This window comes from Yersinia sp. 2542 StPb PI (assembly GCF_048593855.1).
GTDB lineage: Bacteria > Pseudomonadota > Gammaproteobacteria > Enterobacterales > Enterobacteriaceae > Yersinia > Yersinia enterocolitica_E.
The window spans coordinates 1-50,647 of record NZ_JAZGQA010000005.1; the positions used below are offsets into that span (position 1 = coordinate 1).

Below are 50,647 nucleotides of genomic sequence, written 5' to 3' on the forward strand. Positions count from 1 at the left end.
TCTCTGACCAATAGCATAAGAAAACTTAAAGAAGAGGTCCAGCAAGAAGGGTTGACACTTTAGATAAGCACACTAAGAAGATAACATCAGCAATGGCGGAGGCTAGCACTCATTGCCATGGCAGTGCAGGAGCCGACCTTGACCTGCAAGAACCCCAATACGGGTAAGCCATTTAGCAAGGATGAGTTTGTACAATTTGCCGACGATTATCTTGGTGCAGATATTATTTTTTGGTGCACAACGTCTCCCTGGCTGACGAAGAAATAGGTATCAATCGCTAAGGAAATAAAGCCCCGCCGCGAGATCATGCCGGATATAATCACGGCAGCAGTCGGGCAAAAAATGGATGCAACCTCCTATCATCAACAGTTTGCCCTAAGCAGCTATTGGCAACAGTACCAAAATAAAAGAGATGATAAGATATATATAATACTCAACGCTATCTTGTTCTCAGAAACGAGAGGAAAATACTGATGTCAAAGACAATCAAAACAACATTTTTGGCTGCCTGTATGGTCAGCCTCCTACCCTCACTATCTTATGCTCAATCGCCAAATAAATTACCAATGACTATCTTCGAAGATGTCCGGGTCTTTGACGGCACAACCTTAACGTCCAAAATGAATGTGGTTGTTGAAGGCAATAAAATCACTCAAATCTCTGCTCAACCGATTAATCCAGCAACTGATGCCGTGCATATCGCTGGCAATGGTCAAACATTGATGCCGGGCCTTATCGATGCCCACTGGCATACTTTTATGGCTCGTCCTTCCATGGCATTAGCGTCAACCGCTCCGTTAAGTTTTATCACATTGCTGGCCGGTGCTGAAGCAGAGTCAACACTTCTGCGCGGTTTTACCAGCGTTCGAGATTTGGGTGGACCCGCGTTTGGCTTAAAACTCGCAATTGATAATGGCGTAATCAAAGGGCCACGCATCTGGCCATCAGGAGCAATGATTTCACAAACGGGTGGTCATGGTGATTTTCGGATGCTTTCAGAAATACCGGCTACCCCAGATCAATTAAGTTACCCAGAACGAATTGGTATGTCAGCGATAGCTGATTCAGCCGATGAAATTCGAAAGCGCACCAGAGAGCAATTGTTGCAAGGAGCTAGCCAAATCAAGTTGACAGGAGGCGGTGGCGTATCTTCTCCCTATGGCCCATTAGATACAGTTCAACTTAGCGTCGATGAAATTCACGCCGCAGTCGAGGCCGCGGCTAATTGGGGTACTTATGTGACAGTCCATGCTTATACCCCTGAAGCCATTAGCAATGCTATCAAAGCTGGAGCAAAAGTAATTGAGCATGGTCAATTGGCAGATGATGCAACTGCAAAATTAATGGCAGATACAGGTACATGGTGGAGTCTGCAGCCTTTTTTGGCGGACGAAAATGCAAATCAACAGCCCGATCCCGCAGGACAAGCCAGAGCAGCGCAGATTTTTGCCGGGACTGATAACGCTTATCGCTTAGCTAAAAAATACGGGGTGAAAGTTGCGTTCGGAACAGATGTTTTATTTGATGGCAATTTGGCAGCCCGACAAGGCTCACAGCTTTCTACAATGACACGGTGGTATACGCCCGCCGAAGTGCTCAGAATGGCAACATCTGATAATGCAAAATTGTTAGTACTATCAGATCGACGCAATCCATATCCAGGAAAACTTGGTGTGGTCGAAGTCGGAGCCTTAGCTGATTTATTGCTGGTTAACGGCGATCCAATCGCTGATATCGGACTGCTGGCAGATCCTGAAAAAAACCTGACTATCATCATGAAAGACGGACAGATAATAAAAAACAAGCTGGTTTCAAAGTAAAAAGGTTTGAATAGGATTCAGATTATCGCTACGGAAGCACCAAAAACACTATGCACCGGCATAATATCATTGTGATAAAGCTGATTCGAATTTCACGACGTTTTCCAAGTGTCAGGTAGACTCTAGGATAGTACCAGATTGCATGACGGGAAAGCATAAGATGTGACATTGATTAGCGCCCAGGTGATACACAAAAGTTGTATCACTGCCGTTTCAATGCACGAGACAAGTGTTGAATATGATGGATATCATGCACTTATCCGAAATGGTGGAGGCCCTGCCAGCTACATCCCGGCACACACCTCGCCTGCTACGGCTGCTTCCTTCCGGATCTGACCGAGTTCACAAGTTAGTGTTGCGGGAGAACCAACAGGACCTCCATTGACGTTAACGGCTCCTTGTACTCTGGAGCGGTGGGCATTATCGACCATGACCCACCAAATAGCAAGACAACCCGCACTAACCGGTGGTTTCTTGCCCACTTCCCCTCAGGTTTAGGTTAAATCTATTTTCTGCTGGCACCAAAAGCATTGATGATGTTATTTATTCATCTCATTCTATTTATATCGCCCGATTTATTTCTATAGCGTGGCACTATCCGCCCATGTAGATAAAAAAGAGAATGCTGTGACATCATCAGAAACAGAGAGCCAAAATCAGCGGGAGTCTACAACATCAGATTTGCCCACAGAATCGGGTGACCTACCGTTTGTCGACAGTTTCCGCCAACGGGTCTTCCAGGTGGTGGCCGCTATCCCCTATGGACAAGTGACCACTTATGGCGATATCGCGCGGCTGATTGGCTCCCCCAGAGCTGCACGCCAAGTCGGTGGGGTTCTCAAACGCTTGCCGGAAGGCTCTGCCTTACCCTGGTATCGGGTGATTAATCGCCATGGCGAAATATCATTAATTGGTGATGATTATCTTAGACAGAAAAAGGCATTACTGGCTGAAGGTATTGATATCGATACTTCGGGTCGAATTGATTTACGCCGCTATCGCTGGCAATACCGCTAATAAAAACGCCACAGATAGTGGCTATCCTGTGGCGCTATTGCCAAATTAATTGGCGTTTCTGAAAAACCGGCTCATGGCGGGTTAAACATTACTGGATGGTCGCACTGCCTGTTATGGTAGGCGCGCCCTGTATTGTTGCCGGTCCCCCTGGGGTTGTTTCTATAGCAACAGAGGTTGCAGGGACCAATAACAGATTAGCCTGGGTACCCGCGCCACGGTTGATCACTTCTTGCATGGTATCGGTGATAAACAATAACTGGCCATTGCGAGTGATCGCTGCACTTACAATAATACGTGCATTTGGCTGGATGTCGGCTGGGTTAAACGGCAAAGCAAAAGTAAACGGAGCCTGTTTGCCCTCAGTACGAATTGCTTTCTGGGCGATAACCCGTGATGGTGCATCAGCCAGTGAGGCATCCGACAGCGTAACCGTGACTACGGCATCAGGTGGTAATGCAATGCGCTCGCGGATGTTCACTGTCCCCTGTACAGCAGGCTGTGCAATAGGTGCGGCAGCAGTGGTTACACCTGCCGGTGCGGAAACCGGAACATCAGCCCCTCGATGAGCACACCCAGCCAAACTTACCACTAATGCTGCCCCACCTGCTATCTGCCAGAATTTCATTGATTGCCAAGGTTTCATAGGTCGCACTCCTTCTTATTATTAAGATGCAAGCTATCCACAGAACAGCCGGCGTTTAATAAGTGGCTTCAACCACCTAGCAAGCCAATTATAGCACAATATTCTACTTCCCGCCGACGCTTACCCCATTGAGGCATTTATCAGACTATTCCTTATCCGATATTCCTCAGTTGAACAGGCCTTTCACAGCAATATATTGACGAGCGCCCAACGGATTCAGCACACTGTGTATAAACTCAACCATCAGGGGCCACAACATGAGTCAAGCATTAGAAAAACTACTCGATCTGCTCTTCCTTGAGAAAATTGAAGAAGGTATCTTTCGTGGCCAAAGTGAAGATCTGGGCTTGCGCCAGGTATTTGGTGGTCAGGTAGTGGGTCAGGCTATCTATGCAGCAAAACAAACCGTACCGGCAGAGCGGGCAGTACATTCTTTCCACAGCTATTTTCTGCGCCCAGGGGACAGCAGCAAGCCCATTATCTATGACGTCGAAACACTACGTGATGGCAACAGCTTCAGCGCCCGCCGGGTCAGTGCGATTCAGAATGGTAAACCCATCTTCTATATGACGGCATCGTTCCAGAATCAAGAAGAGGGGTTTGAACACCAAAATACCATGCCGGACGTTCCCCCGCCGGAAGGGTTGATGTCGGAAACAGACATTGCTCGCCAATTCGCACATATGATCCCCGAAAAAGTACGGGAAAAGTTTATCGGCCATCAGCCAATTGAAATGCGCCCGGTGAAATTCCACAACCCATTGCAAGGCTCGGTAGAAGAACCTAATCGCTATGTCTGGTTCCGCGCCAACGGCGCCATGCCAGATGACCTGCGGGTTCATCAGTATTTACTGGGTTATGCCTCTGATTTTAATTTCCTGCCAACGGCCTTGCAGCCACATGGGATTGGTTTCCTGGAGCCAGGAGTGCAGATTGCCACGATAGATCATTCTATGTGGTTCCATCGGCCATTCCGCCTGGACGATTGGCTGCTGTATGCAGTAGAAAGCACTTCTGCTTCCGGCGCGCGGGGCTTTGTCCGTGGCCAGATTTACAGCCGGGAAGGGATATTAGTGGCTTCTACCGTGCAGGAAGGTGTCATTCGTTTGCATCGATGATACCTCGATAGCCTTTGCCAAAAATAGAACAGGGGCGATATCATATCGCCCCTGCTGCTATCATCATTATTATTTATTTTACTGCTACTTCTAGCTTATTGGTTGTATGCATTTTCGCCGTGGCTGTTAACATCCAGACCTTCGCGTTCTTGTTCTTCTGGTACCCGCAGGCCAACCAACAGGTCAGCAATTTTAAAGGCAACGAAGGCAACAACACCAGACCAGACCAAACACACACCGACGCTGAACAGTTGCACACCTACCTGATGGCCCATAGTGACGCCAGCGGCGTAACCTGTACCGCCCAGCGAAGCCGAGGTGAAGACACCGGTCAGGATACAACCGACAATCCCACACACGCCGTGGACACCGAATACGTCGCAGGTATCATCTACCCGCAGCCATTTCTTCAGCAGAACCACACCCCACAGACCGGCAACACCCCCGACCAGACCGATAATCAATGCACCACCAACCCCGACTGTACCTGCCGCTGGCGTAATCGCAACCAAACCTGCGATACAACCGGAACATGCACCCAGCAGCGACGGTTTGCCGCGTAAAATCCACTCAGCAAAGACCCAAGACAAGATAGCCCCCGCTGTTGCAACTACTGTATTCAAGAAGGCAAGTGCAGCAATTTCATTCGCGGCACTGGCTGAACCGGCATTGAAGCCAAACCAGCCGATATACAGAATCGCAGTACCAGTAAACACCATAGGTAAGTTATGAGGTTTGAACGCTTCTTTACCAAAACCAGCACGTTTACCCAGTAAGTAAGCGCCCACCAAACCAGCAATCGCGGCGTTGATATGCACAACAGTACCACCGGCAAAGTCCAGCGCGCCATCCATTGCCAGGAAACCACCACCCCATACCATATGTGCCATTGGCAAATATGAGAAGGTGAACCACAGTGCAGCAAAAATTAATACCGCAGAGAAACGAATACGTTCGGCGAATGACCCCACCACCAGTGCGACCGTGATACAGGCAAATGAAGCCTGGAACACCACATGGATATATTGATAGAAAGTGCCACTCAGGCTGGTCAAACCAATACCTTTTAGCATCGCCATATCGAAACTACCAAAGAATGCATTGCCGGTGCCGAAAGCCAGACTATAGCCGTAGAGCACCCACAGCACACAGATCAGAGCAAAGCTCACCATGACCTGAGTCATCATCGATAATACGTTCTTGGAACGCAGCAGACCGCCGTAGAACAGGGCAATACCGGGCACAGTCATAAACAGCACCAGCGCGGTGCAAATCATCATAAAAGCATTATCAGCTTTGTCAGCTACAGCCGGTGCTGCGGCCATTGCCAAAGAAGGCAGCATCGCTACCGAACTCAGGCCCAACATGGATAAAAGTTTTTTCATCATCAACCCATCCCTATTCACTAAATTTGAGCCTGCAAATTACAGTGCTGCTTCGTCGGTTTCGCCGGTACGGATGCGAATAACACGTTGCAATTCAGCAACGAAAATTTTGCCATCACCAATTTTGCCGGTATAGGCCGCCTTACTGATCACGTCAATCACTTCATCCAATTGATCATCAGCAATTGCAATATCAATTTTCACTTTAGGTAAGAAATTGACACTGTATTCAGCTCCCCGATAGAGCTCTGCGTGTCCCTTCTGGCGACCAAATCCTTTTACTTCGGTTACGGTCAGCCCCTGAATACCCACAGAGGATAAGGCTTCACGCACATCCTCCAGCTTAAATGGTTTGATAACCACGGTAACCAGCTTCATATTTGCCCCTTCTCGAATTAAGTCGAATTCATGTCTGCCACAAATGAAGTAAAGCAAAGGTTATGCCATAAGTAATGATAGATATAATTTAATGCGGAAATGGCGAAGCTAGGGCGGTTGAGATACATGAGCCAGCCGTGTAGCGGCTGAATTCATCGTGTTGAATAATTTTCGCGCACCAAAATAGTGCGAAGCGCGTCACAGAAGTGCACAACAGCATCGACGGCCTATTGCATTGCAAGATTATGGTGCACGAAGGCGGCAAAATGGGCATTAACGGGGCTATGCATTGACGATTTGACTCAGGAAAACACAGAAAATAGTGCGGGGCCGCTTAGCCCCACAACTTATTAATTAACTTACTACCGTCTCTACCTGATCAATGGCGGCTAAATCTTCGCTAACCAATTGCAATTGATACATTTGATAATAACGCCCATGGGCGGCCAGCAGCTCTTGATGCTTACCCTGCTCCACTGCCACACCACGGTGCAACACCAAGATGGTATCAGCATCAACAATGGTTGAAAGGCGGTGAGCAATCACTACCAGCGTGGTATTTTTTCGGATTAGCTGCAATGCCCGCTGAATGGCCTGCTCAGTACCAGAGTCAATATTGGCAGTCGCCTCATCTAAAATCAGGATTTGCGGAGCCTGTACCAATACTCGCGCCATCGCCAGCAACTGTTTTTGCCCAACTGACAAGGTATTCCCCTGCTCACCAAGCAGACTGTGCAATCCATCGGGTAGCGCATGGACTAAAGGGGCCAGTTGCACCGTTTCCAGAGCTTCCCACACTTGCTGTTCAGAGATATCACGGCCTAAAGTCACATTGGCAAAAAAGGAATCAGCCAACACCACTGGATCCTGTTGCACCATAGCCACCCCTTGGCGCAAGGTCTGATGGGATAACGCTGATAAAGGACGAGCATCCAGCAGAATCTCACCATGTTGCACCGGGTAGTAGCCCATCAGCAGGTTAGCCAACGTGCTCTTTCCGCTGCCGGTATGCCCGACCAGAGCAACAAACCCGTGCGAAGGCACATCAAGGGAGATATTTTGCAGCACCATTTTATCGCTACGATAAGCAAAGCTGACATTATCCACCTGGATACGGCCACTGGTCAGTGGGCGATCATCAGTACCGTATCCTTGCTGGGCGCGGTCCATCAGATCAAAAATACGTTCCCCAGCCACCACAGCTTGCTGCATGACTGACTGCTGTGATGTGAGTTCAATTAAGGGTTCATTTAAGCGGCCCAGATAGTTAATGAAGGCATACAGCACCCCCACCCCCACTGAGCCATCAGGACTGAAACCGAACAACAGTAACAAACCACACAGTACCAAGGCAGAAAACAGGCTCAGCAGCGGGCGCAATAAAAACCCTTCCAAGCGTAAAGTTTGCATGCGTGCCATATAGTGTGCACGGCTGGCAGACTCCATACGTTCGCCAAAACGAGCTTGCTGGCGAAACTGCTGAATCACGCCCATGCCGTTAATGATTTCATTAAAACCGTCATTAATATCAGCCAAATAAGCCCGGACTCGCCGCACTACGGGTGTGCTGTAATGTTGATAAATGGCCATCACCACCAGCACTGCTGGAAAGATACAGATAGAAATTAGCGCCATACGCCAATCCAGACTGAACATCGCCACCAGCATCGCGCCAATTAATGCCGCGCTTTTTAATACGGTGGAGACCACCATCACATATAAATCTTTAATGACTTCAGTGTCATTTGTGACACGGGAAATCAATTGCCCAACCGGCTGGGTATCAAACGCACTGAGAGGTTGACGCAAAGCGGCATCCATCACTTCAATACGTAGGCGCTGAACCACACCTACGGCAGCACGGTTAAAAAGCAATGCCTGAAAATAATGCAATGCTGCGGCCAACAATTGCAGCAACAGATAAGCCAATGCCAACCCACTGACTAAACCGAGGGGCAAAGTGCCTTTTGCGACCACATGGTCAATAAAATAACTTATCAAAAGCGGGCCGCTGACCTCGGCGGCAGCCGCAATCCACAACATCAATACCGCCAACCCTAACGGTTTACGATAAGGGGAGCCATAGGAGAGCAGGCGCTTAAGTGTCGGCCAAAGTTGCTGAACTTTACTCATCGGTTTTGGCCTCCGACTCACCATCATCTAATGCTGCCTCCAGTTGTTGATAACGGTACATCTCCCGATACCAGCCGGATTGACTGACTAATACGTTATGTGTCCCGCGCTGCATCACGCCACCATGTTGCATCACTAAAATTTCGCTGGCTTCGGTCAACGCTGAAAGACGGTGCGCACTGATAATCACGGTACGATGCTCACCCCATTCACGCAGATTTTTTAGGATTTCATATTCGGTCTGACCATCAACTGCGGATAGCGCATCATCGAGAATCAGGATCTCAGTATCCAGCAACAGTGCGCGGGCGATGGAAATCCGCTGTTTCTGCCCGCCAGATAGCATCACACCACGCTCACCCACTTCAGTGTCATAACCCTGAGGAAGGCGTAAAATATCTTCATGCACACTGGCTAAACGAGCAGCCCGCTCAATTTGAGCCTGCGTGGCATCAGGTTTACCCAATGCAATGTTGCCAGCAACCGTATCAGAAAAGAGGAATGGCGTTTGGCTGACCACAGATAAACGGCCACGCCAGTCATGCAACTTAATATCAGACAGCGCATGCCCTTGATAACAAATAGCACCATCATCCACATCAAACTGCCGCTGAATCAATGCCAGTAAGGTACTCTTACCCGACCCTGTAGGCCCGCATAGCCCCAACATCTGCCCCGGTGCTAATTTCAGCGCCACATCATGTAACGCAGGCTGTTCACTACCTGGATAATAGAAATGGCGAATATTCACCGCGAGCGTGCCACGCCCATCGCTCAGCTCAATATCACCATCTTTAACCACCGGCGCTTCTTCCAGCAAACTGCGAATACGGCTATAGGCGGCACTGCCTCGTTCAACGATGTTGAACATCCACGCCAAGGCAAGCATGGGCCAGATCATCAGCCCCAGATACATGATGAAACTGGTAAGTTGACCCAAAGTGATGCTGTGATTAACCACCATCCAACTGCCGCCACCAATCGCCAATAAATTCGCGATCCCGATGGCGATATAGATAGTTGGATCAAAACGGGCATCGATACGTGCGACATACATATTCTTGGCACCGGCTTCTGCCGCTACCTGAGCAAACTGCTGTGATTGGTGATCTTCCAGGCCAAAAGCTTTAATCATGCGAATACTGGTCAGGCTTTCTTGCGCCTGGTTATTCAGCGTAGAAAATGCCCCTTGAGCCGATTTGAAACGTTGATGCAGTTGGTCACCGTAATATTTGATCACCACCGCCATTACCGGCATAGGTAACAATGATAACAGTGTTAATTGCCAGCTAATTTGGGTGCTCATTACAATCAGCACCGCGCATCCCATCACCAACGAATCCACCAGCGTCAGCACCCCCTCACCGGCAGCAAAGACCACACGATCAACATCATTCGTCGCACGAGCCATTAAATCGCCGGTACGGTGACGTAAATAGAAACCAGGGGCCTGGCGGCTAAGTTGGCGATAAAAGTTTGACCGCAACTCCACAGCCAATTGATAAGAGGCACCAAATAATAAAACACGCCAGACATAACGCAGTAGGTAGACCACAATAGCGGTTATCAGCATCACACCAATCCATACCAGTAACATATTGGTAGACATCTGTTTTGTGCTGATACCATCCACAATTACCCCGACCAGCTTAGGCGGCAACAGTTGTAGGATAGCGATAATAATTAACAACAACACCGCGCCTACATAGCGGCGCCATTCACGGCGAAAATACCAGCCTAGTTGTGCAAACAATCTCACTCAGTTTTATTCCTGGTCTGACACCGAATACATCGGTATTTTCTCGCTACGCGCGATGAAGGGGGTAGCATAGCATCGGTAAAAGGGCTTTTAATCCAAATATTCACTCAGGAACAGGCAACATAGTTGTATATTTGATTTTTTCCATCGCAAAGCTTGATGTCACATCAATCAGCCCCGGAACACCATTAACCATGCGTTTGTAAAAATTGTCGTAACTTTTCATATCGGCAACTTCGACCTGCATCAGATAGTCATATTCTCCGGCCATACGATAGAACGCCAACACCTCTGGCATTTGCTTAGTAAATTCAACAAATTCCTGATACCAGCCACTATTATGCTGCTGAGTTTTAATCAGCACAAATGCCGTAAGCCCCAACCCCAATTTTTCGCTGTCCAGCAGTGCCACGCGCCCACGGATAAATCCTTCATCCTCAAGGCGTTTTAATCGTTTCCAGCAGGGTGTGGAGGTAAGATTGACGGCTTCGGCCAGTACTTGCAGTGATTGAGTGCAATCTTCTTGCAACATACAGAGGAGTTTACGGTCAGTTTTATCTAACATAACGAGTAACCATAGAATAAATTTCTACCATTTGGCGATAAAGAAGGAAAAATGGCAACGTTTTTTTCTTTAATAACCGTTAATCTAGTCATCATTAGTTTACTACCTACATCGCAGGCCATGAAATGACCAACACTTGGGTAAAAAATGCTATCAGTGAAATAGAAGCTGACTTCCAACGCTCCGCTGATACTCACCTGATCCGCCTAAATCTGCCGGCTTTCCCCGGTATTTATCTCTATTTAAAAGATGAGAGTACCCATCCAACCGGTAGCCTAAAGCACCGTTTGGCTCGTTCACTGTTTCTTTATGGCTTATGTAATGGCTGGATTACAGAAGGAACAACGATAATCGAGGCATCCTCAGGAAGCACGGCAGTGTCTGAAGCCTACTTTGCCCGGCTGATTGGCCTGCCCTTTATTGCAGTTATGCCAAGTTGCACTGCGCGGCGCAAAGTCGAGCAGATCACCTTCTACGGTGGCCGCTGTCATTTTGTTGAAAGCGCTGGGCAAATTTATGCAGCATCTGAACAACTGGCTCGTGACCTGAATGGCCACTATATGGATCAGTTCACTTATGCAGAGCGCGCTACCGACTGGCGTGGCAATAACAACATTGCCGATAGCATCTTCCGCCAAATGGCGCGTGAACCTTTCCCGGTACCTGACTATATCGTCATGAGTGCTGGCACTGGCGGCACATCGGCGACCTTAGGCCGCTATATCCGCTACCAAGGGCATGACACCCAACTGATGGTAGTCGACCCAGAGAACTCAGTATTTTATGACTGTTTCTGTAACCGCGACCGCACGGTTACCGGTAGTTGCGGCAGCCGTATTGAAGGGATCGGCCGCCCACGGGCTGAGCCTTCGTTTATTCCAGAAGTGATCGACAGTATGTTGCGCGTACCCGATGCCGCCAGTGTTGCAACCATTCATTGGTTGGAAGGTATTTTGGGACGCAAAGTGGGGGCATCCACCGGCACTAACGTCTGGGGCGCATTACAATTAGCCAAACAAATGCGTGAGCGAGGCAAAACCGGCGCGATTGTGACGTTGCTCTGCGACAGTGGCGAACGCTATCTGGATACCTATTACAATACCGAATGGGTCAGTAATAACATTGGTGATCTGACCCCATTTAGTAATGAATTAAATAACCTGTAATTAACCGATAAAATTCGGTTTTCCCCTCTTGGATGACCGAGGAAAACCGAATTTTGGCAGAAAAAAACCGGATGATTATCCGGCTGGCTAATAGCTATCCTCAAGTCATCAAAAGGTGCAGTTAGGCAGCAAGCGAGTGATCCGCTGAGCTGACACCATCAGTGATTCGGGTGAGTAAGCCCGTTAACACTGCTACAACTCTAAGAACCAAGGGGATAAACCTCAGAATTCGGGGGAATAGGTGAGGTGTGGTGAACTTAGCCAATGTTGCAAATAGTGAGCGACGCCTTGTTGTTCACAGCGCCCAATAACCTGTAACTGAGGTAACTCTTGCTTCAATTGCGGTAATGCGTTGCCCATCACTAAGCCAAGACCTACCCGCGATAGCATCTCTTTATCATTCATCGCATCACCAAAGGCCATACAATCGTCCAGTGTTAAATTGAGATGATGGCTTAATCGCTCTAAAGCCGCCCCTTTGTTGCATCCACGAGGCAACACTTCAAGGCAATCAACCGCTGAAAAACAAAAATCGGCTTCGCCGCCCATCTGCTGCTCAAGCTGGGTTTTAAGCTCGGTCAATTCCTGATGTGAGGCAATAAAGCAAATCTTATGATTACCAGTTAGAGGCAATGCGCGCAGTGCCGTGAGCTGAAACTGGAAGCCACTGGTTTTATGTGCAGTCAGCAGCGCAGGGTCATTACAATCAGTAAACCAGCCATCATCACGGAAAATATGGATACTGGCACGGGTCTGCCACGGAGTTCGTAACACAAACTCCACCAGTTCTGCGGGCAAATCCATACCGTATAATGCTTCACCCTCTACATCACAGACTCGGGTCCCATTGCCAGTGATCAAATAACCATTTATGCCTGAGTGAGACAAAATGCCTTTCATATCAATATAATGTCGACCGGTAGCAAAGGTTAGGATCATCCCGTTGTCCACCAACTGGTGTAACGCATTCAATGTAGCGCCGCCAATTTTATGGTCGCGCATCAGTAAGGTTCCATCCATATCAAAAGCGGCTAAACGGTACATTTAAAACCTCGATAACAGCAAAACTGGTGGTATGAATAAAATTATGACGTACTATTTACGGAACTAATAGTGAACAATTAAATTAAACTATTCCTGATTTAGAGCCTATCCCTGTAGGCGTCATTGTTGCAGACAGTTTGAACATGGATAGCGCGCAAGAACCGGAGCGTACATGTAGTACGTGAGGATTCTGAGCACAGCCCAAGTTCAAAATGGCAAATAAAATAGTTCTAATGGGTAGATTCTTAATTATGCGCATTATTCATCGGCTGACCCAATATCAGCGCTTGTATCAGAAGTTTGGCGATCAACCTGCGGCAACCACCGTCAGTGAACTGGCAGGCTTACTATTTTGCAGTGAGCGACATGCCCGCACTCTGATTCAACAGCTACAAGCGAATGACTGGCTCAGTTGGCATTCACAAGTTGGCCGCGGCAAACGCGCACAACTACAATGCCTGAAAAAACCAGATGCGCTGCGCGCAACCTACCTGCAATTGTTCCTTGAGCAAGGTGACCATCAAGCTGCTCTCGCACTCGCCCAACTGGAACCTGAACGCCTTCAAGCATTACTAAACCCTCACATGGGGGGACAATGGCAAGCCGATAGCCCAATACTGCGAATCCCTTATTATCGGGAGCTTGAACCGTTAAATCCAATGACCGTCAGTGGCCGGGCAGAGCAGCATCTGATTTATACTTTACATGCTGGCCTGACCCGATTTAACACCGGAGACCCACAGCCAAAACCGGATCTGGCCCATCACTGGCAAGTCAGCGATGATGGTTTAACCTGGCAATTCTTCTTACGCAGCCAATTACGTTGGCATAATGGGGAACATATCCGCAGCGAGCAGTTGTTGCAGACGCTGGCACTGCTGCGGGCAAATCCACGCAGCCAACCGAGTTTTGCCAATATTGCAACGATTACCCTGCCCCATGCTTTATGCCTGAAATTTACGCTGCTGCATCCTGATTACTGGCTGGCACATCGGCTGGCAGATTTACCGTGTAAACTGTTTCATCCCGACGCCCCACTTCTGGGGGCGGGCCCATTTAAGTTAGCGACCTTTAACCAACATCTGGTCCGGTTGGAGCAGCACGAATTTTACCATTTGCAGCATCCTTATCTGGAATTCATTGAATACTGGATAACTCCAAGCCTTGTCGTACAGTCAGCCGACGGGAGCTGCCAACACCCGGTACGTATCACCATTGGACAGGAGGAGGATTTCCCTTTAGCCCGCCCTGTTCAGCGCAGTATGAGCCTTGGATTTTGCTATCTGGCCATCAATCGGCACCTCAATAATATTACTCCCCAGCAAATAGCCAAATTGCTGATGCTAGTGCAAACTTCCGGCATCTTAGAAGAGTTATCCATTCGGCGTGGTGTGATAACGCCTAGTCATGAAATGCTACCTGGCTGGCCTATCCCCCGGTTTAGCTCCGATGAAAACCCACCATTGCCTGCCCATCTGATACTGACCTATCAACCGCCAATGGAACTTGAGAGTGTTGCCGAACAACTAAAAGCGGTATTGGCAACCCATGGTTGCACATTAGAAATCCGCGCCAGTCGTGATAAGCAGTGGAAAGATACTCATCAAATTGAAGAAGCAGACTTATTATTAGCAGACCACTTAGTTGGTGAATCTCCTGAAGCGGCGATGGAAAGCTGGCTCCAACTTGATCCGCTGTGGCGCGGTATACTCTCCCCGGTTCAATTAGAACTACAGCGACAAACACTGATACAGATTCAGCAAACTGAACTTGCGGCTGAGCGTTTCCGCCAATTGCGTGAATATTATAATGGTCTGATGCTGGCAGGGCTGATTCTCCCGCTATTCAATTATCAGTATCAGGTCAATGCTCCGCCACGGATTAACGGTGTTACCCTAACCGCATATGGTTGGTTTGATTTCAATCAGGCATGGCTCCCACCGGCGACTACCTGATTGCCAAATGCAGGTTGCTACCCTTTCGTCCGTGAACTGAGTAACATACCGCCAATTCTTTATTTTGCTGTGGGTTGGCTCTTTCGAGGCTCACAGCCGTACGAGGTCACAGTATGAAACGCGCTGTCGTTGTATTTAGTGGTGGGCAAGATTCCACTACCTGTTTAATTCAAGCATTACAGCAATATGATGAGGTCCACTGCATTACATTCGATTATGGGCAGCGTCACCGCGCAGAAATTGATGTTGCTCGCGCCCTTGCCACGCAGCTTGGTGCTAAAGCACACAAAGTGCTAGATGTTGGCATGCTCAATGAGTTAGCGGTGAGCAGTCTGACCCGAGACAGTATCCCTATCCCCTCTTTTGATGAAGAGGATGCCGATACGGTTCCCAGTACGTTTGTCCCTGGTCGCAATATTCTATTCCTGACCTTAGCCGCAATTTATGCTTATCAGGTACAAGCACAGACGGTTATCACCGGGGTTTGTGAGACCGACTTCTCCGGCTACCCTGATTGCCGGGATGAGTTCGTGAAGGCACTCAACCATGCAATCGATTTGGGTATTGGCCGAGATATCGCTTTCGTTACCCCTTTAATGTGGCTGGATAAAGCAGAAACCTGGGCGCTAGCTGATTATTATCAGCAACTCGAGCTGGTCCGCCACGACACACTTACTTGCTACAATGGGATTCAAGGCGATGGTTGCGGCCAATGTGCTGCCTGCCATTTACGAGCCAAAGGGCTGGCGTTCTATCTTGCTAATAAGCCAAAAGTGTTATTGAGCTTGAAACAAAAAACCGGGCTAGCTTGATTATTGTTCACTCAGATAGTCACTGTAATCGACCCATTGCCTTGTTCTAATCGTGACCTCGCTCATCAGAGCGAGGTATATCGCGGCCATTGCACATTTAACCAGATATTCGGGGAAAATATCCCTCCCCGGCAACAAAGCCGAGTTATCCTGTAATACCTCGATTGACAAACTCGCCCAGTTTTTCCCTTAGCTCTCCCTCAATGGGCAATGCTCTCTGACTACGCAGATCGATACAGGCAAACGTTAGTTCTGCATCTGCCACCGGAATAGATTCAGGCTCTAGCGTGACAGTCTGTTTCATCACACCACTTTTACCGTTTAGCTTTAATAACTGGCTATCGATTCGTAGCAGATCCCCCAATACCGCAGGCCGACGGTAGTTGATATTGATATTAACCACGATAAAAGCGATTTGGTTTTCAGCCATCCATTGCGCTGCTGGCTCCCCATCAAGCCATTCCCAACGTGCTTCTTCGAGAAACTCTAAGTAGCGGGCATTATTAACATGTTGGAAAACATCAATATGAAAACCCCGGACTTTAATATGAGTATGCATGACAGCGAGCTTCTCCAGACAGTGAATAAAAATTATGTACCTTCGGCAGTAAAATAGCGTTGGCAAGAGAGTACCCGCACAACTGGTACGACCTCATAGCAAGATTAGCAGAGGGAAATCACTTCATCGCATGCTTACGATATAATCTAGAGCGAAATCACAGTTTCCCTCTGCTACTGCGACTTACATTATGAAAAGATGGGGATTCTTTGTGGTGAAAATAGTCACTGGTATCTGTCTGACCACAGCACATCCCCATCACCAACTAAAGTTACATTGTAAGCTTGGTATTGTTTCTCTCTAAAAACGAGGGGCCAATACCTGGAACTTCGAGTAACTGCTCAACATCAGTAAAAGGGCCGAACTGCTCGCGATAATTAACGATGGCCTCTGCCTTCTTCCTGCCAATTCCGCTCAGGAACTGGGCCAACTGTTCCGCATTAGCACTATTAATATTGATTTGGCTATATGCACTGTCCGTTGAGTTGCCAGCTGTGGTTGTTGCCGTTGCATTCGTCTTATCCGCCACTTTGGCAGGCGAAGAGCCTGCTTTTAGCTGGCTATTTATTGGAGTATGGCTTTGCGAATTGAGGTCTTTATTCTGAGTCGTACTCGTAGGGCTGACGGGAGCGGCAAAAACTACCTGCTGGATATTCAGACCTGCGAACAATGCGGTTATAACAAATAATTTTCCTATGAATTTCATGCTGTATCCTCCATGTGTTTGACAGCATGACTACCTTGCCGCAACCTCCGATTCATCACAAAGGGTAGATTTCAGATATGCGAAAGGTCGCCAAAGCGACCTTTCTTTATTACATCGAGTTGCAGATGTATGCGAGACTCATAGCAATTATGGTTTTATTGCGGCTGCTGTTGCTCCGCTGGACCCATCTTAATGGTTGCCTGTTTGTGCAGATTTGCCATCAATGCATCAAAAGTCACACCGCTTGACCCTTCTAGCATTTTAGCGCTAAAGGTCTTCATCTCGCCTTCCGGCAATTTACCCGGAGTTACTGATAGCAGTTCGATCAGTACGATGTTGTCTTGACGATCCTGGGATAAGCCATAAACCGACTGATCTTTCTGCGGATGAGGCAAGGCAAAAATAGTCTGCACTAATTGATCATCGTCTGGTGCGCGTGACAAGGTTTTCTTCTCGCCAAAGCTGATACCAGCGGCTTTCATCGCCTCTTCGCCTTTACCTTGTTTCAGTGCAGTCAGGAGTTTCTCACCATCAACACGTGCCAATTGTTCTGCTTTCTGACGTTTCACCAACTCAGCAACCTGATCGCGTACTTGATCAAATGGTTGAATACCTTCAGGTTTATGAGCATCAATGCGGATAACAAAAGCACGGTCGCCGTCAACAGTGATTACATCTGAATTACTACCTGGCGCACCATTCTCACCGACCAGGCCACCGTCAAAGATTGCCTGTACAACCGGTTTGAAGTTAACCTCAGCAGGTACTGCGTCGCGAGTAAACCAGCCGGTTTGCTTAGCTTTAGCGCCTGCTGCTTCTTCCGCTGAGGCTAGAGATTCGTTATCACTGGTAGCGGCTTCACTGACCTTTTGCTGTAACGCGTAGTAAGCGTCAACGGCTTTTTCCTGCTTAACTTGTTTTGCCAGTGCATCATGCACTTCTGACAAAGGTTTAACCAGGGCAGGTTTGATGTCATTTAAGCGAACAACCAGATAACCCACCGAAGATTTAACCACATCAGACAGTTGGCCCTTCTCGGTCAGATTCGCTTGTTTCAGTTCATCAGCCGTAGTTTCTGGTTCCAACCACCCCAGTTCCCCCCCATTTTTGCGGGAAATGATATCGGTAGATTTCTCTTTTGCCATCGCAGCAAAATCAGCACCTTTTTTCAGCTCCTCTAACGCCGCTTTGGCTTCAGCTTCAGTTTTAAACTGAATCACACTGTAGTTGCGTTGTTCCGGCTGGGTATAGCTGCTTTTATGCAGTTCATAATACGCCGCGATATCTTCCTCGGTGACCGTGATTTTGTCCTGCATCGCGGCAGCATCCATCGTAATGAAACTGACTTTCATCTGTTCCGGTGCAATGAAGCTATTCTTGTTCTGGTCGTAGTAGGCTTGCAGCTCTTCATCAGTGACTTTCTGCTGTGCCTGAAGGGCTTTGAGGTCAACTGTCGCCAGACGAACTTCACGTTGCTGCAAAATCAGCTCTGACATCGCCTGTGCTTCGATAGGCAGAACAAAGCCAGTATCGCCAAACGCTTGCAGCAATTGTTGATTAATGAGCTGCTGACGCTGTAATTGCGCGAATTGATCAGGGGTGTAGCCCATCCGATTAACCAGTTCGAGATATTTGTTGTTATCGAACTTATTATCGGTCTGGAAATAAGGTGCCTGACGGATGGCATCTTTAACTTGTTCGTCGCTAGCAGTCAGGCCCAGTTTTTTGGCGTACTGGTCAAGCAACATGTTGTTGACCAACTGCCCCAATACCTGCTGGCGTAATTGCAGCATGTAGCCTTCATTTGCGGCCAGTGCGGAGAATTGTTCACCTAATTGCTGCTGCAAGCGGCCACGCTCACTCTGTACAGCCTGTTCTAACTGAGCACGACTAATCTCTTGGCCATTAACTTTGGCTGCGAAGTCGTTGGAACCGCCAATCAGATAGCTGCCAACCCCGGTCAGGATAAAGGACAACATGATCAAGGCCAGAATGATTTTGAGCACGACGTTATTAGCAGCCGCGCGTAAATTGTCCATCATAATGTGACAATACTCCGCTGTAATATGGATTAAAACTGTTGCGCAGGTCTAAATAAACCCAGCATTCCTTGCGACAGCCCTTCGTGCTGCTGCGCGTTAAACTGCTTACTCTATTTGTTACTGCCTATTTTTGCTCTAAACGGGTCGCTGATATTCTCTCGTCAGACTAACATTTTACCCCCGTTTAGCGCTCAGCCAGTTCAACTGCCTAAGCGAAAAAAAAGCGCATCATTAACGATGCGCCTTGTATCTTACCTTACCAGCTCAACTGCGTCAGGTTATTGTTTAACACAAACAATATATACCCTTGGTACTTGAAGTTGCACAGGTGCCCGCTACTTTCACTGACCCGAATCGCTGACCTGAGCAGACTCATCGGTATTCGTTCGCTTACAACCTGACTGCTACTTCATTTCCTTTGGGTATACGCGCAGATGAGAATTGACGCGGCAATCAGTTTACTGCGTCTTTCAAGCCTTTACCGGCACGGAAGCCTGGTACTTTAGCAGCAGGAATACTGATTTCTTTGCCTGTCTGAGGGTTGCGGCCAGTACGTGCAGAACGCTCACGTACTGCAAAAGTACCAAAACCAACCAGAGCTACATCATCCCCTTCTTTCAAAGATTCAGTAACAGAAGCAATAATTGCATCTAACGCGCGCCCAGCGGCCGCTTTGGAAATATCTGCACCTGCGGCAATTTTGTCGATCAGTTGTGACTTATTCACTCTTTCATCCCCTTTAGAATTCTATCGTCGCGCCGAAAATCCCTACGGACAACACGACAGCGCAGCTGTTATATCAATCCTATCCAACCTTGGCAAGCAGCCCAAAGGCATAAACTTTTGTCGGACAGACGAACTAACTTAGCGGCACAAAAAATAGCTGGCAAGTAGCATTTCACTTACCAGCATCAGTTTTATCAATACTTCTTGCGATCCGTCACTATTTTGACGCTACCGGCTGTGCCCCGAAGGCTGGATTTTGCAACGCGATGGCTAAAACATCATCAATTAGTTTAACCGGATGAATCTCCAGATCAGCGATAACATTGTCTGGGATCTCTTCCAAATCACGTTTGTTATCCTCGGGAATCAGCACAATTTTGATCCCGCCACGGTGAGCTGCCAGCAATTTCTCTTTCAAACCGCCGATTGGCAATACTAAACCACGCAAGGTGATTTCACCGGTCATCGCCACATCCGCGCGCACTGGGTTACCGGTCAGACAAGAAACCAGCGCGGTACACATAGCAATACCTGCACTCGGGCCATCTTTCGGCGTCGCACCTTCAGGCACATGCACATGGATATCGCGTTTTTCGTAGAAATCAGGGTTAATACCTAATTTATCTGCGCGCGCACGTACCACTGTCAGTGCCGCCTGAATTGATTCTTGCATCACTTCACCCAGCGAGCCGGTGTAAGTCAGCTTGCCTTTGCCCGGAACGCATGCAGTCTCAATAGTCAGTAAGTCACCACCCACTTCCGTCCATGCCAGCCCGGTCACTTGACCTACACGATTCTCAGTATCAGCTCGGCCATAATCGACCTTCTGCACACCTAAGAAGTCTTTCAGGTTGTCACCGTTGATTTCGATGTGCTTAACCGTTTTATCCATCAGCAGATTTTTTACTGCTTTACGGCACAGTTTGGAGATTTCACGCTCCAGACTACGCACCCCAGCTTCACGGGTGTAATAACGGATAATGCTCATAATGGCACTGTCATCGATGGTCAGTTCACCTTTCTTAATGGCGTTGCGCTCAAACTGTTTCGGCAACAGATGCTGCTTGGCAATATTGAGTTTCTCATCTTCGGTATAACCGGACAGGCGAATAACTTCCATACGATCCAGCAACGGCGCTGGAATATTCATGGAGTTGGAGGTGGCAACGAACATGACATCCGACAGATCATAATCCACTTCCAGATAGTGATCGTTGAATGCAACGTTTTGTTCTGGGTCCAAAACCTCCAGCAGTGCTGACGCAGGATCACCGCGCATATCGGACGCCATCTTATCAATCTCATCCAACAGGAAGAGTGGGTTCTTCACCCCAACTTTCGCCATCTTCTGGATCAATTTACCCGGCATAGAACCGATATAGGTGCGGCGATGACCACGGATTTCCGCTTCATCACGCACCCCACCCAGCGCCATACGGACATACTGGCGGCCAGTAGCACGAGCAATAGATTGCCCCAGAGAGGTTTTACCCACCCCAGGAGGCCCTACCAGGCACAGGATTGGTCCTTTAATCTTGCTAACACGGCTCTGTACTGCGAGGTATTCTAAAATACGATCTTTAACTCGTTCCAAACCGTAGTGATCGGTATCCAGAACTTCCTGCGCTTTTACCAAGTCTTTTTTAACTTTACTGCGGCTGTTCCAAGGCACCTGCAACATCCAATCAATATAACCACGTACTACGGTTGCTTCCGCAGACATCGGTGACATCATTTTCAGTTTTTGCAGCTCAGCTTCGGTTTTTTCACGTGCATCTTTCGGCATTTTAGCCGCTTCGATTTTACGCTTCAGCGCTTCGTGCTCATCCGGCGTATCGTCCATCTCGCCCAGTTCTTTCTGAATGGCCTTCATTTGCTCGTTCAGATAGTACTCGCGCTGGCTCTTTTCCATCTGTTTTTTGACGCGATTACGAATCCGTTTTTCAACCTGTAACAGATCGATTTCTGATTCCATCATCGCCATCAGGTACTCCAGACGTTCGGTGACATCGAACATCTCCAGAACAGCCTGTTTATCATTTAACTTCAACGGCATATGTGCCGCGATAGTATCCGCAAGACGTGCTGCATCATCGATGCTGTGCAGTGAAGCCAGCACTTCTGGTGGGATCTTTTTATTCAGTTTGATATAGCCTTCAAACTGATTAATCGCCGTGCGAACCAATACTTCTTGTTCACGATCGTCCATCACTGGCGATTCAAGATATTCTGCCTGAGCAGCAAAATGCTCACCGCTGTCGGAAAGCGTGGTAATACGCGCACGCTGTAGCCCTTCAACCAGCACTTTGACCGTGCCATCAGGTAACTTCAGCATTTGTAAAATCGAGGCTACAGTGCCTACTGAAAACAGATCGTTGATACCAGGCTCATCAGTCGAAGCTTCTTTCTGCGCAACCAGCATGATTTTTTTATCATGGTCCATTGCCGCTTCCAGGCACCGAATCGACTTTTCCCGGCCAACAAACAGTGGGATCACCATATGCGGATAAACCACCACATCGCGCAGAGGCAATACGGGGATTTCTATGCGTTCGGAACGCTCAGGGTTCATAGAGCTCTCTCTTAGTTTAGCTTCCGCCAGATTACTGGGAATCTCGTGAAACACGAGTCATCACGAGTTTCACTAAATAGGTAATTGAGTATATGGGGACGAATGTCTTACATTCAACGATTACAATGCGAGGAAAAAGAAATGGGGGATAAAATCCCCCATTGTCATACTAACCATCTGGATTATTTGGCTAATTATTCGCCAGAAGCTTGGGCTTCCGGTTGGCCATAAATCAGCATCGGCGCAGATTGGCCAGCAATAACTGACTCATCTACCACCACTTTCTCCACACTGTCCATTGACGGTAAATCGTACATGGTATCTAGCAATGCGCCCTCTACGATAGAACGCAGGCCACGAGCACCTGTTTTACGCGCCATCGCTTTCTTGGCGATTGCAGTCAACGCTTCATCGCGGAACTCAAGCTCCACACCTTCGAGATTGAACAACGCCTGATACTGTTTGGTCAGTGCGTTTTTCGGTTCTTTCAGGATCTGAATCAGCGCGTCTTCACTCAATTCACTCAGTGTTGCAACTACCGGTAAACGGCCAATAAATTCAGGGATCAAGCCGAATTTAATTAAATCTTCTGGCTCAGCCTGACTCAACAACTCGCCTTCGGTTGCTTTTTCTGACTTGCCTTTTACCGTAGCCCCGAAACCGATACCCGTTCCGGTGTTAATGCGCTGCCCGATAACTTTGTCCAGGCCGGCGAAAGCACCACCACAGATAAACAGAATTTTAGAGGTATCAACCTGCAAAAACTCCTGCTGCGGATGCTTACGGCCACCTTGTGGTGGTACGGCAGCAATCGTCCCTTCAATCAATTTCAACAGGGCCTGCTGCACACCTTCACCCGAGACGTCACGCGTGATAGACGGGTTATCAGACTTACGTGAAATTTTATCAATTTCATCGATATAGACGATACCACGTTGCGCTTTCTGCACGTCGTAATCACATTTCTGCAATAACTTCTGAATGATGTTTTCAACATCTTCGCCCACGTAACCTGCTTCAGTTAGCGTGGTCGCATCTGCCATGGTAAACGGCACATCCAGGAAACGAGCCAATGTCTCTGCCAACAGTGTTTTACCACTACCGGTTGGGCCAATCAGTAGAATATTACTTTTGCCCAGTTCGATACCATTACTGGTATCACCATTGCGCAAACGCTTATAGTGGTTGTATACCGCAACTGCCAACACTTTTTTCGCCGGTTCCTGACCGATGACATAATCATCCAGGTGATGGCGGATTTCGTGCGGCGTAGGCAGCGAACTGCGCTCCCGATGCGGGGCAACTTCTTTGATCTCTTCGCGAATAATGTCGTTACACAAATCGACACATTCATCGCAGATATACACTGACGGCCCGGCAATTAGCTTACGCACTTCATGCTGGCTTTTGCCGCAGAAAGAGCAATACAGCAGCTTTCCAGAACCGTCTTTGCGCTTATCTGTCATCAGTAAACCTCTTCTTCAGTATCTGCCACACCCGAAACTATGGTGGCAGGGAGACTATTCTCGCTATTGCTGGACGCCGCGCTAACCTTCAGCGGACAGCCGATATATCGGGTAGTTAGTGAACAATGTGCAATACAACTGTTCGATTACACGATTTGTTCTATTTACATACACTATAGTATATCGGCTCACAGAAATAAGTCGTTAGTCACGACGGGTGAACACGGAATCAACTAATCCGTATCCTACAGCCTCTTCAGCCGACAAGAAACGGTCACGTTCAGTGTCTCTCTCTATTTCTTCAAGAGATTTTCCCGTGTGAAGTGCCATCAGTTCATTCATGCGCGATTTCACTTTTAAAATCTCTCTGGCATGAATTTCAATATCTGTCGCCTGCCCCTGGAAACCGCCCAACGGTTGGTGAATCATTACCCGTGAATTCGGCAAGCAGAAACGTTTACCCTTAGCACCCGCAGTCAACAGGAACGCACCCATTGAACATGCCTGGCCCATACAGATAGTGCTGACATCAGGTTTAATGAATTGCATGGTGTCATAAATTGACATCCCAGCAGTGATCACCCCGCCTGGTGAATTGATATACAAAAAGATGTCTTTTTCTGGATTTTCTGCTTCCAGAAACAGCATCTGTGCCGTAATCAGGTTGGCCATATGGTCTTCAACCTGACCGGTCAGGAAAATAATGCGCTCTTTTAACAGACGGGAGAAGATATCGTAAGAACGCTCCCCACGTGAAGTCTGCTCAACCACCATTGGCACCAGAGCCATGTTAGGTGCAAATTGATCTCGTTCGCCACTGTATGACATTACCGTCTCCTAATAGAATTTACTTTGGCGCCATTCATAACCGATTCTACTTGAGATAAGTAATGATGACTATGTTCATGCATCAAGGTCGCGTGCAAGCCGTCTGGTTACCCAGACACATTCGACGGTGGTAATCAGCCAGTGTTTCATTAACATCTTATATGAACGTCTGTTAGGTTAATTGGGGGATTAATCGTCTTTTTCAAGCCCCTGAGCACTTTTTTTTAACCAAGCGGACGCTCATTATCTTTGCCGTAATCCTGACGCTCTATTGATTGTTCATCTGTTAAGTATTGCATTTCACTTTTCAAATATAGCGCAGATTAGGGCGAAACATGCCAGATTAATCATACTATTGAGTGATTATTGTTACAAAAAGAAAAGCCCGTAGCCAAAGGCTACGGGCTTAATCAGTCAAAAAACCGGATATACCCTTCGTATCAGGAGTTGCAGAGTGCCAGCTACCGACACTCACCCGAATCACTTTACTGCTTTAGCTCATCGGTATTTGTTCAATTGCAACCTACCTGCAACGCCAATTTTTTGGCGATATATTACATCCAGCTTGATGCGCTAAAAAACATTACGCAGCAGTGGTCTGATTCATCAGTTCACTGAAGGTAGTTGGTTTTTCAGTTACTTTGGCTTTAGCCAGCAGTGTTTCTACTGCTTGTTCTTCCAGAGCAACGTTACGCATATTGTTCATCAGCTCTTTATTTTTGCTGTAGAACTCAATCACTTCTTGTGGATCTTCGTAAGCAGATGCCATTTCTTCGATCAGTGCTTTAACGCGATCTTCATCCGCTTTCAGCTCGTGCTGGCTGATAACTTCGCCCAGCAACAAACCAACAACTACGCGACGTTTAGCTTGTTCTTCGAACAATTCACGTGGCAGTTCAGCAGCTTGTTTCTCGTTACCACCAAAACGCTGTGCAGCCTGACGGCGCAGAACGTCGATTTCACCTTCAACCAGTGCCGCTGGAACGTCAATTTCGTTAGCGCTGACCAGGCCGTCAATTGCCTGAGTTTTAACACGGTTGCGCACTGCGCCTTTCAGCTCACGCTCCATGTTTTTGCGCACTTCAGCACGCAGACCTGCTACTGAACCATCAGCAACACCGAAACGCTTGATGAATTCTTCAGTCAGTTCTGGCAGCTCACGCACTTCAACTTTCTTCAACACGATGTCAAATTTAGCTGATTTACCTTTCAGGTTTTCTGCGTGGTAATCTTCTGGGAAGTTTACGTCGATGGTGAATTCTTCACCGGCTTTATGGCCGATAACACCTTCTTCGAAACCTGGGATCATACGACCCTGGCCCATTGCCAGTACGAAATCAGACGCTTTACCACCTTCAAACTCTTCACCGTCGATAGAGCCGGTGAAATCCAGAGTTGCGCGATCTTCTGCAGTCGCAGCAGCGTCAGTTTCTTTCCAGGTAGCTTGTTGCTTACGCAGAGTTTCCAGCATGGTATCAACGTCAGCGTCGTTTACTTCAACAACTGGCTTTTCTACTTCAATGCTTTCCAGATCTTTCAGCTCAACTTCTGGGTACACTTCAAACTCAACGGAATAAGTAAAATCTTCGCCCTGCTTGAATTCACCAGGCACATAGTTTGGTGCGCCAGCTGGGTTGATTTTTTCTTTAATGATCGCATCAACGAAATTACGTTGCATCAGGTCACCCAGAACATCCTGGCGAACAGATGCGCCGTAACGCTGTTCAACGATGTTCATCGGCACATGGCCTTTACGGAAACCGTCGATACGAACACTTTTAGCGGCTTTCACTAATTCGCTTTTTACTGCTTTCTCAATGCTGTCAGCAGCAACAGTAATTGTTACACGGCGGCCAAGGCCTTGAGTGGTTTCAACAGAAACTTGCATCTTGTTACCTCAAAAAAATCACAGTGCTCGGTCAACTCCAGAAGCTGCAAACAAAGCAGCACCATTACCCTTTCAGGAATGATGCTAACTCTGAAAACACCCTCTAAGAACCGGGACGGCCGCATTATACAGAACCGAGTATCCCAGATGTCAGAAGCGTCCCGAAACCATTCCGGAAAAATAAGACGCGACATTATAGCGGCGCACAGGTTATGAGTCGAGGAAAGCAAGCGAATGTTGTCGCGGTAAAATTCACGCGTGAATCGTTCCTTCGGCTAAAACTCCTGTGGCGCACTAAGGAAATAAAGGTGTCGCCTATACAGAAACACAAACGGCCCTGAGGCCGCTTGCTAAATTCTCACCTACTAATACCCTAAATCAGGCCGGAATTACTACTGTTATCCAGCCTGTTTTGGATTAATACTGTCACTTAAGCCAATGTACCTGCTAAGCCAATGTACCTGCGCCACGACAAGATGGAGAAGTTGGTACCGTGTCTTGTAACCCCGCCCACTCTTTCAGCGTGTAGGTATGTAAGGCCAATGCATGAACAGTGCCGGCCAGCTCATCAGCCAACACACTATAAATCGCACGATGGCGGCTGAGAAAGCGCTGATCTTGAAATTTATCGCTGACGATCACAATTTTAAAATGACTTTCAGAACCGGCTGGAACATTGTGGCGATAACTTTCATTAATCACCTCCAAATGATCCGGTTCAAATGCCGCTTTTAGTTTTTCTTCAATTTGTTCCCGAATCAAAATCATCATGTTCTCCTTACCGCTGAGGCAGAAAGCTGCCCACTATCTATCTATTGCAAACCCACTATCTACTGCAATATTAGTTGATTTTCGCTGTTTTATAACATTTCAGATACAAAATATCCCGAATATCTCCCTTCTGCTCATTTAAGGTATAAGGCTAATCTGATAGTCAGGGGAAAAGGTTACTTGTAAGGTCTTTAAGCAAAATGAAAGGTCACAGGGCGAAAAATCACTTTTTTTGCTGAATTTCTCTACATCAGGATCTTCCACCAGCCAATCTCAGTGCTATGATGGCGCGACTGCACATTCGCAAAATAACATGGCAGCTATCCCGCTCTGATTATTAAAGAATTCCATAACTATTGAGAAAGTGAACATGCTAAAGAAAATTCTTTTCCCGCTGTTGGCTGTTTTTATACTGGCGGGTTGTGCTGCCAGTAACAACACTCTGAATGTCACCCCGAAGGTGGTATTACCACCGCAAGATCCAACTCTGATGGGGATTACTATCAGCATTAATGGTGCAGACCAGCGTCAAGATGCTGCACTGGCTAAAGTAAATCGTGAAGGCCAACTGGTGGTATTAACCCCATCCCGTGACCTGCGTTTCCTGTTACAGGAAGTGTTGGAAAAACAGATGACTGCTCGTGGCTATATGATTGGTACCGATGCTCCAGTTGATTTGCAGATTGTAGTAAACCAACTGTTTGCCGATGTACAGGAAGGTAACCTGCGCTACAACATCACCACTAAAGCGGATATTTCCATTACTGCGACCGCAAAAAATGGTAATAAACAGGTTAAAAACTACCGTGCCAGCTACAACGTTCAGGGCGCATTTACTGCAACTAACGAAAAAATCACCAATGCCGTTAATACTGTGTTGAGCGATGTTATTGCAGATATGGCGCAAGATACTAGCGTCAGCGGCTTTATCAAACAAAATGCCCGCTAATCGGTTGTTTGCTTAATATCATTATTACTGCTTAACAGAATGCTTTGCCCCGACCTTGGGGCAGAGCATGTAGGTCTCACATGCCCAATCGCTATTCAAACCTTTTTACCCAACGTAACTCCCTTATTCTTCTGTTGTTGGGGTTTGCTTCCGGCCTTCCTTTGGCCCTTACCGGTGGTACGCTGCAAGCATGGATGACGGTTGAGAACGTCGATCTGAAAACCATTGGTATCTTCTCTCTGGTTGGTCAGGCCTACGTCTTCAAGTTCCTCTGGTCCCCCTTGATGGACCGCTACACTCCCTCGTTTCTTGGCCGTCGGCGCGGTTGGTTGGTGATAAGCCAACTGTTTTTAATCGCCGCGATTATTGCCATGGGCTTTATGGAGCCTGCGAAGCATTTATGGTGGTTGGCGGCAATCGCCGTGTTGGTCGCCTTCTGTTCGGCATCGCAAGATATTGTTTTTGATGCCTATAAAACCGACTTGCTCACCGCAGAAGAGCGCGGTACTGGTGCCGCAGTTTCCGTGCTGGGTTATCGTCTCGCAATGCTGGTGTCTGGCGGGCTGGCGCTATGGATAGCGGATCGCTATCTTGGCTGGCAATCCACTTACTGGTTAATGGCCGGGCTAATGTTAATTGGGGTGTTTGCTACCTTATTGGCTCCTGAACCTGATATCCGTATCGCGCCACCAAAAACGTTGGAACAGGCGATCGTCGCCCCATTGCGTGATTTCTTTGGCCGCAACAATGCATGGCTGATTCTGTTGTTAATTGTGTTGTACAAAATGGGCGATGCCTTTGCCGCGAGTTTGAGTACCACTTTTCTGATCCGTGGTGTTGGGTTTGATGCCGGTGAAGTCGGGTTGGTGAATAAATCATTAGGACTGATTGCCACAATTATTGGCGCACTGTATGGCGGCCTGTTAATGCAACGCCTGAGCTTGTTCCGCGCGTTGATGATATTCGGTATTTTACAAGCTATCTCGAATGTGGGTTATTGGCTGTTATCCATCACTGACAAGAATATCTTCTCCATGGGCAGTGCCATCTTCCTGGAGAATCTGTGTGGTGGTATGGGAACTGCGGCCTTTGTCGCATTGCTGATGACACTGTGTAACAAGTCATTCTCCGCGACACAATTTGCCCTGTTATCAGCGCTGTCCGCCGTTGGGCGCGTTTATGTTGGCCCGATTGCTGGATGGTTTGTTGAAACACATGGCTGGCCATTGTTCTATCTATTCTCTATTGCGGCAGCCATTCCAGGCCTATTCCTACTGTATATTTGTCGCCAAACGCTGGAGCACACCCAGAAAACTGATGAATTTATGCCTCGAACTGCTTTTAAAACCGCTTATCGCTGGGCGCTACGCTTGTTGACGGTTGGCTGCATATTGTTAGCTATATGGCTAATTTTACTGATAAGTAACGCATTGGATTGGACCGCCGCCCCACACGTAGCTGATATGTTGTTGTTACGCGGTATTCAGCTCAGCGTCGTCGGGATGCTTCTGGGTGGAGTATTAGATTATCTGGCACTCAGGCGCGAAAAATTAGCCTAATAAACTGCATTAGATGACAAAGGCCGGTACTTATACCGGCTTTTTTTATGCCAGTAAAATAAGCCATCTGAATCCTTCCTTGCTCACTTATTGATATGAGTCACATATTTAAGTAACAGTTGCACATTGTTATTCACAAAATGAGATCCGAATCACTTTCAACTATTTATCCTTTCGTGCTGTGGGACTATGATGAGCGCACTTTTTGTTAAGGACTGTGTCCTTTTGTTTCCCCTGACATCTTTCAACTACACAGAGGCATTTATGCGTAAAATTCTTATCGGTGCGCTCGCGCTGACAACAGTCACTTTGGCTCCAGTTGCCCAAGCTGAATACCAGTGGGGTTTTGGTAATATCAGCATGAACTATCTTGACTGGACCCGAAGCACTACGCATAAATCAGGGGGTTCATCACATAAAGATGACTTCGCTTATATCGAGTTAGAAGGGGGGGCAGGTTATAGCTGGGGGGAGGTCTATGGTTTCTTTGATCTAGAAAACCCATTTAATTCAAAAACAGCACAACCCGGTGATAATCAGCGCTACACCTTTAAAACTACTGGCCGCTACTATTTAGGTGATACCGGTTTCAATCTGTACGGTCACGTCTATGGTACTTACTCACTACCGAGTGCTGAAGGTAATGATTACAGTAACTTCCACGAAGTGAACACCCTGTACGGTGTCGGCTATAACGCAACGCTAGCGGGCGTGTGGATGAAGCCTTTCGTGGCATTACATTATGTTGATCAAACCTATTATTCAGGTAATAACGGTTATGTGGTGGGTTGGGTTGCAGGTTATGACTTCACCGCGTTTGATGAAAAATTCAGTATTACCAACTGGAACGAGCTTGAATTCAACCGTGCAGAACGCTATGCCGCAGGCAATGGCGGCCGTAACGGTGTGAATGGTGCCATTTCACTGTGGTGGACACCGGTTAAGCAATTTACCACCGGTATTCAGTACCGCTATGCTTATAACAAGTTGGGGGAAGACTTTTTACAAGATGCTATCATTTACTCTATTAAATATAATTTCTAGCTAAATGATTCCGAGGTGGCTATTTAGATCACCTCGGAATATATTTTAATTTACTTTTACACCACATATTATTTACACAAAATAAGTCTATCTACGAATTTAAAATCAGTATTTCCCATGAGTAAAAGGCTAATTACTGTTGTTTTTCCTTAACATCCGCAGTCTGGCAACTATGTCCCACCGCCAACATATTGTTGCTATTAGTAAATTACCACGCAAGGCAACATCTGTGACCCCCTTAACATAAAGTGTCAACAAGCCGCTGACACAATCTTAAGCATGTTTACAGTCTTGCAACCTTCCCGTAAAATGCCCGCACACATGAAACGACAATAGAGCCCTTTTGTAATTGAGGTCGTTAGATGAGACTTAAGAAATACATTAAAAATATGGGTATGTTGTCTTTATTTGCAGCCACTGTAATGCTCAGTGGTTGCGATATGGCATTGATGAACCCCAAAGGCGCAATCGGAGTCGAACAAAAAACACTGATACTTACTGCTATCGGTTTAATGTTGATCGTCGTGGTTCCGGTTATTTTTATGGCGTTTGCTTTTGCATGGAAGTTCCGCGCGTCCAACAAAAGTGCGACCTACACCCCCAACTGGTCCCATTCCAACAAAATTGAGCTTGTTGTCTGGGCTGTTCCAATCATTATCATCGCTATTTTGGCGACGATAACCTGGAAAACCTCCCACGAACTTGACCCGTTCAAACCTATCGTAGTGGCTGGTAAAGAACCGATCACTATTGAAGTGGTTTCCCTTGACTGGAAATGGCTGTTTATCTATCCAGAACAAGGTATTGCTACAGTTAATGAACTGGCCTTCCCTACTGACGTTCCGGTGAATTTCAAAATCACTTCTAACTCAGTAATGAACTCGTTCTTTATCCCTCAGTTAGGTGGGCAGATTTATGCGATGGCCGGGATGCAAACCAAACTGCATCTGATTGCTAACGAACCTGGTAAATATAATGGTATTTCCAGTAGTTTCAGTGGCAAAGGCTTCTCTGGTATGAAATTCACTGCAATCGCAACACCGACGCAGGAAGAGTTCAACCAGTGGGTCGCACAGGTGAAAAAATCGCCGAACACCCTGAATACCACTGACGATTTCAATAAACTGGCTGAACCGAGCGAAAATAACCCGGTTGAGTATTTCTCCAATGTTAAACCGGAGCTGTTTAAAGGAATTATTGGCAAGTTTATGGGCGATATGAACATGCACCAGAAAGGCGATGATACCCATTCAGGTATGGATATGAGCCAGGGCATGGATATGGGCGAACACGCCGCTCACGCCGGAGCCGAGGAATAAAACGATGTTGGGAAAATTAACACTTGATGCGGTTCCGCTACACGAACCAATCATTATGGTTACCGTTGCTGCAATTGTCCTGGGTGGGCTGGCTCTTGTTGCTGCTCTGACCTATTTCGGCAAATGGAAATGGTTATGGAGCGAATGGCTGACTTCGGTTGACCATAAAAAAATCGGTATCATGTATATCCTGGTCGCCATGGTCATGCTGTTGCGTGGTTTTGCCGACGCTATCATGATGCGTAGCCAGCAAGCACTTGCTTCCACTGGTGAGGCCGGCTTCCTGCCACCTCATCACTATGATCAGATCTTCACCGCTCACGGCGTTATCATGATTTTCTTCATGGCGATGCCTTTTGTTGTGGGTCTGATGAACGTGGTCGTACCGCTACAAATCGGTGCTCGTGACGTTGCCTTCCCGTTCCTGAACTCATTGAGCTTCTGGTTCTTTGTGGTCGGGGTGGTGTTAATTAACATCTCTCTGGGGGTCGGTGAATTCGCGGGAACCGGTTGGTTGGCCTATCCGCCACTATCAGGTAAAGAGTACAACCCAGGTGTCGGGGTAGATTACTGGATATGGAGTCTACAAATCTCCGGTCTGGGGACCTTGTTGACCGGTGTTAACTTCTTCGCCACTATTTTGAAAATGCGTGCACCTGGCATGTCGATGATGAAGATGCCTGTCTTCACATGGGCGGCACTTTGCACCAACATTTTGATTATCGTTTCCTTCCCGATCCTGACCGTAACTGTCGCGTTACTGACTCTGGACCGTTACCTTGGCACCCATTTCTTTACCAATGATATGGGTGGCAACATGATGATGTACATCAACTTGATTTGGGCCTGGGGCCATCCAGAAGTGTACATTTTGGTCCTGCCGGTGTTCGGGGTGTTCTCCGAGGTTACTGCGACCTTCTCTAAAAAACGTCTGTTTGGTTACACCTCTTTAGTTTGGGCAACCATCGCTATCACCGTATTGTCATTTATCGTTTGGCTACACCACTTCTTTACTATGGGATCCGGTGCCAACGTTAACGCCTTCTTCGGTATAGCTACGATGATCATTTCCATCCCGACCGGGGTGAAAATCTTCAACTGGTTGTTCACCATGTATCAGGGCCGTATTCAGTTTCACTCTGCAATGCTGTGGACCATTGGCTTCATCATCACCTTCTCTATCGGTGGGATGACCGGGGTTCTGCTGGCGGTTCCAGGTGCGAACTTCGTACTGCACAACAGCCTGTTCCTGATTGCCCACTTCCATAACGTGATTATCGGTGGTGTGGTGTTCGGTTGCTTTGCTGGCCTGACTTACTGGTGGCCTAAGTCCTTTGGCTTTACGCTTAATGAGAAATGGGGTATCCGTGCCTTCTGGTTCTGGATAATCGGTTTCTTCGTAGCCTTTATGCCGCTGTATGTTCTGGGCTTTATGGGTATGACCCGTCGTCTGAGCCAAGATATCAATCCAGAATTCCACGCGATGTTGATGGTGGCTGCTGGTGGTGCAGTACTGATTGCCTGCGGTATTTTGTGTCAGGTTATTCAGGTCTTCGTCAGTATCCGTGACCGCGAACAAAATCGTGACTTGACCGGTGACCCATGGGGTGGCCGTACGCTGGAGTGGTCTACCTCTTCCCCACCGCCGTTCTATAACTTCGCCGTAGTGCCTGAAGTTGTTGACCGTGACGAGTTCTGGGATATGAAAGAGAAAGGTGAAGCGTACAAACGTCCGGCGAAATACGAAGAAATCCACATGCCGAAGAATACCGGTGCAGGTGTGATTATTGCTGGCTTCAGCTTGATCTTCGGCTTTGCCATGATCTGGTACATCTGGTGGCTGGCCATTATTGGCTTCGTCGGCATGATTGTTACCTGGATTGTGAAGAGCTTCGACGAGGATGTTGATTACTATGTGCCAGTTGCAGAAGTTGAGCGCATTGAGGATCTTCATCATGAACAAATCAGCAAAGCAGGCGTGAATCATGTCAACTGAAACTCTGACTAACCACAACGTCGCCCATGCAGAGCATGGGCATCACGATGCGGGAGCGACGAAAGTCTTCGGCTTCTGGATCTACCTGATGAGCGACTGTATTTTGTTTGCGACCTTGTTCGCAACCTATGCAGTGCTGGTAAACGGGACCGCTGGCGGTCCTTCAGGGCGGGATATCTTCGATTTGAACTTTGTTCTGGTCGAAACCTTCCTGTTGTTGTTCAGTAGTATTACTTACGGCATTGCGATGCTGGGCATGAACAAAGGCCATAAAAACCAGGTCAACACCTGGTTGGGTCTGACCTTCTTGTTCGGTCTGGGCTTTGTGGCAATGGAAATCTATGAATTCCATCACCTGATTGCTGAAGGCTATGGCCCGGATCGCAGTGCGTTCCTGTCTAGCTTCTTCGCACTGGTTGCCACCCACGGTATTCACGTTACCGCAGGTCTGGTCTGGATCATCATTATGATGATTCAAGTAGCAAAACGCGGATTGAATGAAACCAACCGCACCCGTCTGATGTGCCTGAGCTTGTTCTGGCACTTCCTGGACGTGGTGTGGATCTGCGTATTCACCGTTGTCTATCTGTTAGGAGTCATGTAATGAGTCATCCAACATCTAGTCACCCAACAACGACTCACGGTGGAGCCAGCCACGGTAGCTTGAAGTCATATCTTATTGGCTTCATTCTATCGGTGATTCTGACAGTTATTCCATTCGCTATGGTGATGAGTGGTACCGCCTCTCATACAACTATTCTGGCCACAGTGGTCGGTTTAGCTGTGGTGCAGATTATTGTGCATCTGGTGTACTTCCTGCACATGAATGGATCGTCTGAAGAACGTTGGAATCTGGTGGCGTTCCTGTTCACCGCTATGATTATCGCAATCGTTGTAGTGGGCTCACTCTGGATTATGTACAACCTCAACATCAATATGATGGTTGACTGAAGAGCTGCATGTGATGATTAAGCAATACCTGCAAGTAACTAAACCAGGAATTATTTTCGGCAATTTAATTTCTGTCGTTGGGGGATTTCTCCTCGCTTCCAAAGGCGTGATTGATTACCCCCTTTTTCTCGCCACCCTGATCGGTGTCTCGTTAGTTGTTGCCTCCGGGTGCGTATTTAACAACTATATCGACCGTGATATCGATAGCATCATGGAGAGAACGAAGAATCGTGTCCTGGTCAAAGGGCTTATCGATCCGAAAGTGAGCCTGATTTATGCGTCCGTACTGGGTATTGTTGGCATGCTGTTGCTCTACGTGGCCGCCAATCTATTAGCAATGATGCTGGCGATTATCGGTTTCGTTATCTATGTCGGGGTTTATAGCCTCTACATGAAACGCAAGTCAGTCTACGGAACATTGATCGGCAGCTTGTCAGGAGCCGCACCACCCGTAATTGGTTACTGTGCGGTCACCGGCCAGTTCGATATGGGTGCATTGATTTTGCTGCTGATTTTCAGTCTGTGGCAGATGCCGCACTCCTATGCCATCGCAATTTTCCGCTTTAAGGATTATCAGGCTGCCAACATTCCGGTTCTGCCGGTAATAAAAGGCATATCGGTCACCAAAAACCATATTACCCTGTATATTCTGGCGTTTATGGTTGCGACCCTGATGCTGACATTAAGTGGTTATGCCGGTTATAAGTATCTGGTTGTCGCAGCGGCGGTCAGTGTCTGGTGGCTGGGTATGGCATTACGTGGCTACAAAGCGACCAATGACAGCGTATGGGCGAGAAAACTCTTTGTCTTCTCAATCATTGCTATTACATCATTGAGCGTCATGATGTCAGTCGATTTCAATGTCCCTTCCTCGGTTGGATTACTGACTTACGTCGGGTAACACCTAGCGCATTGATAGACACAAATAGAGTGGCTGATGGGCCTGTTCCTGCCAGCCACTTTCTCTTTCTGCCCTACCCTGCTTTCACCTAAAATCTCGCCTGTAATACATTCTAAACATCAATAGATTTACCGGCCCCTATTAACATCATTACAATACACCCTATAGATTTCAAAGTGCGGCCAACACACCGGCACCTTGAAAGATGACGATATCGTGCAGAATGTTTTTTGAGGTGTAATGAACGACAATAAAATGACTCCGCTTGAGCTTCGGGCAACCTGGGGGCTGGGCAGCGTTTTCTCACTGCGCATGCTGGGCATGTTTATGGTTTTGCCGGTTCTCACCACCTATGGTATGGCACTGTCTGGCGCCAGCGAAGCGCTAATCGGCATAGCCATTGGCATCTACGGACTGGCTCAAGCTATTTTTCAGATCCCCTTTGGATTAGTTTCCGATCGTATTGGCCGCAAACCGCTGATCGTGGGCGGCCTGTTAATTTTTGCCCTTGGTAGTGTGATTGCTGCAATGAGTGACTCTATTTGGGGCATTATTCTGGGCCGCGCGCTACAAGGCTCCGGTGCCATTGCCGCTGCCGTCATGGCGCTGCTATCTGATTTGACCCGTGAACAAAATCGCACCAAAGCCATGGCATTTATCGGTGTCAGTTTTGGTATTACCTTTGCGATTGCCATGGTGCTCGGGCCCATCGTCACCCATGCCTTTGGCCTGCATGCCCTGTTCTGGGCTATCGCCATACTGGCGCTATTAGGGATTGTCATTACATTAGCTGTGGTGCCGGATGCTGATAACCATGTACTTAACCGCGAGTCCAGTATTGTTAAAGGTAGCGTCAGTAAGGTGTTAAGTAACAGCCGGTTGCTTAAGCTCAATTTTGGCATTATGTGCCTGCATATTTTGCTGATGTCGAGCTTTGTTGCATTACCGCAGATTATGGCCAGCGCAGGTTTAGTCCCGGCTCAACACTGGAAAGTGTATCTGGTGACAATGCTGATTTCATTCGCAGCGGTGGTGCCGTTCATTATTTATGCTGAAGTCAAACGCCGCATGAAACAGGTCTTTATGGGCTGCGTTGCGGTGCTGTTTGCCGCCGAAGTAGTGCTGTGGTCTGCCGGCCACAACCTCTGGGTGATTATTGCTGGTGTGCAATTATTCTTCATTGCGTTCAATGTGATGGAGGCTATTTTACCCTCGTTGATCAGTAAAGAGTCACCAGCCGGGTATAAAGGCACGGCAATGGGGATCTATTCCACCAGTCAATTTATTGGCGTAGCTATTGGCGGCAGCTTGGGGGGATGGCTATTTGGCATGGAAGGGGCAAGTATGGTGTTTGCTGGCGGTGCGGTGATTGCGCTCGTGTGGTTTGCAGTCAGTGCCACTATGCAAGAACCGCCCTATGTCAGTAGCCTGCGCATTACCTTATCTGAATTGGCGGTGAAAGACTCCGCATTGGAACAGCGGCTCAAGGCTCAGCCAGGGGTGACAGAAGCGGTTGTAGTGATGGCCGAACGCAGTGCATATATCAAAGTTGATACCAAACAGACTAATCGCAACCAGTTAGAGCAGTTAGTTAACGCGGTATAAGAGAGCGCTAAGGTACAAAGGCTATCAACACCTTTGTACCTGGCTCGTTAACTCAATATCAGTCGCGGAAGTTATTGAACTGGAACGGCTGCCCCAGATCAGCACCACGAATCAAGGCCATGACACTCTGTAAATCATCACGCGCCTTGCCTGTTACCCGGACTTGTTCGCCCTGAATTTGTGCCTGAACTTTCAGCTTGCTGTCTTTAATCAGCTTAACCAGCTTCTTAGCCTGGACACTTTCGATCCCTTGTTTCAGCTTGGCGTCCACACTGTAGGTTTTCCCACTGCGCTCCATCTCTTCCGGGATTTCTAATGCAGCACCTTCAATACCACGCTTGCTCAATTGAGCACGTAAGATATCCAACAACTGCTCAACCTGAAAATCAGATTCGCTGACGACTTTGATACTTTCGTTCTTTTCATTTAGCTCAAAACTCGCCGGAACATTACGAAAATCCCAACGGTTCGCCAGATCACGGGTGGCGTTTTCAACTGCGTTACGCACTTCCTGCATATCAATTTCAGATACGATGTCGAAAGATGGCATATTCCCTCCTCCTGATAAGATGACTGGCAAGCATAATAACCGCTTTATCTACGCAGACAAAGCCATGCCGCAGACAATTACTCAACGAAGCCGCGGTTATTAACGGACCCGATTTGTTGCTAGCCCTGCGTTTAATGACTAAAAAGTCTATAATCAACACATAACATTTAGAACGATGCAGTGTGCTTTCCGCTTACACCAAGGGGGTTTCAATGAAAATTACTGTGCTTGGTTGCGGAGCTCTCGGGCAGTTATGGCTATCAGCGCTGTATCAGCAAGGCCATGATGTACAAGGCTGGCTCCGTGTGCCACAGCCCTTTTGTTCAGTCAATGTTATTACGTTAAGCAATGAGGCGTTCAACCAGAACCTACCGACTAATGATCCAGAGCATTTGTCGAAAAGTGAATTATTACTGGTGTGCTTAAAGGCGTGGCAAGTATCCAGCGCTGTCATCGCCCTATTACCCAAGCTTAACCCTGAGTGTAAAATTTTACTGCTGCATAATGGTATGGGCACAGAGGACGAACTGCCGCGCCATGAGTATACCTTCCTGCATGGTGTAACCACTCATGCAGCCCGACATGACGGCAACACGATAGTCCATGTTGCCAGTGGGGTTACGCATATTGGCCCAACCTCGCCAACGGCAATAGATATCAGCCATCTGGCCGATGTACTACATCAGGCACTGCCGGATGTCGCCTGGCATAACGATATATCAGCAGCTTGTTGGCAAAAACTGGCGGTAAACTGTGTAATTAACCCGCTCACAGGGCTGTATAACTGCCGCAATGGTGACTTGCAGCGCTACCCAGAGCTGATTAGCAGTTTATGTGCCGAGGTAGCCAGTGTTATGGAGATGGAGGGCTACCACACCTCAACCAGCAGCCTGTTAAGCTATGTTAACGATGTTATCCAGAGTACCGCAGATAATACCTCGTCGTTATTGCAGGATTTACGCTGCCAGCGGCATACCGAGATAGATTACATTACTGGTTATTTACTGCGGCGTGCGCGCAACCACGGTATGACGTTACCGGAAAATGCCCACTTATATGATTTAATAAAACGTAAGGAAAATGAGTATGAGCGTATCGGCGCTGGTTTGCCTGGCTCCTGGTAGCGAAGAGACCGAGGCGGTCACCACTATTGATGTTCTGGTGCGCGCCGGTATCGAGGTAACAACCGCCAGTGTCGCCAGTGATGGAGCATTGGAAATTGTCTGTTCACGCGGTGTCCGCTTGCTGGCAGATACCCGTTTAGTGGATGTGGCGGATCAGAAATTTGATGTGGTGGTCCTGCCTGGTGGTATAAAAGGTGCGGAATGTTTTCGCGATAGCCCGCTGCTGGTTGCTACTGTGCGTCAAACCCATAATGAAGGACGACTGGTGGCCGCCATTTGCGCTGCTCCCGCCTTGGTACTTGAGCATCACAATTTGTTCCCTGTTGGCAATATGACCGGCTTCCCAGCACTGAAAGATAAAATCGATGCCACTAAATGGATGGATCAGCGGGTAGTTTATGATCGGCGGGTGAATTTGGTCACCAGCCAAGGGCCGGGTACTTCCATCGATTTCGCACTGAAGATCGTATTTTTGCTGCTCGGCAGGGAAAAGGCCGAAGAAATCGCCTGGCAGTTGGTACTACCGCCAGGGATTTATAACTATACCCTTCAGACTTGAAGCCGCAGGGTTGTTAGCTACGCGCACTACTCGGCCCGTCCATGAGCCTCGCCTCTGCGAGGCCGCTGCTAGCAGCGTTCAAATCTGCTCCGGGCAGATTTGTCACCCGAATCACTTACCTGAGTAAGCTCATTGGGATGAGTTTGCTGGCTGCCTACCTGCAACTCCAATTACTTTGGGTATATAGTGAATATGATCATAGCAACCACGGCGCAAGCCCAGAGTGGCAAAGCGCAGTAGCCGCTGACGATCCCCAACAAGGCGTCGCGAGCGAAAGGAGTTTGAGCACAACGCAAGCTCAAAATACACACGCGCAGTAGCCGTTAACTATCCCCAACAAGGCGTCGCGAGCAAAGTCAGTCTGGGTGCGCCCAGCGCGCAGCCAACGGAGCGTACACATAGTACGTGAGGAGTTCGAGCACTGCGCAAGCCCAAAATCCACACCCGCAGTAGCCGTCAATTATTCAAAAACTAAGGGCGGTACACTTTTACGTTTGTATACCCCTGCTCACGCAAGTAAAGCGCCTGCAAACGACTCATCACCCCGCGATCGCAATACAGCAGATAAGTCTTGCTCTGATCCAGACTGGCGAATTGCGAACTCAGTTTATAGAACGGTAATGCGTGAACTTCTACACTGCCCACGTTAAGCGGCTTTTCGTCCTGCTCATCCGGTGCGCGAATATCCAGCAACACATCGGTATCGGCCAGTTCAGCAACGGTTTCAACCTCAACAACCTGCTCACGGCTTTGCTCGGCAATTTCACGAATATCAACGTTTTTAGCTTCGCTGACGACCCGGTCCAGAATAGAGAAATCAAAGTGGGACTCCTCTTCTTCAATCTTGGCTTTGACCGCTTTCACCGTAGGGCTTTTGGAAATCACGCCGCAATATTCCGGCATGGTTTTTGCGAAATCTTCAGTGCCTATTTGCCGCGCCAGATTAATGATGTGCTCTTTATCATGGGAAATCAGTGGGCGCAAAATCAGGGTGTCTGAAGCATTATCAATTAACCGCAGATTGGTTAATGTTTGGCTGGAAACTTGCCCCAGTGCTTCACCGGTAACCAGTGCCTGCACACCATAACGTTCTGCAACCTGCGATGCCGCACGCACCATCATGCGCTTGAGTACTACGCCCATCTGACCATCTTCGACTTTTTCGAGAATTTCGCCGACAACCGGTTCAAAATCAATAGCAACAAAACGCACCCGATGGGAGCTGCCAAAACGGTTCCACAGATAATGAGCTACCTGCTTGACACCAATTTCATGAGCCGAGCCGCCGAGATTGAAGAAGCAATAATGCACGCGGCAACCACGACGCATCAGCATATAGCTGGACACACCCGAGTCAAAACCGCCTGAAATCAGCGATAACACATCTTCTTGTGTGCCGATCGGGAAGCCACTCAACCCTTCATGACGCGCCTTGATCAGTGTCAGTTTGTCCTGATCAATTTCTAAATGAACCGTAACCTGAGGATGGGTCAGTTTAACTTTTGCACTTTCAATATGTTGATTCAGACCGCCGCCAACATAGCGTTCAACATCACCTGACGAAAATTCATGCTTACCGCGGCGCTTCACCCGCACACAGAAAGTTTTCCCGATCAGTGTCTCGCGATAGGCTGCCAGTGTCTGCTCAAAAATATTGTGCATATCGGTGTAGCTGCGATCTTCTACTTCGAGAATATGGTGAATCCCCGGCACGCGGGTCAACGCATCACAGATAACCGGGCCAAGATTGTCATCTTTGGTACGAATTTCAATATGATCCCAATGACGGACTACCGCGAGGGTATCGTCCTCAAGGTTTTTCAGTACATTGCGGATATTCGTAGTAAGGATCTTAATGAAGCGCAATCGCACAGATTGACTCTTGATGGTGATTTCTGGGAACAATTTAATGATAAACTTCATGGCGGTCTTTAGTTGTCTGGTTATGGAGTGATGGCGCTGCTATTGATAGCAACAGTCAAAGGCTTTAGCGAAAACATGCAAGCCGAGGAGTATATCACTATTAGACGTGCCACTGCGTACTAAAAACCCGACTTAAACGTCACGATTTCCCCTTCATTATCCGCTAGAATAGCCGGTAATAATTTTTTGGCCCGAATGTAATTGGTATGGTGAGTTACTCTCAGAAAAAACCTCATTAGCAGGAATGCGTTACGCACCATTAATGTTACGTTTCATAAAAATATCGAGTCGAATAGAGCTATGGCGAAAAAACCCGCAACACCAGAAACCAAAGTGACCAGTTTTGAGACATCCCTCAGTGAACTGGAACAGATTGTGACCCGCCTGGAGTCCGGTGAATTACCGCTGGAAGAAGCGTTAAACGAATTCGAACGGGGTGTGCAACTGGCCCGTCAGGGGCAGCAAACCTTGTTACAAGCGGAACAGCGAGTGCAAGTTCTTCTCAGTGATGATGTAGATGCACCCTTGGCACCTTTCACCCCGGATACTGAATAGCCTTATGTCTATCGCCCACTCATCTGCTGATTTTTATCATCAACTTGCAGCTCATCAGCAACGGGTCAATCAGGCGCTGCTTGATTTTATTGCTCCGCTACCCTTTGGCGACAGCGACTTAGTCGCCGCCATGCGTTATGGTGCCGTGCTCGGCGGTAAGCGGCTGCGCCCTTATCTGGTTTATGCCACCGGCCAAATGTTTGGTCTGTCGCTGACTAATTTAGATGCTCCTGCGGCGGCAATTGAATGTATCCATGCCTATTCATTGATTCATGATGATTTACCGGCGATGGATGACGATGATTTACGTCGTGGGCAGCCGACTTGCCATGTGAAATTTGGTGAGGCCAATGCCATTCTGGCGGGAGACGCACTGCAAACGCTCGCGTTCTCTATTCTGGCTGAAGCGGAGATGCCCGATGTGGCAGATAAAGATCGCTTATCGATGATTGCCGAATTAGCTAAGGCCAGCGGTGTCGCGGGGATGTGTGGGGGTCAGGCATTGGATCTGGAAGCCGAAGCGCGCCAGATTTCACTGGAAGAGCTTGAACGCATCCACCGCCACAAAACCGGCGCATTGATCCGTGCCGCGGTTCGCCTCGGTGCATTGGCTGCGGGCACAGCAGGGCGCGAAGCGTTACCGTTACTTGACAGGTACAGTGAGGCCATTGGTCTGGCCTTCCAGGTTCAGGACGATATCTTAGACGTTATTGGCGATACAGCTACAATTGGTAAACGTCAGGGTTCAGATCAACAACTCGGCAAAAGCACTTATCCGGCACTGCTGGGGTTAGATTGCGCTAAAGCTAAAGCGATGGATCTGTATCAGGAAGCGCTCAGCGCCCTGAATGCCTTGTCAGAGCAATCCTATAACATAGCGCCGTTGCAGGCGTTAGCCTGTTTTATTATTGAGCGTGATAATTAGAAATATACTGACCGTTAATAAACGCTGATATACCCCAAGAACTTAGCGTTGCAGTCAGGCAAAGCGAACCCTTCTGCTGCAACAGATTCTAAGGGTATGCACCCACTTTTGATATGAGCATCGAATGAGCCTTGATATAGCCAAATACCCGACATTGGCACTTGCAGAAAATCCTGAAGAACTGCGCATGTTGCCAAAAGAAAGCCTGCCGAAGTTATGTGATGAACTACGCCAGTATTTGCTCGCGTCCGTCAGTCGCTCCAGTGGGCACTTTGCTTCCGGGCTGGGCGTAGTCGAGCTAACTGTCGCGTTGCATTACGTCTACAACACACCTTTCGACCATCTGGTGTGGGACGTAGGTCATCAAGCTTATCCTCACAAAATATTAACCGGTCGTCGCGAACAGATCGGTACTATTCGCCAGAAAGATGGTTTACATCCTTTCCCTTGGCGTGGTGAAAGTGAATATGATGTGCTCTCGGTTGGCCATTCCTCAACCTCAATCAGTGCAGGCCTGGGGATGGCTGTCGCAGCTGAACGGGAAGGTAAAGGGCGGCGGACTGTTTGTGTTATCGGTGACGGTGCTATTACGGCGGGTATGGCTTTCGAAGCAATGAATCATGCCGGTGATATTCACTCAGACATGCTGGTTATCCTCAACGATAACGAAATGTCTATCTCAGAAAATGTCGGTGGTTTGAACAATCATCTGGCTCAGTTATTATCGGGTAAGCTCTATGCCAGCCTGCGTGAAGGTGGCAAAAAGGCATTTTCTGGCTTACCACCGATTAAAGACCTGTTGAAACGGACTGAAGAGCACCTAAAAGGGATGGTGGTGCCAAGTACCTTATTCGAAGAGTTAGGCTTTAATTATATTGGCCCGGTTGATGGGCACGATGTGCAAGCATTGGCACAAACGTTGAAAAACATGCGTGACCTGAAAGGCCCGCAGCTGCTGCACATCATGACTAAAAAGGGCAAAGGCTACGCACCGGCTGAGAAAGATCCGATTGGCTGGCATGCAGTGCCGAAGTTTGATCCCGCCTCCGGTACTTTGCCGAAAAGCCAGGGTAGCCTGCCGACTTACTCCAAGATTTTTGGTGAATGGTTATGTGAAACCGCCGCCAAAGACAGCCAGTTAATGGCCGTCACCCCTGCTATGCGCGAAGGCTCTGGGATGGTGCGTTTCTCTCGGGAATACCCCCAGCAATATTTCGATGTGGCTATCGCTGAGCAACATGCAGTGACCTTTGCCGCAGGATTAGCCATTGGGGGCTACAAACCGATTGTGGCTATCTACTCCACCTTCCTGCAACGAGCATATGACCAACTGATTCACGATGTTGCCATCCAAAACCTGCCCGTTCTATTTGCTATTGACCGTGGTGGCCTGGTGGGTGCGGATGGCCAAACCCATCAGGGTGCGTTTGACCTCTCATTCATGCGCTGCATTCCAAATATGGTCATCATGACCCCAAGTGATGAAAACGAGTGCCGTCAGATGCTTCACACCGGTTATCACCACCACGGCCCTGCGGCGGTACGTTACCCACGCGGCAACGGCACCGGTACCGACCTGAAACCGTTAGAGATCATGCCGATAGGTAAAGGTACTGTGCGTCGTGAAGGTGAAAAGATTGCCATATTATGCTTTGGTACTTTACTGGCTCAGGCCCAGTTCGTCGCCGATAACCTCAATGCCACCTTGGTGGATATGCGTTTTGTGAAGCCATTGGATGAGGCGTTGGTACTGGAAATGGCTGCCAGCCATGAGGTATTAGTCACCGTGGAAGAGAACGCCATCATGGGTGGTGCGGGTAGTGGTGTGAATGAATTGCTGATGGCGAAACGGCAATTAGTGCCGGTACTGAATCTCGGTTTATCGGACAGCTTTGTGCCACAAGGTGAACAAGAGGAAATGCGCGCTGAGTTTGGGTTAGATGCTGCGGGTATACAACGACAGATTGAAACGTGGCTGGCGTGATAACAACTTAATTTACACAGATTGAGCCAAGGCCGACCACTCCTACAGCCGCTCCGGTGGCTCGCGCCACTACGACCCGAACGGAGTGTTTCCCTTGGTTCGAATTTCACCTGCAATTTGAAAGATGACCACACACATACCCTATAGATTTCAAGGTGCAGGAAGGCGGCAAGTAAGTGCATCCCGATGAGCTGACATGAGTCAGTGATTCGGGTAAGCGAATGCAGCCAACGCACCTGCAATTTGAAAGATGACCACACACATACCCTATAGATTTCAAGGTGCAGGAAGGCGGCAAGTAAGTGCATCCCGATGAGCTGACATGAGCCAGTGATTCGGGTAAGCGAATGCAGCCAACGCACCTGCAATTTGAAAGATGACGGGTATTAGTAGAATAAATCAATTGGCCAATAGTGCCCGATAACAAAGATAATCGCCGCCGCAATCACCCCGGCAATAATGTCATCGATCATGATCCCCATGCCACCATGGACATTGCGATCAAACCAGCGAATCGGCCAAGGCTTCCAGATATCAAAAACTCGGAACGCGACAAAACCCGCAGCGACCCATTGCCAATGATTGACGGGCAATGCCATCAGGGTTATCCACATGCCGACAAATTCATCCCAAACGATACTGCCATGGTCATGAACCTGCATATCTTTGGCGGTACGATGACAAATGTAGACACCAATGCAGATGCTGAACATTACAGCCAAAGAATAAAGCTGCCATGGGAGCTGGATCAATAGCAGCCAGAATGGGATTGCCGCAATTGACCCCATGGTACCGGGTGCCCATGGTGATAAACCACTACCAAAGCCGGTGGCCAGCAAATGCCAAGGATTGGTTAACCGCAAACGGCGTTTGGCTTCATCCATGGGATTTACCTGTTGAGAAGTGATCAAAACCACGAAAATCCAGTTGTACTGCCTTACCTTCACGGAAGAATTTAACACCTTCCGATTGCGGGCCTACCTGCCCAATACAAGTATAGCCTGCGCCGGTATTACTGAGAGCGACATCCAGTGCACCACGGTTTATCTCAGGTACGGTAAAGCACAACTCATAATCTTCACCACCACTCAACGCCCAGCGTAGAGCCTGTTCAGCGTCAACCTGACGTGTTAGCGCATCAGAGTAAGGCAATGCATCCAACTCAATACGCGCCCCACAATTGCTCGCTTTCAGGATATGTTGCAGATCAGAAATCAGCCCGTCGGAAATATCAATGGCAGAGCTGGCAAGGTCGCGCAATGCCTGCCCTTGCAGCACCCGTGGCTGTGGCCGCAGATGACGGTGAATTAATGCAGACCTATCGGCTTCGTTATCAACTCGCAACGCATTTTGCAAAATCGCCAGTCCTGCGGCACTGTCACCTAGCGTACCGGTAACATAAATCCAGTCACCAATTCGCGCACCGGCTCGGGTCAATGCCCGCCCTTCCGGTACCAAACCTTGAATGGTCAGCGTTAGACTCAATGGCCCACGAGTAGTATCACCACCAATCAGTTGCATACCGTAATAGTTAAGTTGATCAAATAAGCTATCACTGAATGCCTGCAACCAGTCTTCATTTACATTGGGTAGGGTTAAAGCAAGAGATAACCAGGCAGGATCGGCACCCATTGCAGCTAAATCGCTAAGGTTTACCGCTAAAGATTTGTAACCAAGATCGGCCGGATCGATATCCGGTAGGAAATGAACGCCCGACACCAGTGTATCCGTACTGATGGCCAACAGCTGTTTTTCTGCCACGGTGAGAAGTGCGCAGTCGTCTCCAATACCCAGCTCTACATCCCGGCGATTACTTCTAAACCGGTCAAAGTAGCGGGCAATGAGGTCAAATTCGCCACATGCCATAATACAATTCCAGGAGTGTTTACCAATATATGATTAAGGCCGGTTCCCGGCCTTAATCATATCCCTCTTCACTTGACGCGGTGTTAGCGCTGCCAATGACTTTGGGTATATTATTTCTTTTTACGTACTGTCGGAGCTACTTTATCCAGCACGCCATTTACGAACTTGTGACTATCTTCCGCACCGAAAGTTTTGGCCAGTTCGATAGCTTCATTGATTGCCACTTTATAAGGGACATCATTACGTTTGCTCAGTTCAAACAGTGCAATACGCAGAATAGCTCTTTCAACCTGACCTAATTCCTCGAGCTGGCGGGAAAGAAAAGGTGTCATTAACGCATCCAAAGATGTGGCATTAACTGCGACCCCTGACAGCAATTCGCGAAAATAGGAGATGTCTACATCTTTGACATCCTGCTCCGACAGGAACTGTAATTCAACATCAGCGATGTCGTTTTTAGACAACTGCCAAGAGTAAAGCGCTTGAACAGCGCACTCACGAGCGCGGCGACGAGCAGCAGGTTTCACGGAATTCCCCTTAACTAAATTCAGCCTTTAATAGCTTTGATTACATTAATCATTTCAAGTGCGGTCAGGGCAGCTTCTGCACCTTTATTACCCGCTTTAGTACCAGCACGCTCAATTGCCTGCTCAATACTTTCTGTGGTCAGCACACCGAAAGCGACTGGAATATCGCTATTCATGGCTACACTTGCCAAGCCAGAACTCGCTTCACCAGCAACATATTCAAAGTGCGCAGTTCCCCCACGGATAACCGTACCCAGCGCAATTACCGCATCGTAACGATTTGTTTTTGCTAATACATTGGCAACCAGCGGCAACTCATAGGCACCCGGTACCCAAACAACAGTAATGTTGTCATCAGCTACCTGACCAATGCGCTTCAGGGCATCAATTGCACCTTCCAGCAGACTGTCGTTGATAAAGTTGTTAAAACGCGCAATTGCAATCGCCACGCGGGCATTAGGAGTAGCAACAACACCTTCGATAACGTTCATAGCTTTCCTCAATATGGGTTCATACCCCGCAGGGGGGCGGATTCTATCATATTCTTTCACGCCCCGCCCCTGCGCATTTACAAAACGCTTGGCAAGACGATGATTGAGCTTCGGGAAATTCTGCCGGAAAATTCAATTAATACTTCGGTTTCAAACGCAAACGTAAGTCTGGCCCCACCTGACGTACATCACTGAAGACAAATTCAGGGGCTTGTGCTAAATGCGTTAATCCAGCCAACTGGCACAATCCGCGGGCATCGCTACCCAACAGTTTTGGCGCGATATACAGAATTAACTCATCAACCACACCGGCCTGTAATAGTGCGCCTGCCAGTTGTGGCCCGGCTTCAACCCACACTGAGTTAATTTGCCGCTTGCCAAGTTGCATCATCAATAATACCAAATCCACACCATTACCATGGCGAGGTAACAATAACTGCTCGACATTATCTGGCCATGGCTGCTGATCCGCCTCAACCCGCGCCAGCCAGCATGGGCCATTTTGTTGTGTCACTTTGTGTTCAGGCGTTACACGGTTATGGCTATCCAATATAATCCGAACCGGTGGGCGCAGCGAATCTTGGGGATACAAGGCTTGCGTTTGGGCATCTAACTCCGACCAGCGCACCGTGAGCGAAGGGTCATCCGCTATTACGGTGGCACTGGTACTGAGAATCGCCGAACTCTCAGCCCGAAAACGCTGCACATCCTGGCGTGCCTGTGGCGACGTAATCCACTGGCTTTCACCCGAGGCCATCGCGGTACGTCCATCTAATGATGCCGCCATTTTCAATTGCAAATAAGGAAAACCGGTACGCATCCGCTTTAGGAAACCAAGATTCACGGCTTCAGCTTCCGCCAACATCAAACCGTGGTCGACTGCAACCCCGGCCTGTTTCAATTTATATAACCCACGCCCGGCAACTTGCGGATTGGGGTCCTGCATTGCCGCCACGACTCGGGTTACACCAGCGGCCACCAGTGCATCCGCACAAGGCGGCGTGCGCCCGTGGTGACTACAAGGCTCAAGGGTGACATAAGCCGTTGCACCACGCGCTTTCTCACCCGCCATGCGTAATGCATGTACTTCGGCGTGTGGCTCTCCGGCTCGCAAATGATACCCTTCGCCGATAATTTCACCATCACGCACCAATACACACCCAACATTTGGGTTTGGCGAGGTAGTAAACCGCCCTAACCGCGCGAGTTCAAAAGCGCGGGCCATATAGAACTCATCAGTCTGCATGGCTTTCCTTCCGTTTATTGCGTCGCTTTATGGCTGCGCGACCCTCGCTAAATAACCATTTGACGCGAATTAATCCTGCAAACGGGCAATTTCTTCACCGAATTCACGAATGTCTTCAAAGCTACGATAGACCGAGGCGAAGCGAATATAGGCCACTTTATCGAGCCGTTTGAGGGCTTCCATCACCAGGTTACCCACCATTTTCGTCGGAACTTCCCGCTCGCCCGTGGCGCGCAATTGGGATTTGATATGACTTATTGCTGTTTCGACATCATCAGAGCTAACCGGACGCTTTTCTAATGCTTTCAGCATGCCACGCCGTAATTTATCTTCGTTGAAGGGTTCGCGCACATCATCACTTTTAACCACGCGCGGCAACACCAGTTCTGCCACTTCGAAAGTGGTAAAACGTTCATTACAATCTAAACACTGGCGGCGGCGGCGCACTTGCGAACCATCGCTCACCAGACGGGAGTCAATGACTTTAGTATCCACAGCGGCACAAAACGGGCAATGCATAGTGCTTCCTGATGAGTGAGCCAAAACTTAGCCCCAGTTTACCGCGAACTGCCACGACAACAAAGTGCGGAAACGGCAGTTTATCTTGATTCAACTATTGAGCAGCTTCTGGTTCAGTGGATTTAGGCTTTATCAGCACAGGCCATTCCTTTTGCAGCGCTAACCAAACTTTACGATCCGGGGATAATATATTGAGAGGGTCGAAAGGGTATTGGGCTGGTGTGCCCTTAACGAATATCTGAGTAACCAGTCCATAGAGCCAATTTGCTTGCACCACTTGGTCATAACCCGTATATTTCCTTAATTCAGTAATTAGCCCTTTTAATTCTAATAAATCGTTTGCTAACTGCATATTTACATTTTTGTTATCTTGGAATAAATCAGGAAAGAGGACAGAAGCAATAGCATTCACGAATCGTGTCCAAAGCGTGTCATGCTTATTTGATAATTTTAGCAGCAGAGAGTTTATCAACGCCAAGGCATTAGGACTTGTTTTGCACACAATAACCAGGCTATTATTTAACTCAGGCAATGACCCCATATTCATGATTATTTCTTTGTCATAAGACTCTATCAGTTTCTCAATTTCTTTATATCGAAGTTGAAGTTTATCTAAGTCATGTTCCCCAGACATGCTGCCTTTAAATATGACATCTTTATTTATTGTTAAATCTTTCCCTCGATATATATTAGATTCAAAT

General features: G+C 48.1%; 45 protein-coding genes and 1 other RNA gene. 20 read left to right on the plus strand and 26 right to left on the minus strand.

Annotation, left to right across the window (positions count from 1 at the left end):
* Window positions 1-473 precede the first annotated feature (473 nt).
* Window positions 474-1,820, plus strand: a complete 1,347-nt coding sequence (locus tag V1952_RS01575) for an amidohydrolase family protein (RefSeq protein ID WP_420074237.1) — start codon at window positions 474-476, stop codon at window positions 1,818-1,820.
* Window positions 1,821-2,095: 275 nt separating this feature from the next.
* Here the strand turns inward: V1952_RS01575 and ffs are convergent.
* An RNA gene (ffs, locus tag V1952_RS01580) (signal recognition particle sRNA small type) lies at window positions 2,096-2,192 on the minus strand.
* 309 nt (window positions 2,193-2,501) lie between these two features.
* Here ffs and V1952_RS01585 point away from each other — a divergent pair.
* Entirely contained in the window at window positions 2,502-2,837 is a 336-nt protein-coding gene (locus V1952_RS01585) for an MGMT family protein (protein WP_372559840.1), read from the plus strand.
* A gap of 88 nt (window positions 2,838-2,925) precedes the next feature.
* On the opposite strand, the gene V1952_RS01590 is transcribed toward V1952_RS01585, so the two are convergent.
* Entirely contained in the window at window positions 2,926-3,480 is a 555-nt protein-coding gene (locus tag V1952_RS01590; RefSeq protein ID WP_420074238.1) for a YbaY family lipoprotein, read from the minus strand.
* Between the two features lie 257 nt (window positions 3,481-3,737).
* On the opposite strand from V1952_RS01590, the gene tesB reads away from it, so the two are divergent.
* A complete protein-coding gene (gene tesB, locus V1952_RS01595; protein WP_420074239.1) occupies window positions 3,738-4,598 on the plus strand; it encodes an acyl-CoA thioesterase II in 861 nt (286 codons plus the stop codon).
* A 95-nt stretch (window positions 4,599-4,693) separates the two neighbouring features.
* Here the strand turns inward: tesB and amtB are convergent, their stop codons facing one another.
* The 5 genes from amtB to V1952_RS01620 form a co-directional block, all read right to left on the minus strand.
* Window positions 4,694-5,983: an ammonium transporter AmtB gene (gene amtB / locus V1952_RS01600; RefSeq protein WP_083163833.1), complete on the minus strand. Its 1,290-nt coding sequence runs from the start codon at window positions 5,981-5,983 to the stop codon at window positions 4,694-4,696.
* 39 nt (window positions 5,984-6,022) lie between these two features.
* A complete protein-coding gene (gene glnK / locus V1952_RS01605) occupies window positions 6,023-6,361 on the minus strand; it encodes a P-II family nitrogen regulator (protein WP_002208627.1) in 339 nt (112 codons plus the stop codon).
* A 354-nt stretch (window positions 6,362-6,715) separates the two neighbouring features.
* Window positions 6,716-8,494 (minus strand): SmdB family multidrug efflux ABC transporter permease/ATP-binding protein, encoded by a 1,779-nt coding sequence (locus V1952_RS01610; RefSeq protein ID WP_372558201.1) that lies wholly within the window; start codon window positions 8,492-8,494, stop codon window positions 6,716-6,718.
* On the minus strand, window positions 8,487-10,253 hold the full coding sequence (locus V1952_RS01615) for a SmdA family multidrug ABC transporter permease/ATP-binding protein (RefSeq protein WP_420074240.1): 1,767 nt from the start codon (window positions 10,251-10,253) through the stop codon (window positions 8,487-8,489). The genes V1952_RS01610 and V1952_RS01615 overlap by 8 nt, the downstream gene beginning before the upstream one ends.
* Window positions 10,254-10,356: 103 nt before the next feature.
* Window positions 10,357-10,818, minus strand: coding sequence for an Lrp/AsnC family transcriptional regulator (locus V1952_RS01620; RefSeq protein WP_083160007.1), 462 nt, complete (start codon window positions 10,816-10,818; stop codon window positions 10,357-10,359).
* 125 nt (window positions 10,819-10,943) lie between these two features.
* On the opposite strand from V1952_RS01620, the gene V1952_RS01625 reads away from it, so the two are divergent.
* Complete coding sequence (locus V1952_RS01625; RefSeq protein WP_083160009.1) at window positions 10,944-11,984, plus strand: PLP-dependent cysteine synthase family protein; 1,041 nt, start codon at window positions 10,944-10,946, stop codon at window positions 11,982-11,984.
* Between the two features lie 222 nt (window positions 11,985-12,206).
* On the opposite strand, the gene cof is transcribed toward V1952_RS01625, so the two are convergent.
* Window positions 12,207-13,028, minus strand: a complete 822-nt coding sequence (gene cof / locus V1952_RS01630; RefSeq protein WP_372558200.1) for an HMP-PP phosphatase — start codon at window positions 13,026-13,028, stop codon at window positions 12,207-12,209.
* 251 nt (window positions 13,029-13,279) lie between these two features.
* Here cof and V1952_RS01635 point away from each other — a divergent pair, with 251 nt between their 5' ends.
* Together V1952_RS01635 and queC are read left to right on the plus strand one after the other, a co-directional pair.
* Window positions 13,280-14,983, plus strand: coding sequence for an SgrR family transcriptional regulator (locus V1952_RS01635; RefSeq protein WP_420074241.1), 1,704 nt, complete (start codon window positions 13,280-13,282; stop codon window positions 14,981-14,983).
* Between the two features lie 113 nt (window positions 14,984-15,096).
* A complete protein-coding gene (queC, locus tag V1952_RS01640; protein ID WP_372558198.1) occupies window positions 15,097-15,795 on the plus strand; it encodes a 7-cyano-7-deazaguanine synthase QueC in 699 nt (232 codons plus the stop codon).
* 145 nt (window positions 15,796-15,940) lie between these two features.
* On the opposite strand, the gene V1952_RS01645 is transcribed toward queC, so the two are convergent.
* The 9 genes from V1952_RS01645 to bolA form a co-directional block, all read right to left on the minus strand.
* Window positions 15,941-16,354, minus strand: a complete 414-nt coding sequence (locus tag V1952_RS01645; RefSeq protein ID WP_420071248.1) for an acyl-CoA thioesterase — start codon at window positions 16,352-16,354, stop codon at window positions 15,941-15,943.
* Window positions 16,355-16,625: 271 nt separating this feature from the next.
* A complete protein-coding gene (locus V1952_RS01650) occupies window positions 16,626-17,060 on the minus strand; it encodes a ComEA family DNA-binding protein (protein WP_420074242.1) in 435 nt (144 codons plus the stop codon).
* A gap of 155 nt (window positions 17,061-17,215) precedes the next feature.
* A complete protein-coding gene (gene ppiD, locus V1952_RS01655; protein WP_372558195.1) occupies window positions 17,216-19,102 on the minus strand; it encodes a peptidylprolyl isomerase in 1,887 nt (628 codons plus the stop codon).
* A gap of 453 nt (window positions 19,103-19,555) precedes the next feature.
* Window positions 19,556-19,828, minus strand: a complete 273-nt coding sequence (gene hupB, locus V1952_RS01660) for a nucleoid-associated protein HU-beta (protein ID WP_004392663.1) — start codon at window positions 19,826-19,828, stop codon at window positions 19,556-19,558.
* Between the two features lie 217 nt (window positions 19,829-20,045).
* A complete protein-coding gene (gene lon / locus V1952_RS01665) occupies window positions 20,046-22,400 on the minus strand; it encodes an endopeptidase La (RefSeq protein ID WP_005182204.1) in 2,355 nt (784 codons plus the stop codon).
* A gap of 194 nt (window positions 22,401-22,594) precedes the next feature.
* Complete coding sequence (gene clpX, locus V1952_RS01670) at window positions 22,595-23,866, minus strand: ATP-dependent protease ATP-binding subunit ClpX (RefSeq protein ID WP_004703362.1); 1,272 nt, start codon at window positions 23,864-23,866, stop codon at window positions 22,595-22,597.
* A gap of 204 nt (window positions 23,867-24,070) precedes the next feature.
* Window positions 24,071-24,694, minus strand: coding sequence for an ATP-dependent Clp endopeptidase proteolytic subunit ClpP (gene clpP, locus V1952_RS01675; protein ID WP_005272733.1), 624 nt, complete (start codon window positions 24,692-24,694; stop codon window positions 24,071-24,073).
* 583 nt (window positions 24,695-25,277) lie between these two features.
* Window positions 25,278-26,582 carry a trigger factor gene (gene tig, locus V1952_RS01680; RefSeq protein ID WP_083160023.1) on the minus strand — a complete coding sequence of 435 codons (1,305 nt, stop codon included), beginning with the start codon at window positions 26,580-26,582 and terminating at the stop codon, window positions 25,278-25,280.
* Window positions 26,583-27,029: 447 nt separating this feature from the next.
* A complete protein-coding gene (gene bolA, locus V1952_RS01685; protein ID WP_372559839.1) occupies window positions 27,030-27,350 on the minus strand; it encodes a transcriptional regulator BolA in 321 nt (106 codons plus the stop codon).
* A gap of 373 nt (window positions 27,351-27,723) precedes the next feature.
* Between bolA and V1952_RS01690 the strand changes: the two genes are divergently transcribed.
* From V1952_RS01690 to V1952_RS01730, 9 genes are all read left to right on the plus strand, one after another.
* Window positions 27,724-28,302, plus strand: coding sequence for a lipoprotein (locus tag V1952_RS01690; RefSeq protein ID WP_083160027.1), 579 nt, complete (start codon window positions 27,724-27,726; stop codon window positions 28,300-28,302).
* A gap of 80 nt (window positions 28,303-28,382) precedes the next feature.
* Complete coding sequence (ampG, locus tag V1952_RS01695; protein ID WP_420071247.1) at window positions 28,383-29,861, plus strand: muropeptide MFS transporter AmpG; 1,479 nt, start codon at window positions 28,383-28,385, stop codon at window positions 29,859-29,861.
* A 264-nt stretch (window positions 29,862-30,125) separates the two neighbouring features.
* Entirely contained in the window at window positions 30,126-30,905 is a 780-nt protein-coding gene (locus tag V1952_RS01700; protein ID WP_372558193.1) for an outer membrane protein OmpK, read from the plus strand.
* Window positions 30,906-31,267: 362 nt separating this feature from the next.
* A complete protein-coding gene (cyoA, locus tag V1952_RS01705) occupies window positions 31,268-32,224 on the plus strand; it encodes a cytochrome o ubiquinol oxidase subunit II (RefSeq protein ID WP_420074243.1) in 957 nt (318 codons plus the stop codon).
* 4 nt (window positions 32,225-32,228) lie between these two features.
* Window positions 32,229-34,220, plus strand: coding sequence for a cytochrome o ubiquinol oxidase subunit I (gene cyoB / locus V1952_RS01710; RefSeq protein ID WP_420074244.1), 1,992 nt, complete (start codon window positions 32,229-32,231; stop codon window positions 34,218-34,220).
* Window positions 34,210-34,824: a cytochrome o ubiquinol oxidase subunit III gene (locus V1952_RS01715; protein ID WP_083160037.1), complete on the plus strand. Its 615-nt coding sequence runs from the start codon at window positions 34,210-34,212 to the stop codon at window positions 34,822-34,824. Before cyoB ends, V1952_RS01715 begins: the two co-directional genes overlap by 11 nt.
* The gene (locus tag V1952_RS01720; RefSeq protein ID WP_032812973.1) at window positions 34,824-35,171 is read left to right on the plus strand and encodes a cytochrome o ubiquinol oxidase subunit IV; all 348 of its coding nucleotides are present in this window, start codon (window positions 34,824-34,826) and stop codon (window positions 35,169-35,171) included. Before V1952_RS01715 ends, V1952_RS01720 begins: the two co-directional genes overlap by 1 nt.
* 13 nt (window positions 35,172-35,184) lie before the next feature.
* Window positions 35,185-36,072, plus strand: coding sequence for a heme o synthase (cyoE, locus tag V1952_RS01725; RefSeq protein WP_083160039.1), 888 nt, complete (start codon window positions 35,185-35,187; stop codon window positions 36,070-36,072).
* Between the two features lie 240 nt (window positions 36,073-36,312).
* On the plus strand, window positions 36,313-37,677 hold the full coding sequence (locus tag V1952_RS01730; protein WP_102970458.1) for an MFS transporter: 1,365 nt from the start codon (window positions 36,313-36,315) through the stop codon (window positions 37,675-37,677).
* A 58-nt stretch (window positions 37,678-37,735) separates the two neighbouring features.
* Here V1952_RS01730 and V1952_RS01735 read toward each other — a convergent pair whose 3' ends face one another.
* Window positions 37,736-38,227 (minus strand): YajQ family cyclic di-GMP-binding protein, encoded by a 492-nt coding sequence (locus V1952_RS01735; protein ID WP_083160041.1) that lies wholly within the window; start codon window positions 38,225-38,227, stop codon window positions 37,736-37,738.
* Window positions 38,228-38,439: 212 nt separating this feature from the next.
* On the opposite strand from V1952_RS01735, the gene panE reads away from it, so the two are divergent.
* Together panE and yajL are read left to right on the plus strand one after the other, a co-directional pair.
* Entirely contained in the window at window positions 38,440-39,351 is a 912-nt protein-coding gene (gene panE, locus V1952_RS01740) for a 2-dehydropantoate 2-reductase (protein ID WP_372558190.1), read from the plus strand.
* Window positions 39,314-39,910: a protein deglycase YajL gene (gene yajL / locus V1952_RS01745; protein ID WP_372558189.1), complete on the plus strand. Its 597-nt coding sequence runs from the start codon at window positions 39,314-39,316 to the stop codon at window positions 39,908-39,910. The genes panE and yajL overlap by 38 nt, the downstream gene beginning before the upstream one ends.
* Before the next feature lie 471 nt (window positions 39,911-40,381).
* Here the strand turns inward: yajL and thiI are convergent, their stop codons facing one another.
* Entirely contained in the window at window positions 40,382-41,833 is a 1,452-nt protein-coding gene (gene thiI, locus V1952_RS01750; RefSeq protein WP_372558188.1) for a tRNA uracil 4-sulfurtransferase ThiI, read from the minus strand.
* 300 nt (window positions 41,834-42,133) lie between these two features.
* Between thiI and xseB the strand changes: the two genes are divergently transcribed.
* From xseB to dxs, 3 genes are all read left to right on the plus strand, one after another.
* Window positions 42,134-42,388, plus strand: coding sequence for an exodeoxyribonuclease VII small subunit (gene xseB, locus V1952_RS01755; protein WP_372558187.1), 255 nt, complete (start codon window positions 42,134-42,136; stop codon window positions 42,386-42,388).
* A 4-nt stretch (window positions 42,389-42,392) separates the two neighbouring features.
* Window positions 42,393-43,313 carry a (2E,6E)-farnesyl diphosphate synthase gene (ispA, locus tag V1952_RS01760; RefSeq protein WP_372558186.1) on the plus strand — a complete coding sequence of 307 codons (921 nt, stop codon included), beginning with the start codon at window positions 42,393-42,395 and terminating at the stop codon, window positions 43,311-43,313.
* Window positions 43,314-43,437: 124 nt separating this feature from the next.
* Window positions 43,438-45,297 carry a 1-deoxy-D-xylulose-5-phosphate synthase gene (dxs, locus tag V1952_RS01765; protein ID WP_420074245.1) on the plus strand — a complete coding sequence of 620 codons (1,860 nt, stop codon included), beginning with the start codon at window positions 43,438-43,440 and terminating at the stop codon, window positions 45,295-45,297.
* A 386-nt stretch (window positions 45,298-45,683) separates the two neighbouring features.
* Here the strand turns inward: dxs and pgpA are convergent, their stop codons facing one another.
* From pgpA to V1952_RS01800, 7 genes are all read right to left on the minus strand, one after another.
* Window positions 45,684-46,181: a phosphatidylglycerophosphatase A gene (pgpA, locus tag V1952_RS01770; protein WP_338628848.1), complete on the minus strand. Its 498-nt coding sequence runs from the start codon at window positions 46,179-46,181 to the stop codon at window positions 45,684-45,686.
* Window positions 46,174-47,163 (minus strand): thiamine-phosphate kinase, encoded by a 990-nt coding sequence (thiL, locus tag V1952_RS01775; RefSeq protein WP_083160057.1) that lies wholly within the window; start codon window positions 47,161-47,163, stop codon window positions 46,174-46,176. Before thiL ends, pgpA begins: the two co-directional genes overlap by 8 nt.
* A 110-nt stretch (window positions 47,164-47,273) precedes the next feature.
* Complete coding sequence (gene nusB, locus V1952_RS01780; RefSeq protein ID WP_083160059.1) at window positions 47,274-47,690, minus strand: transcription antitermination factor NusB; 417 nt, start codon at window positions 47,688-47,690, stop codon at window positions 47,274-47,276.
* 20 nt (window positions 47,691-47,710) lie between these two features.
* Complete coding sequence (ribE, locus tag V1952_RS01785) at window positions 47,711-48,181, minus strand: 6,7-dimethyl-8-ribityllumazine synthase (protein WP_005182120.1); 471 nt, start codon at window positions 48,179-48,181, stop codon at window positions 47,711-47,713.
* Between the two features lie 136 nt (window positions 48,182-48,317).
* Window positions 48,318-49,427: a bifunctional diaminohydroxyphosphoribosylaminopyrimidine deaminase/5-amino-6-(5-phosphoribosylamino)uracil reductase RibD gene (gene ribD, locus V1952_RS01790; RefSeq protein WP_420074246.1), complete on the minus strand. Its 1,110-nt coding sequence runs from the start codon at window positions 49,425-49,427 to the stop codon at window positions 48,318-48,320.
* Window positions 49,428-49,496: 69 nt separating this feature from the next.
* On the minus strand, window positions 49,497-49,946 hold the full coding sequence (gene nrdR, locus V1952_RS01795) for a transcriptional regulator NrdR (RefSeq protein WP_005182112.1): 450 nt from the start codon (window positions 49,944-49,946) through the stop codon (window positions 49,497-49,499).
* A gap of 94 nt (window positions 49,947-50,040) precedes the next feature.
* The coding region (locus V1952_RS01800; RefSeq protein ID WP_420074247.1) for a hypothetical protein at window positions 50,041-50,647 on the minus strand (607 nt) is incomplete at its 5' end.

What these genes read in the sequence shown, in the direction of transcription:
- V1952_RS01575 (WP_420074237.1), top strand. Translation starts at nt 474, where the DNA reads ATGTCAAAGACAATCAAAACAACATTTTTGGCTGCCTGTATGGTCAGC.
- V1952_RS01590 (WP_420074238.1), bottom strand. Translation starts at nt 3,480, where the DNA reads ATGAAACCTTGGCAATCAATGAAATTCTGGCAGATAGCAGGTGGGGCA.
- tesB (WP_420074239.1), top strand. Translation starts at nt 3,738, where the DNA reads ATGAGTCAAGCATTAGAAAAACTACTCGATCTGCTCTTCCTTGAGAAA.
- amtB (WP_083163833.1), bottom strand. Translation starts at nt 5,983, where the DNA reads ATGAAAAAACTTTTATCCATGTTGGGCCTGAGTTCGGTAGCGATGCTG.
- glnK (WP_002208627.1), bottom strand. Translation starts at nt 6,361, where the DNA reads ATGAAGCTGGTTACCGTGGTTATCAAACCATTTAAGCTGGAGGATGTG.
- V1952_RS01610 (WP_372558201.1), bottom strand. Translation starts at nt 8,494, where the DNA reads ATGAGTAAAGTTCAGCAACTTTGGCCGACACTTAAGCGCCTGCTCTCC.
- V1952_RS01620 (WP_083160007.1), bottom strand. Translation starts at nt 10,818, where the DNA reads ATGTTAGATAAAACTGACCGTAAACTCCTCTGTATGTTGCAAGAAGAT.
- V1952_RS01625 (WP_083160009.1), top strand. Translation starts at nt 10,944, where the DNA reads ATGACCAACACTTGGGTAAAAAATGCTATCAGTGAAATAGAAGCTGAC.
- cof (WP_372558200.1), bottom strand. Translation starts at nt 13,028, where the DNA reads ATGTACCGTTTAGCCGCTTTTGATATGGATGGAACCTTACTGATGCGC.
- V1952_RS01635 (WP_420074241.1), top strand. Translation starts at nt 13,280, where the DNA reads ATGCGCATTATTCATCGGCTGACCCAATATCAGCGCTTGTATCAGAAG.
- queC (WP_372558198.1), top strand. Translation starts at nt 15,097, where the DNA reads ATGAAACGCGCTGTCGTTGTATTTAGTGGTGGGCAAGATTCCACTACC.
- V1952_RS01645 (WP_420071248.1), bottom strand. Translation starts at nt 16,354, where the DNA reads ATGCATACTCATATTAAAGTCCGGGGTTTTCATATTGATGTTTTCCAA.
- V1952_RS01650 (WP_420074242.1), bottom strand. Translation starts at nt 17,060, where the DNA reads ATGAAATTCATAGGAAAATTATTTGTTATAACCGCATTGTTCGCAGGT.
- ppiD (WP_372558195.1), bottom strand. Translation starts at nt 19,102, where the DNA reads ATGATGGACAATTTACGCGCGGCTGCTAATAACGTCGTGCTCAAAATC.
- lon (WP_005182204.1), bottom strand. Translation starts at nt 22,400, where the DNA reads ATGAACCCTGAGCGTTCCGAACGCATAGAAATCCCCGTATTGCCTCTG.
- clpX (WP_004703362.1), bottom strand. Translation starts at nt 23,866, where the DNA reads ATGACAGATAAGCGCAAAGACGGTTCTGGAAAGCTGCTGTATTGCTCT.
- clpP (WP_005272733.1), bottom strand. Translation starts at nt 24,694, where the DNA reads ATGTCATACAGTGGCGAACGAGATCAATTTGCACCTAACATGGCTCTG.
- tig (WP_083160023.1), bottom strand. Translation starts at nt 26,582, where the DNA reads ATGCAAGTTTCTGTTGAAACCACTCAAGGCCTTGGCCGCCGTGTAACA.
- bolA (WP_372559839.1), bottom strand. Translation starts at nt 27,350, where the DNA reads ATGATTTTGATTCGGGAACAAATTGAAGAAAAACTAAAAGCGGCATTT.
- V1952_RS01690 (WP_083160027.1), top strand. Translation starts at nt 27,724, where the DNA reads ATGCTAAAGAAAATTCTTTTCCCGCTGTTGGCTGTTTTTATACTGGCG.
- ampG (WP_420071247.1), top strand. Translation starts at nt 28,383, where the DNA reads ATGCCCAATCGCTATTCAAACCTTTTTACCCAACGTAACTCCCTTATT.
- V1952_RS01700 (WP_372558193.1), top strand. Translation starts at nt 30,126, where the DNA reads ATGCGTAAAATTCTTATCGGTGCGCTCGCGCTGACAACAGTCACTTTG.
- cyoA (WP_420074243.1), top strand. Translation starts at nt 31,268, where the DNA reads ATGAGACTTAAGAAATACATTAAAAATATGGGTATGTTGTCTTTATTT.
- cyoB (WP_420074244.1), top strand. Translation starts at nt 32,229, where the DNA reads ATGTTGGGAAAATTAACACTTGATGCGGTTCCGCTACACGAACCAATC.
- V1952_RS01715 (WP_083160037.1), top strand. Translation starts at nt 34,210, where the DNA reads ATGTCAACTGAAACTCTGACTAACCACAACGTCGCCCATGCAGAGCAT.
- V1952_RS01720 (WP_032812973.1), top strand. Translation starts at nt 34,824, where the DNA reads ATGAGTCATCCAACATCTAGTCACCCAACAACGACTCACGGTGGAGCC.
- cyoE (WP_083160039.1), top strand. Translation starts at nt 35,185, where the DNA reads ATGATTAAGCAATACCTGCAAGTAACTAAACCAGGAATTATTTTCGGC.
- V1952_RS01730 (WP_102970458.1), top strand. Translation starts at nt 36,313, where the DNA reads ATGAACGACAATAAAATGACTCCGCTTGAGCTTCGGGCAACCTGGGGG.
- V1952_RS01735 (WP_083160041.1), bottom strand. Translation starts at nt 38,227, where the DNA reads ATGCCATCTTTCGACATCGTATCTGAAATTGATATGCAGGAAGTGCGT.
- panE (WP_372558190.1), top strand. Translation starts at nt 38,440, where the DNA reads ATGAAAATTACTGTGCTTGGTTGCGGAGCTCTCGGGCAGTTATGGCTA.
- yajL (WP_372558189.1), top strand. Translation starts at nt 39,314, where the DNA reads ATGAGCGTATCGGCGCTGGTTTGCCTGGCTCCTGGTAGCGAAGAGACC.
- thiI (WP_372558188.1), bottom strand. Translation starts at nt 41,833, where the DNA reads ATGAAGTTTATCATTAAATTGTTCCCAGAAATCACCATCAAGAGTCAA.
- xseB (WP_372558187.1), top strand. Translation starts at nt 42,134, where the DNA reads ATGGCGAAAAAACCCGCAACACCAGAAACCAAAGTGACCAGTTTTGAG.
- ispA (WP_372558186.1), top strand. Translation starts at nt 42,393, where the DNA reads ATGTCTATCGCCCACTCATCTGCTGATTTTTATCATCAACTTGCAGCT.
- dxs (WP_420074245.1), top strand. Translation starts at nt 43,438, where the DNA reads ATGAGCCTTGATATAGCCAAATACCCGACATTGGCACTTGCAGAAAAT.
- pgpA (WP_338628848.1), bottom strand. Translation starts at nt 46,181, where the DNA reads ATGGATGAAGCCAAACGCCGTTTGCGGTTAACCAATCCTTGGCATTTG.
- thiL (WP_083160057.1), bottom strand. Translation starts at nt 47,163, where the DNA reads ATGGCATGTGGCGAATTTGACCTCATTGCCCGCTACTTTGACCGGTTT.
- ribE (WP_005182120.1), bottom strand. Translation starts at nt 48,181, where the DNA reads ATGAACGTTATCGAAGGTGTTGTTGCTACTCCTAATGCCCGCGTGGCG.
- ribD (WP_420074246.1), bottom strand. Translation starts at nt 49,427, where the DNA reads ATGCAGACTGATGAGTTCTATATGGCCCGCGCTTTTGAACTCGCGCGG.
- nrdR (WP_005182112.1), bottom strand. Translation starts at nt 49,946, where the DNA reads ATGCATTGCCCGTTTTGTGCCGCTGTGGATACTAAAGTCATTGACTCC.